The organism is Corallococcus sp. bb12-1, from assembly GCF_026626765.1.
Lineage (GTDB): Bacteria > Myxococcota > Myxococcia > Myxococcales > Myxococcaceae > Corallococcus > Corallococcus terminator.
Genome location: NZ_JAPNJZ010000001.1, coordinates 855,046 through 912,274, shown reverse-complemented (window position 1 = coordinate 912,274; position 57,229 = coordinate 855,046). Strand labels below are relative to the sequence as shown.

Annotated in this window: 50 protein-coding genes (2 of these 50 running past the window's edge); 24 read left to right on the top strand and 26 right to left on the bottom strand. The window is 69.3% G+C overall.

The genetic code is table 11. The features are described 5' to 3' along the window. From OV208_RS03830 to ychF, 5 genes are all read left to right on the top strand, one after another. On the top strand, positions 1-289 hold the 3' portion of the coding sequence (locus OV208_RS03830) for a hypothetical protein (RefSeq protein ID WP_267572423.1). It extends 125 nt beyond the left edge of the window; 289 of the gene's 414 nt are visible here — the last part of the coding sequence; the start codon falls outside the window, past its left edge; it ends in the stop codon at positions 287-289. Then, a complete protein-coding gene (gene atpB / locus OV208_RS03825; protein WP_267572422.1) occupies positions 289-1,353 on the top strand; it encodes a F0F1 ATP synthase subunit A in 1,065 nt (354 codons plus the stop codon). Before OV208_RS03830 ends, atpB begins: the two co-directional genes overlap by 1 nt. A 158-nt stretch (positions 1,354-1,511) precedes the next feature. Continuing rightward, a complete protein-coding gene (locus OV208_RS03820) occupies positions 1,512-1,742 on the top strand; it encodes an ATP synthase F0 subunit C (RefSeq protein ID WP_014400382.1) in 231 nt (76 codons plus the stop codon). A 130-nt stretch (positions 1,743-1,872) separates the two neighbouring features. Then, positions 1,873-2,421 (top strand): F0F1 ATP synthase subunit B, encoded by a 549-nt coding sequence (atpF, locus tag OV208_RS03815; protein ID WP_267572421.1) that lies wholly within the window; start codon positions 1,873-1,875, stop codon positions 2,419-2,421. A 45-nt stretch (positions 2,422-2,466) separates the two neighbouring features. Continuing rightward, complete coding sequence (gene ychF, locus OV208_RS03810) at positions 2,467-3,579, top strand: redox-regulated ATPase YchF (protein ID WP_267572420.1); 1,113 nt, start codon at positions 2,467-2,469, stop codon at positions 3,577-3,579. A gap of 69 nt (positions 3,580-3,648) precedes the next feature. Here ychF and OV208_RS03805 read toward each other — a convergent pair whose 3' ends face one another. Then, complete coding sequence (locus tag OV208_RS03805; protein WP_267572419.1) at positions 3,649-3,936, bottom strand: hypothetical protein; 288 nt, start codon at positions 3,934-3,936, stop codon at positions 3,649-3,651. 84 nt (positions 3,937-4,020) lie between these two features. Then, positions 4,021-5,346, bottom strand: a complete 1,326-nt coding sequence (locus OV208_RS03800) for a citrate synthase family protein (RefSeq protein WP_267572418.1) — start codon at positions 5,344-5,346, stop codon at positions 4,021-4,023. 95 nt (positions 5,347-5,441) lie between these two features. On the opposite strand from OV208_RS03800, the gene OV208_RS03795 reads away from it, so the two are divergent. Genes OV208_RS03795 through agmC form a run of 4 tightly spaced genes read left to right on the top strand, consistent with a single transcriptional unit; the run spans position 5,442 to position 9,704 of the window. After that, positions 5,442-6,221, top strand: coding sequence for a class I SAM-dependent methyltransferase (locus OV208_RS03795; protein ID WP_267572417.1), 780 nt, complete (start codon positions 5,442-5,444; stop codon positions 6,219-6,221). A 17-nt stretch (positions 6,222-6,238) separates the two neighbouring features. Then, on the top strand, positions 6,239-6,739 hold the full coding sequence (locus tag OV208_RS03790) for a cupin domain-containing protein (protein WP_267572416.1): 501 nt from the start codon (positions 6,239-6,241) through the stop codon (positions 6,737-6,739). Positions 6,740-6,754: 15 nt separating this feature from the next. Beyond that, positions 6,755-7,255: a hypothetical protein gene (locus tag OV208_RS03785; protein ID WP_267572415.1), complete on the top strand. Its 501-nt coding sequence runs from the start codon at positions 6,755-6,757 to the stop codon at positions 7,253-7,255. A gap of 58 nt (positions 7,256-7,313) precedes the next feature. Next, a complete protein-coding gene (agmC, locus tag OV208_RS03780; RefSeq protein ID WP_267572414.1) occupies positions 7,314-9,704 on the top strand; it encodes an adventurous gliding motility protein AgmC in 2,391 nt (796 codons plus the stop codon). 9 nt (positions 9,705-9,713) lie between these two features. Here the strand turns inward: agmC and OV208_RS03775 are convergent, their stop codons facing one another. Beyond that, positions 9,714-10,283 carry an imm11 family protein gene (locus tag OV208_RS03775; protein WP_267572413.1) on the bottom strand — a complete coding sequence of 190 codons (570 nt, stop codon included), beginning with the start codon at positions 10,281-10,283 and terminating at the stop codon, positions 9,714-9,716. Between the two features lie 12 nt (positions 10,284-10,295). After that, positions 10,296-11,633: an AHH domain-containing protein gene (locus tag OV208_RS03770; RefSeq protein ID WP_267572412.1), complete on the bottom strand. Its 1,338-nt coding sequence runs from the start codon at positions 11,631-11,633 to the stop codon at positions 10,296-10,298. 226 nt (positions 11,634-11,859) lie between these two features. On the opposite strand from OV208_RS03770, the gene OV208_RS03765 reads away from it, so the two are divergent. The 5 genes from OV208_RS03765 (at position 11,860) to OV208_RS03745 (ending at position 15,802) form a co-directional block, all read left to right on the top strand. Next, a complete protein-coding gene (locus tag OV208_RS03765; RefSeq protein WP_420714958.1) occupies positions 11,860-13,077 on the top strand; it encodes a metallophosphoesterase in 1,218 nt (405 codons plus the stop codon). 162 nt (positions 13,078-13,239) lie between these two features. Beyond that, entirely contained in the window at positions 13,240-13,641 is a 402-nt protein-coding gene (locus OV208_RS03760; protein ID WP_267572411.1) for a hypothetical protein, read from the top strand. After that, positions 13,601-14,410: a DUF4157 domain-containing protein gene (locus OV208_RS03755; RefSeq protein WP_267572410.1), complete on the top strand. Its 810-nt coding sequence runs from the start codon at positions 13,601-13,603 to the stop codon at positions 14,408-14,410. The genes OV208_RS03760 and OV208_RS03755 overlap by 41 nt, the downstream gene beginning before the upstream one ends. 16 nt (positions 14,411-14,426) lie before the next feature. After that, a complete protein-coding gene (locus OV208_RS03750) occupies positions 14,427-15,035 on the top strand; it encodes a putative glycolipid-binding domain-containing protein (RefSeq protein WP_267572409.1) in 609 nt (202 codons plus the stop codon). Positions 15,036-15,331: 296 nt separating this feature from the next. Continuing rightward, positions 15,332-15,802, top strand: coding sequence for a helix-turn-helix transcriptional regulator (locus OV208_RS03745; protein ID WP_324291337.1), 471 nt, complete (start codon positions 15,332-15,334; stop codon positions 15,800-15,802). Between the two features lie 7 nt (positions 15,803-15,809). Here OV208_RS03745 and OV208_RS03740 read toward each other — a convergent pair whose 3' ends face one another. Further along, positions 15,810-16,220, bottom strand: a complete 411-nt coding sequence (locus OV208_RS03740) for a hypothetical protein (RefSeq protein WP_267572408.1) — start codon at positions 16,218-16,220, stop codon at positions 15,810-15,812. 617 nt (positions 16,221-16,837) lie between these two features. Here OV208_RS03740 and OV208_RS03735 point away from each other — a divergent pair. The 3 genes from OV208_RS03735 (at position 16,838) to OV208_RS03725 (ending at position 22,598) form a co-directional block, all read left to right on the top strand. Next, positions 16,838-19,681, top strand: coding sequence for a TonB-dependent receptor domain-containing protein (locus OV208_RS03735; RefSeq protein WP_267572811.1), 2,844 nt, complete (start codon positions 16,838-16,840; stop codon positions 19,679-19,681). Between the two features lie 205 nt (positions 19,682-19,886). Continuing rightward, the gene (locus OV208_RS03730) at positions 19,887-21,452 is read left to right on the top strand and encodes a sensor histidine kinase (RefSeq protein WP_267572407.1); all 1,566 of its coding nucleotides are present in this window, start codon (positions 19,887-19,889) and stop codon (positions 21,450-21,452) included. A gap of 195 nt (positions 21,453-21,647) precedes the next feature. After that, positions 21,648-22,598, top strand: a complete 951-nt coding sequence (locus OV208_RS03725; protein ID WP_267572406.1) for a hypothetical protein — start codon at positions 21,648-21,650, stop codon at positions 22,596-22,598. An 18-nt stretch (positions 22,599-22,616) separates the two neighbouring features. Here OV208_RS03725 and OV208_RS03720 read toward each other — a convergent pair whose 3' ends face one another. The 14 genes from OV208_RS03720 to OV208_RS03655 form a co-directional block, all read right to left on the bottom strand. Then, entirely contained in the window at positions 22,617-22,769 is a 153-nt protein-coding gene (locus OV208_RS03720; protein ID WP_267572405.1) for a hypothetical protein, read from the bottom strand. Then, entirely contained in the window at positions 22,766-23,137 is a 372-nt protein-coding gene (locus tag OV208_RS03715; RefSeq protein WP_267572404.1) for an ArsR/SmtB family transcription factor, read from the bottom strand. Before OV208_RS03715 ends, OV208_RS03720 begins: the two co-directional genes overlap by 4 nt. Positions 23,138-23,147: 10 nt before the next feature. Next, positions 23,148-23,579 (bottom strand): VOC family protein, encoded by a 432-nt coding sequence (locus OV208_RS03710; protein WP_267572403.1) that lies wholly within the window; start codon positions 23,577-23,579, stop codon positions 23,148-23,150. A 160-nt stretch (positions 23,580-23,739) separates the two neighbouring features. After that, positions 23,740-26,595 (bottom strand): VWD domain-containing protein, encoded by a 2,856-nt coding sequence (locus tag OV208_RS03705; RefSeq protein WP_267572402.1) that lies wholly within the window; start codon positions 26,593-26,595, stop codon positions 23,740-23,742. A gap of 405 nt (positions 26,596-27,000) precedes the next feature. Beyond that, positions 27,001-29,856 (bottom strand): SBBP repeat-containing protein, encoded by a 2,856-nt coding sequence (locus OV208_RS03700; protein WP_267572401.1) that lies wholly within the window; start codon positions 29,854-29,856, stop codon positions 27,001-27,003. 311 nt (positions 29,857-30,167) lie between these two features. Then, complete coding sequence (locus OV208_RS03695) at positions 30,168-31,634, bottom strand: hypothetical protein (RefSeq protein WP_267572400.1); 1,467 nt, start codon at positions 31,632-31,634, stop codon at positions 30,168-30,170. Positions 31,635-32,249: 615 nt separating this feature from the next. Further along, the gene (locus tag OV208_RS03690) at positions 32,250-33,899 is read right to left on the bottom strand and encodes a DUF2357 domain-containing protein (protein WP_267572399.1); all 1,650 of its coding nucleotides are present in this window, start codon (positions 33,897-33,899) and stop codon (positions 32,250-32,252) included. Positions 33,900-33,935: 36 nt separating this feature from the next. Next, positions 33,936-35,486 (bottom strand): McrB family protein, encoded by a 1,551-nt coding sequence (locus tag OV208_RS03685; RefSeq protein WP_267572398.1) that lies wholly within the window; start codon positions 35,484-35,486, stop codon positions 33,936-33,938. Then, a complete protein-coding gene (locus OV208_RS03680) occupies positions 35,483-36,961 on the bottom strand; it encodes a DNA cytosine methyltransferase (RefSeq protein WP_267572810.1) in 1,479 nt (492 codons plus the stop codon). The genes OV208_RS03685 and OV208_RS03680 overlap by 4 nt, the downstream gene beginning before the upstream one ends. A 134-nt stretch (positions 36,962-37,095) precedes the next feature. Next, the gene (locus OV208_RS03675) at positions 37,096-37,647 is read right to left on the bottom strand and encodes a very short patch repair endonuclease (protein ID WP_267572397.1); all 552 of its coding nucleotides are present in this window, start codon (positions 37,645-37,647) and stop codon (positions 37,096-37,098) included. 175 nt (positions 37,648-37,822) lie between these two features. After that, a complete protein-coding gene (locus OV208_RS03670; protein WP_267572396.1) occupies positions 37,823-38,380 on the bottom strand; it encodes a response regulator transcription factor in 558 nt (185 codons plus the stop codon). Next, positions 38,377-39,693 (bottom strand): ATP-binding protein, encoded by a 1,317-nt coding sequence (locus OV208_RS03665; protein ID WP_267572395.1) that lies wholly within the window; start codon positions 39,691-39,693, stop codon positions 38,377-38,379. The genes OV208_RS03670 and OV208_RS03665 overlap by 4 nt, the downstream gene beginning before the upstream one ends. Further along, the gene (locus tag OV208_RS03660) at positions 39,690-40,448 is read right to left on the bottom strand and encodes a hypothetical protein (protein WP_267572394.1); all 759 of its coding nucleotides are present in this window, start codon (positions 40,446-40,448) and stop codon (positions 39,690-39,692) included. Before OV208_RS03660 ends, OV208_RS03665 begins: the two co-directional genes overlap by 4 nt. Beyond that, on the bottom strand, positions 40,448-41,344 hold the full coding sequence (locus OV208_RS03655; RefSeq protein WP_267572393.1) for a transporter: 897 nt from the start codon (positions 41,342-41,344) through the stop codon (positions 40,448-40,450). The genes OV208_RS03660 and OV208_RS03655 overlap by 1 nt, the downstream gene beginning before the upstream one ends. A gap of 217 nt (positions 41,345-41,561) precedes the next feature. On the opposite strand from OV208_RS03655, the gene OV208_RS03650 reads away from it, so the two are divergent. After that, positions 41,562-41,999, top strand: a complete 438-nt coding sequence (locus OV208_RS03650; protein ID WP_267572392.1) for a DoxX family protein — start codon at positions 41,562-41,564, stop codon at positions 41,997-41,999. 85 nt (positions 42,000-42,084) lie between these two features. On the opposite strand, the gene OV208_RS03645 is transcribed toward OV208_RS03650, so the two are convergent. The 5 genes from OV208_RS03645 to OV208_RS03625 all read right to left on the bottom strand — a co-directional run bounded on the left by OV208_RS03645 (position 42,085) and on the right by OV208_RS03625 (position 46,795). Beyond that, the gene (locus OV208_RS03645) at positions 42,085-42,999 is read right to left on the bottom strand and encodes a metallophosphoesterase (protein ID WP_267572391.1); all 915 of its coding nucleotides are present in this window, start codon (positions 42,997-42,999) and stop codon (positions 42,085-42,087) included. A 317-nt stretch (positions 43,000-43,316) separates the two neighbouring features. Continuing rightward, positions 43,317-44,870 (bottom strand): hypothetical protein, encoded by a 1,554-nt coding sequence (locus OV208_RS03640; protein WP_324291336.1) that lies wholly within the window; start codon positions 44,868-44,870, stop codon positions 43,317-43,319. 237 nt (positions 44,871-45,107) lie between these two features. Beyond that, positions 45,108-45,608, bottom strand: coding sequence for a hypothetical protein (locus tag OV208_RS03635; RefSeq protein WP_267572390.1), 501 nt, complete (start codon positions 45,606-45,608; stop codon positions 45,108-45,110). A 141-nt stretch (positions 45,609-45,749) separates the two neighbouring features. Continuing rightward, positions 45,750-46,151 carry a response regulator transcription factor gene (locus OV208_RS03630; protein WP_267572389.1) on the bottom strand — a complete coding sequence of 134 codons (402 nt, stop codon included), beginning with the start codon at positions 46,149-46,151 and terminating at the stop codon, positions 45,750-45,752. A 191-nt stretch (positions 46,152-46,342) separates the two neighbouring features. Further along, positions 46,343-46,795 (bottom strand): Fur family transcriptional regulator, encoded by a 453-nt coding sequence (locus OV208_RS03625; protein WP_120542197.1) that lies wholly within the window; start codon positions 46,793-46,795, stop codon positions 46,343-46,345. A 316-nt stretch (positions 46,796-47,111) separates the two neighbouring features. Between OV208_RS03625 and OV208_RS03620 the strand changes: the two genes are divergently transcribed. Next, positions 47,112-49,067 (top strand): ATP-binding protein, encoded by a 1,956-nt coding sequence (locus OV208_RS03620; protein WP_324291335.1) that lies wholly within the window; start codon positions 47,112-47,114, stop codon positions 49,065-49,067. A 115-nt stretch (positions 49,068-49,182) separates the two neighbouring features. After that, positions 49,183-49,593 (top strand): hypothetical protein, encoded by a 411-nt coding sequence (locus tag OV208_RS03615; protein ID WP_267572387.1) that lies wholly within the window; start codon positions 49,183-49,185, stop codon positions 49,591-49,593. Here the strand turns inward: OV208_RS03615 and OV208_RS03610 are convergent. Continuing rightward, positions 49,535-51,178: a sensor histidine kinase gene (locus tag OV208_RS03610; RefSeq protein WP_267572386.1), complete on the bottom strand. Its 1,644-nt coding sequence runs from the start codon at positions 51,176-51,178 to the stop codon at positions 49,535-49,537. The genes OV208_RS03615 and OV208_RS03610 overlap by 59 nt on opposite strands. Before the next feature lie 175 nt (positions 51,179-51,353). On the opposite strand from OV208_RS03610, the gene OV208_RS03605 reads away from it, so the two are divergent. Then, a complete protein-coding gene (locus tag OV208_RS03605) occupies positions 51,354-53,801 on the top strand; it encodes a PAS domain S-box protein (RefSeq protein WP_267572385.1) in 2,448 nt (815 codons plus the stop codon). A gap of 10 nt (positions 53,802-53,811) precedes the next feature. Here OV208_RS03605 and OV208_RS03600 read toward each other — a convergent pair whose 3' ends face one another. Next, positions 53,812-54,054, bottom strand: coding sequence for a hypothetical protein (locus OV208_RS03600; protein ID WP_267572384.1), 243 nt, complete (start codon positions 54,052-54,054; stop codon positions 53,812-53,814). A gap of 161 nt (positions 54,055-54,215) precedes the next feature. On the opposite strand from OV208_RS03600, the gene OV208_RS03595 reads away from it, so the two are divergent. From OV208_RS03595 to OV208_RS03585, 3 genes are all read left to right on the top strand, one after another. Next, positions 54,216-54,614, top strand: coding sequence for a hypothetical protein (locus OV208_RS03595; protein WP_267572383.1), 399 nt, complete (start codon positions 54,216-54,218; stop codon positions 54,612-54,614). A gap of 121 nt (positions 54,615-54,735) precedes the next feature. Next, a complete protein-coding gene (locus tag OV208_RS03590; protein WP_267572382.1) occupies positions 54,736-55,668 on the top strand; it encodes a DUF2381 family protein in 933 nt (310 codons plus the stop codon). Beyond that, positions 55,665-57,229, top strand: partial view of a serine/threonine protein kinase gene (locus tag OV208_RS03585; protein ID WP_267572381.1) — the 5' portion only. Its footprint extends 349 nt past the window's final position; only the first 1,565 of its 1,914 coding nucleotides appear in the window; the start codon lies at positions 55,665-55,667; the stop codon falls past the right edge of the window. Before OV208_RS03590 ends, OV208_RS03585 begins: the two co-directional genes overlap by 4 nt.

Below are 57,229 nucleotides of genomic sequence, written 5' to 3'. Positions count from 1 at the left end.
CGCGGCGCTGCTGGGCGTCGGGCTGTCGGCGGTGGTGGGTGTGCTCGCGCTGTTTCTCAAGCGGCGGGCGCTGGCGCAGGCGGACCTCAAGGCCGCGCTGAAGGTGGTCGGGGTGGTGTTCGCGCTGAGAGGCGTGGCGGTGGGGCTGGGGTTGGCGTGGGTGGTGTCCCGGAATTTGAGCGCGATCGCGTTCGTGGGCGGCTTCTTCGGCGTCTACTTCGCGCTGCAGTGGATTGAAGTCAGCTACGTGATGGCCGCGTCGAAAGACCCGGCGGGCGGAGACGAGTGATGCGCAAGGCAATGGTGCTGTTCGCCTGTCTGTTCGCGGGTAGCGTGTGGGCCTCCGACCAGGCCGGTGAGCACGGCTACGCGAACGAGAGCAAGGACGCCGAGGGCGAGGACGTCGCCGGCTACATCCTGCATCACGTGGCCGACTCGAATGAGTATGAGTTCGAGATCCCGCTGAGCAACAACCACATCCCCATCCACCTGCCGCGCATCTTCATCCCCCTGCACGAGGGCGCCTGCACGCCGGTGGCGGACCCGCACGGCGGCGGCCACGGCGAGGTGTACCCGGGCCTGGGCGCTGGCTGCGTGGACCTCTCCATCACCAAGCACACGGTGATGATGTGGCTGGCGGCGCTCCTGCTCATCGGCTCGCTGATGATCTGGAGCAACCGCGACAAGACGAAGCTCGTCCCGCGCGGCACCGCGGCGAACCTCTTCGAGATGCTGGTCCTCTTCGTGCGCGACGAGCTGGCCATCAAGAACATCGGCAAGGAGGAGGGCCCCCGCTACGTGCCTTATCTCTTGACCGCGTTCTTCTTCATCCTCTTCATGAACCTGCTGGGCCTGTTCCCCTGGATGGCGTCCGCCACGGGCAACATCGCCGTCACGTGCGGCCTGGCGATTTGCACCTTCGTCGTCACCCAGGTGGCGGGCATCCGCGCCGCCGGCATCGGCGGCTACCTGAAGCACCTGACGGGCGGCGTGGCCCCCTGGCTGTGGCCCATCATGATTCCGGTGGAGTTCCTGGGCCTGTTCACCAAGCCCTTCGCCCTCACCATCCGACTCTTCGCCAACATGCTGGCGGGCCACATCGTCATCTTCTTCCTGCTGGGCCTCATCTTCATGCTCCGCAACCCCGCGGTGGCACTGGTGAGCGTGCCGTTCGCCTTCGGCATCTACCTGCTGGAGCTGTTCGTGGCCTTCGTGCAGGCGTACGTGTTCACCATGCTGTCCGCGCTCTTCATCGGTATGAGCGTGGCCATGGGTCACCACCACGACGACCACGGCCATGGCCCCGCGGAAGGTGGCGCCAGCCACGACCACGGCAAGGCGCATCACACCTAAGCCGGGGAAGCATCCCGGCCTGACTGGACGGGGCGCCTGAAGCACGGCGCGCCCCGGTTGAAGACCCGGCGGTTCGAAAGGCCGTCGGAGGTAGTCCTAAAGGGATTTCACGACCCCCCCACAAGCGGGTCCTGCCTCACCTGAAAGCACGTGTTCCCATGACCAACATCGCTCTTGCCTTCCTCGCCGCCGGTATCGGCGCGGGTCTCTCCATCATCGGCGCCGCGCTCGGCATCGGTAAGCTGGCGGCCGCCGCCATGGACGCCACGGGCCGTCAGCCGGCCGCGGGCGGCGACATCCGCACCACGATGATCATCGCCGCGGCGCTCATCGAAGGCGCGACGCTGTTCGCGCTGGTTGTCTGCATCCTGCTCGCCATCAAGGTCTGAGTCGGGTTGGCTTCACCTGGGAGCCGGCGCCTTCGTGAGAGGCGCGCCGGCCTCCTGGACGCAGTGGCAGTGCCTGTCTCACCCGTTGTCTCCCGCCTTCCTTTTCGCCGTTCGCATCCCGGGACCCGCCATGTTCCTGCCCTCTGTTCTCGCCGCCAGCAGCTTCGTGGAGGTCCGTCCGGGCCTCATCTTCTGGACCATCGTCACCTTCGTCCTCGTCATGCTGGTGCTGCGCGCGAAGGCGTGGGGCCCCATCCTGTCGCTCGTGGAGGAGCGCGAGAAGCAGATCTCCAACGCCATCGAGAGCGCGAAGCGTGAGCGCGCCGAGGCGGAGAAGCTGCTGGCCGACCAGAAGACGGCCATCGCGGAGGCCCGTCGCGAGGCGGCGGAGATGATGCGCCGCAACACCGCGGACATGGAGAAGTTCCGCGACGAGCTGATGGCCAAGAGCCGCAAGGAGGCGGAGGAGCTGAAGCTGAGCGCCCGCCGCGAAATCGACGACCAGAAGGCCAAGGCCATCGCGGAAGTGCGCGCCATGGCGGTGGACCTGGCGATGGACGTGGCCTCCAAGCTCATGAATGAGCGCATGGACGACTCCAAGCACCGCGCGCTGGCCGAGCAGTTCGTTCAGGGCCTGCCGGGTGCGACGAGCGCCACGGCGACCCGTCGCTCGGCGTAAGGCCGGGAAGTCCCAAGCCGCGCCCGTCTGTTCCAGGAACTCATCATGGCTCTCTCCATCGGCATCGTCGGTCTGCCCAACGTGGGCAAGTCCACCCTGTTCAACGCCGTGTCCTCCGCGGCGAGCGCGCAGGCCGCGAACTACCCGTTCTGCACGATTGAGCCGAACGTGGGCGTGGTGCCGGTGCCGGATGACCGCCTGGACCAGTTGACGGCGCTCATCAAGCCGCTGAAGAAGATCCCCACGTCGCTGGAGTTCGTGGACATCGCGGGCCTGGTGCGCGGCGCCTCCAAGGGTGAAGGCCTGGGCAACCAGTTCCTGGCGAACATCCGCCAGGTGAACGCGGTGCTCCACGTGCTGCGCTGCTTCGATGACGACAACGTCACCCACGTCGAGGGCGGCGTGGATCCGGTGCGGGACCGGGACGTGGTCGACACGGAGCTGTGCCTCAAGGACCTGGAGACGGTGGAGAAGCGCCGCGACCGCTCGCTGAAGAACACCAAGCTGGGCGGCAAGGCGGCCGAAGAGGCGAAGGCCGAAGTCGCGGTGTTGGAGCGGGTGATGGCGGCCCTGAACAACGGCATCACGGTGCGCGCGCAGAAGCTGAACGAGGAGGAGCACGCGCCCCTCCAGGACCTGTTCCTGCTGACGGACAAGCCCGTGCTGTACGTGGCGAACATCAGCGAGGGCCAGATTGGCAAGGAAGACAGCGACCCGCGCGTGAAGGCGGTGCGAGACATGGCCGCCAAGGAAGGCGCGTCCGTGGTGGTGCTGGCGGCGGAGCTGGAGTCGCAGATCCAGCAGCTCCCCGAGTCCGAGCGCCCCGGCTTCCTGGAGGGCAGCGGCCTGACGGAGCCCGGCCTGCACAAGGTGGTTCGCGAGGGCTACAAGCTGCTGGGCCTGTGGACGTACTTCACGGTGGGCGAGCAGGAGTGCCGCGCGTGGACCATCCAGAAGGGCTTCAAGGCCCCTCAGGCGGCGGGCGTCATCCACTCGGACTTCGAGCGCGGCTTCATCAAGGCGGAGGTCCTGCGCTGGGAGGACCTGGTGAAGCTGGGCAGTGAGGCGGCGGTGAAGGAGAAGGGCCTGCTGCGCGTGGAAGGCAAGGAGTACACCGTGCAGGACGGTGACTGCATGCACTTCCGCTTCAACGTCTGACGCGCGGGTCCACGCTTCGCTGTGATGACGGGCGCCACCTTCCACTTCGGAAGGGGCGCCCGTTTCGTTTCAGCGCGGGCCGCTCACCCAGGTGGAGACCCAGAGGCCCACGGCGAGCAGGGCCAGCACGGTGGAGATGATGGCGGAGCGCTTCGCGCGGCCCTGGGGGTCCGGGTTGTTCTGGGCGTAGCGCCACACGCCGCCCACGCGCAGCACGAGGAACAGGACGAGGAGCACGGGGCCCACGACCTGCCAGCCTTCGGGGCGCTTGAGGACGACGATCCACGAGGCGATGAAGGCGACGTTGCCGAGCAGCAACACGGCGGGATAGGGCAGGGAAGGGCGCTTTTCGCTCACGGGGCGGCAGTGTGCGCATCCCCGGGCGTGGCTCCAACCGAAACCTGCGCGGCGTGCACGGCAGGTGACACCGGTCCGGGGGGCTCAAGCCGGTTTCGGGGGTGTCTCCACGTAGCGCGCGCGGGGGCGGAGCAGGTGGCCCTGTTCGCGCTGCTCCAGGATGTGCGCCACCCAGCCCGCGGTGCGGCCCAGGCCGAACAGCACGGTGCCCGCGCCCGGTGGCAGGCCCAGCGCGTCCGCGAGCATCACCAGCCCGATGTCCATCGACGGAGGCGGATGGCCGGCGTCGCGCATGGTGTCGATGACGGCTCGGGCCACGCGCACCCGGAGGGATTCGGGCCTCACGCTCAGCGCGGCTTCCACCAGCGGCGGCGTGCGCGGGTCCCCCTTCGTGTAGAGGCGATGGCCAAAGCCTGTCACCGCTTCGCCCCGGCGCAGGCGGCCGTGGATGACCTGGGCGGCGCGTTCAGGGCGGCCCACTTCCGTCAGCAGGGCCTCCACCCGGTCGCATGCGCCGCCGTGCTTGTGACCGGAGACGGCCGCCAGCGCCGCGCTCATGCACGCGTACAGGTCCGCTCCCGAGGAGGCCGTGACCCTGGCGGCGAAGGTGGAGGTGTTCAGTTCATGGTCCGCGCAGAGGATCAGCGCGCGGTTGATGAGCTCCGGTGCGCGCTTCACCTTCGTGCCCCAGGCCGTGGCCAGCGACTCCGCCACCGTGTCTGTCTTCGATGCCCGGGATACACGCTCCGGTGCCTGCGCCACGCAGACCCAGGCACCCAGGTGGCGGATGAGACGGCGGGCCCGCGCCTGCTCCTGTTCCGTGGGCGCGGCGAAGCGCCCTTCGTCGCTCGCGGCCAGGAGCGGCACGAGCGCGAGCAGCGCCGACAACGGTGGGGTTTCTCCTGGCAGCAGCGCCGCGAGCGCGGAGGGCGACAGCAATGACAGTTCTCGCGGCTGCGAGCCCGTGAGGAGTGGCTCCGACCAGGGCCACTGCGTGGACACCGACGGCAGGCGCCCCGTCCAGAGCAACTCCGCCACGTCCTCGAAGCGGCGCCCGCCGGTCGCCAGCGCTACCGCGTCGTGGCCTCGGTACTGGAGCCCCTCTTCGCTGATCCGCGACACCGACGAGTCGATGACCGGTTCACCCCAGCGCAGTGCTCCCGAGGCCACCGCCGCGTGTCCCGCCCTCGCATCGTGGCGTGTCTTCAGGCGCTCCACGTCCGCGCGCAGGTAGCGGTTCTCCTTGGTGCCCTTCTCCGGCACGCACCGCACGAGCCCCCGGCTCACGTACGTGTAGAGCGTCGCCCGCTTCACCCCCAGCAGGGCCGCCGCCTCGTCCGCGCGCAGAAGCTCCTCCTCAGGTGGATGGTCGAATCGAGATTGAGAACGACCCCCGCTGCGACGCACCATGTTTCACGTGCCTCCCGGAGGTGGAGTCTCGACTCGACTGGAGGTCCTGTCGAGTCGAACCCTTCCGGACAGAGGCCTTCGAGCGGGGAGCGACCATGCCAGTGGACTTCGGACGCACGTCGTCGGACTACGCGAAATACCGGGCGGGATTCCCGGACACCTTCTTCACCCGACTGGAAACAGACGGTGTGCTGCGGCCCGGCCTGCGCGCGCTCGACCTGGGCACCGGGACGGGCACCATCGCCCGGGGGCTGGCCCGGCGCGGCGCGGACGTCACCGCGCTGGATGTGTCCGCACAGCAACTGGATGCGGCCCGGCAGCTCGCCCGGGATGAAGGACTCGCGGTGGACTTCCGTGTCGCCAGCGCGGAGGACACGGGCCTGCCGTCGGCATCCTTCGACCGCGTGTTCGCCGGCCAGTGCTGGCATTGGTTCAACCGGCCCGCCGCCGCGCGCGAGGTGCTCCGGCTGCTGCGGCCCGGCGGGCAGTTGATCATCGCCTGCTTCGACTGGCTGGCCCTGCCCGGCAACGTGGTGGAAGCCACCGAGGCGCTGATGGAGACCTTCAGCCCCCGCGACCACCTGAACATCGACCGCTTCGGCCACGGCGTGGGCATCTACCCGGAGTGGTTCCGCGACGTGGCGCTCGCGGGCTTCCAGTCCTTGACGTCCTTCACCTTCGACTCCCCCACGCCGTACACCCACGTGGCCTGGCGTGGACGCATTCGCGCCAACGCGCGGATTGGCGCCCTGCTTCCGTCGGAGGAGGTGGCACGCTTCGATGCCGCGTTGGGGGCGCTCCTCGCCGAACGCTTCCCCCAGGATCCGCTGTCCGTTCCCCACCGGGTGTTCGCGCTCGTCGCCGAGCGCCCCTGACATCGAGGAGACCCACCATGTCCTCATCGCATCTCGTGCACGCCGAAGACCTTCCCTGGACCGAAGTCGCTCACGGCACCCGCGTGGCCCTCAAGCGCAAGCAACTGGGCGCCGCCGCGCACGGGCGCAAGCTCGGGTGCAGCCTCGTGGAGCTTCCTCCGGGCCGCCGCTCATGGCCGCTGCACTACCACCTGGCGAACGAGGAGGCCCTCTACTTCCTGGCCGGCGTGGGCACGTTGCGCCTGGGTTCGGAAGAGGTGCCTGTGCGCGAAGGGGACTACGTCGCGCTGCCCCCGGGCGCCGGAACCGCGCACCAGCTCATCAACAGTGGGGCGGAGCCGCTGCGCTACCTGTGCTTCTCCACCATGGAGGAGCCGGACGTGCTCGTGTACCCGGACTCGAAGAAGGTGGGCATCATGGCGGGCGCGGCTCCGGGCGGCGACAAGGCCTCGCGCACGTTGCATGTGAATCTGCCCCTGGCCGCGTCGGTGGATTACTGGGACGGCGAAGAGCCCTGATAGGGTCCGCGCCCCATGGCCTCCCTGCTGGACGCGCTCGACCGCGAGCGACTGCTCAAGGACTCCGCCGCCGCTGCCGGGCTGGTGCCCCAGGGCGAGCCTCCCCATGTGTCGCTGCTGCGCCTGTGCGAGGCGGGGCTGCTCGAGGGCGGACTCACCGTGGGGTATGGCGTTCGTCCGGATGAGCTGGTGGGGTCGCTCACCGCGGCCATGGGCGGCGCGGCCCGGCGGCTGAAGATCGTGGACGTGCGCGAGCGCCCCGTGCTGGAGCTGCACGTCGCGGCAGGGGAGGTCACCGAGCGGTGGGAGGTAGAGGACGTGCCCGCGCTCGTGCACAACCTCAACGACCTGTACCGCGACGCGGCGGACGTGCGCGCGGTGGCCGTGCTGGGCGAATGGGAGGACTCCCTCCAACTGCTGTGCGTGGAGCGCCGCGCCCTGGGCCGGCTCCTGAGGCAGCCCTTCTTCGCGCCCGTCAACGCCCGCGCGCTCGCGGACCTGGTGGCTCCTCGCTGACGTGGGATGGGGTGGGCCTCTCTCGACCCCGGACGCCCGCTGGGGCACCATGGGGGCCATGCGGATCATCCTGGCCCTCATCGTTGGATTGCTCCTGGCGCCGGTCGCGCGCGCGGAGCCGGACTCCTTTGGACTGGGCACCGGCCGTGATGGTGCGCTGACCGTCGTATCGGGCAGGTCGGTTGTCACCGGCGCCGCCGCGCCCCTGCGGGTGGCCGTCGCCGCGCGGAGGTCCGAGGTGTCGGTGTCCGGCCTCGCGGTCGTAGCCGGTGACCTGGTGATGATCCATCAGACCGGGGGCCTGTTGCCCGTGCCCACCCCCGGCGACGCGAAGACCGTGGTGCTGCCCATCACGACGGGTCCCAGCCGCTTCGAGCTGGCGCGCGTGGAGTCCGTGGACTCGGCGGCCGGCGTGCTCAAGCTGACGCAGCCCTTGCGCTACTCCTATCCCGTGCTCCGCACCCAGGTGCTGCGCGTGGGCGAGTTCTCCGATGTCGTGGTCGAGGCCGGTGCGCGGCTCTCCGTGACGCCCTGGGACGGACGGTCCGGCGGCATCCTCGCGATGCTGGTGTCCGGCACGGTCATCAACGAGGGCCGCATCGACGCGGACGGCGCCGGGTACCTGGGCGGCATCTATCAGGCCCACGCCGGCCTCAAGGGGTGCACGGGCCTGGACCTGTCCGCGGCCCAGGGCGGCTCCGCTCGCGGCGAGGGCGTGGCGGGGACGGCGTCCGGGAGCAAGAGCGTCACCGGTCGCGGCAACCTGGCCAATGGCGGCGGCGGCGGCAACTGCATCAGCGCGGGCGGTGGGGGCGGTGGCCACGGGGGCATCGGTGGCAATGGCGGTCGGTCCTCGGTCTCGGATGGTGCGCGGGTGGAAGGCGGTCTGGGCGGCGCGCCGCTGAGCTATTCCGTGCTCGAGCGCTTCGCGTTCGGCGGCGGTGGTGGCGCGGGCGAGGGCACCGGCACCGACGGCACCAGCGGCGCACGGGGTGGAGGCGGGGTGTTTATCCGCGCCCTCTCGTTCGACGGCAAGGGCGTCTTCAGTGCCTCCGGCCTGCCGGCCGATGTCGCGGGCACCGACGGGGCGGGCGGCGGCGGCGCGGGAGGCGCGGTGCTGTTGCGCGCGCAGGAGGTGTTGAACTGCGGCGCGGTGGAGGCTCTGGGTGGCGCGGGGGGCGACACGAAGGTGACCGAGCAGCCGCTGGGGCCGGGTGGCGGTGGCGCGGGAGGCCGCGTGCTGCTCCAGAGCAAGGCGACCCTCTGCGCGTCCAACGTGAGCGCGGGCAGCGCCGGGCAGTCCGGGTTCCCGGGCGCGGGCTCGAATGGCGCGGGGCCGGCCGGTGGCACGGATGGCGGCATCGACGCGGGCATCCCCGATGGTGGGACGTCCACGGGTGGCCCGTCGGTCGGGACCGTGCAGGAGCTCACGCTCTCCTTCCAGGTGCCAGTGGCGCCCGTCATCACCCTGCCCGTGGCGGAACAGGTGTCCACCTCCACGCGTCCGCGCATCGAGGGCAAGGCGGGCACGGACGGCCCGGTCGTCCACATCCTCATCGACGGACGCGAGGTGGGCATGGTGGTGCCGGGGGCGGACGGCGTGTTCTTCCTGCAGCCCTTCGCTCCGTTGGTGGCCGGTGAGCACGAGGTCACCGCGTGGTCGGAGGCGGTTGGCGTGGCCAGCCTCGCGGCCACGCCGGTGCGCTTCACCTCTCCGACGGTGGTATTGGCGGACGGTGGCGTCGTGGACATGGCGGTGCTGGTGGTGCCCGCGAATGGGGACACCACGAGCCCTACGCCGCTGTTCGCTGGCACCACGACCAATGGCATCTCCGTGGGCGTCGTCATTGACGACGGGCCGGACAACATCGTGCCGGCGGATCTGCTCGGACGCTTCCGCTTCCAGGTGCCGCAGGAGGAGGCGTTGTCGGTGGGCGTGCACAAGGTCACCGTCCACGCGCACAACGAGGCGGGCGAGGACGGACCGCATTCCGATGTCGTGGGCTTCGAGGTGGTGGTGGCAGGTGACGGTGGAACGGGCACCGACGCGGGCACGGTGGATCCGGCGGTGCTCATGATGGTCGTGCCCGCGCAGGACGCGAGCGTGGACCCCACGCCGACGTTCGTGGGTGTGGCGCTGGCCGGTACGTCCGTCCGTCTGGAATTGGATGGCGTCGCGCTGGCCACCGTCACCTCTGACGCGGAGGGCGTCTTCCGCCACGAGGTGGGCTCCGCAGGGGCGCTCGCCACGGGGACGCACCGCATCGTCGCGCAGGTGGTGACGGCGGAGGGCGAGGCAGGCCTGCGCTCACCGGAGGTGGGCTTCCAGGTGCGCGGGCCGACCGACCTGGACGTGGGCTGCGGTTGCGGCGCGGGGCCTGCGGGGGTGATCAGCGTCTGGGCGCTGGTGGGGCTGGCCGCGCTGGCCCGCCGTCGTGCCCGGCGCTGAGGGTGCGGTTCAGACCTCGGTGAAGTACATGCCGGTGGCGCCCGTCTGTTCCAGCGCGGTCTTGAGGTCTTCGGAGACGATGAGCGCGACCCGCCATCCCCAGGGACGGAAGAGCTGGGTGGCGCCGACCTTCGATGGGTCGATGCGCATGCCGATCACGGAGCGGTACTGCCCGAGCTTCTCTGGCTGATTGTGTCTGGGCTCCCAGAAGAGGACCTCCTCGGAGGCCTTTTCGTCGATACAGCGGAGGGTCTTCGTGGCGACCACGAGGACGTATTGGTCCGGGTGTCTGGGAATGTCGACAGGGAGGAGTTGAACGTCGTCGGCGGCACGCTCCGCGAGGACCGTCGCGAGCTTGACGTGGACGATGGGGGTCAGTCCGATGCCCGCCAGTGAAAAGTCCCGAGACCGTCCAGGTTCGCCGATGGGAAACCGGAGTCTGCCTGTCACGTTGATGGGTTCCCCGTCCGTGAACATCCAGGGATCCTCCACCTCTACTGAGTTTGCATCGACGGGATCCTCCAGGAACCAATTTCCTTCCTGGACGTCTTCCGAGAGATCGAAGAATCGAGCAGTCATGATGGTTGAGACTCAGCGCTCCCTGCGGGAGGTCAGGAGTTTGTTGAGGCGGGTGCCAGGTGCATTGGCTTCCTGGGCAAGATCTCGCAGTGCGTTCGTCAAGGCTTCACGGCATTGCACCACGGACCTACAGCGTTGAGTGGCTTCCCTCAACCGTCGCATCACGGCTTCATGGTACTCGCGCGGGTGTGGACCTCGGTGGCCCTGGACCTCGACGATGTTCTCGGGATCCTTCAAGTCCATTCCGGCCTTCTTGAACAGCCTTCGGAAGAGCGGTGTCCAGGGCCCACCGTTCTTCGAGGACTTCTCGTTGCGGATGGTGGCCAGGTGATGCTTCTGGGGCGGCCCGGACCGGGATGACATCGCGAGCGCGTTGGGCGCGAGCGCGATGGTGAACCCGTCGGCGGTCATCGCCACGGAGCGGATGCTCCCCATGGCCACGAACCGAAAACCCGCCTGGGTCTCCACCGCGAGCGCGGCCGGCGCTGAGCCCGGCAGCCCCTGTGTCCTCGCGGCGAGCCCCGCCGTATTGCCAATCGCGGCAGCGGCCACCATGACGAAGACACGCGCGGCGTTTTCTCCCAGCACCTTTCCGTAGGTCTCACCCGCGTCGCGCACCTGCACGAACGTGGTGGCTTCATCCACCTGTCGCACCAGGGCCACCCACCCGTCGAGGATGCGCCACACCGTGTCCACTCCCAGGTACGCGATGGCGGTCGCGGTCATCAGGGCGGCGAGCCCCTTGGACAGCGGCTCCGGCAGCGCCCAGAGCAACAAGTACATCGTCACGGTGGAGGTCATCATGGCCATCACCGCCTGCGGATGGGCCATGTCCTTCAGCGCGTCGGAGGTCTCGCGCCACACCGAATCCATCGCGACCGCCATCGCCAGCGCATAGCGACCGTCGCTCCCCAGCAACGGTCCCTCGTCCAGCAATCGCAGACAGTCCCCCGGCTGTTTCCGGCGGCTGCTGCACCAGTGCTTGTAGCCACGGGTCAGGTCATCGGAGGCCTCCAGCAGATGCAGCTCACGCGCCTCCTCTTCGCCCAGGGGGATGATCCGCCGGGTCCGCTCCTGGAATCCGAACAGGCCGCTGCGCTCCGGCAGACCGAACAACTCCCGGGCCTCCCTCATGGGATGCGCGGAAGGCCGCACCTCCCGCGCCAGCGCCCGCACGGCCTGCTTGAACTCGCCGTCCTCCAGCCGGGTCGCGGCGAGCGAAGCGTCCACGTCCTCGTGCGGCGTGACGACCTCCCGGTCGCCGTCGTCCGTCTCCAGCTTCACGACCCGCGTCGTCGCGCAGCCCGACACGAGCAACCCCAACAGCAGCGCCCACTCCCATCGCTTCATGCCCGCCTCGCGGTCGCGTCCGGCTTCGCTCCGCACGCTATCCGCGAAGCCGTGTCCCGCATTCCCAGGTGCCCTCCGACCCCGGTGGAGCAAGAAGACCGGACGCGGCGGGGCAGGAGGGCCTTCGGGCGTCCGGAGGGGTTGCCGGGCGCGCCAGGGGGCCACCCGTTATCTTCCCGCGCTCGAAGGCGTCCCCAGGGCGGTGTTGGGGCGGAAGGTGGCGCGCGTGACGACGGACGTGTCCTCGGAAGAAGTCCCCTCTCGGCCGGCCCGGCGTTCGTCCCGCTCGCCGGGCTGGCGGTGGATGCTGTCCCTGGTGCTGGGGCTCGCCCTCCCCACCGCCCTGCACGTCTACATCGGCCTGCGCCTCTTCACGTCCCCCGGCTGGCCCGCTCCCTGGGCCGCCGTGGGGTGGGGCCTGCTGGGCCTGTGCTACCTCGTCCTCCTGGCCGGTTTTCGCGTCTCGCGCCGTGAGCAGCCCACCGGCCTCTCCCGCGCCATCCAGTGGGGCGCCTACGTGTGGCTGGGCGCCTTCGGCATCTTCCTGACCGCCGTGATGGCCTCGGATGTCGTCGCGGGCGTGCTGTCCCTGTCCGGCGCCGTCACCGACATGCACGCGCTGGCCCAGGGCCGCGCGGCGGCCGTGCTGGGCACCGTCGTGCCCGCCGTGGCGTTCGCGTTCGTCACCGCGCGCGGTCGCGCCAGGGTGGAGCGCACCACCGTGCCCCTGAAGGACCTGGGCCCGGGCCTGGACGGCCTGCGCGTGGTGCAGCTCTCCGACGTGCACGTGGGCCCCACCCTGGACGGCGTGTGGCTCCAGCGCGTGGTGGATCAGGTGAACGCGCTCCAGCCGGACATCATCGCCGTGACGGGCGACCTGGTGGACGGCACCGTGGAGCAGCTTCGCGACCAGGTGGCGCCGCTCGCGGGCCTCAAGGCCACGCTGGGCGTCTACTACGTCACCGGCAACCACGAGTTCTACCACGGCGCCCGTGACTGGATCGCGGAGGTGGCCCGCCTGGGCCTCACCGTCCTCAACAACGAACACCGCGTGCTGGAACGCGGCGGCGCCCGGCTCGTCGTGGCCGGCGTCACCGACCATGACGCGGGCCACATCGATGCCCCGCTGGCCAGCCGCCCCGACCTCGCGCTCGAAGGCGCTCCGCCCGACGTGCCCCGCCTGCTCCTGGCCCACCAGCCCCGCACCGCCCTGTCCCTGGGCGGCCTGCGCGTGGACCTCCAACTGTCCGGCCACACCCACGGCGGGCAGATCTTCCCCTTCATGTTCTTCGTGAAGCTCCAGCAGCCCGTCGTGCAGGGCCTGGCCACCGTGGCCGGCACCCGGGTCTATACGCACCGCGGCACCGGCTACTGGGGCCCCCCGCTCCGCCTGGGCCCCGCCCCGGAGATCGCCGCCCTCACCCTCGTTGCCGCACCCCGTTAGCTGGAGATTGAAGCCAAGCTTGATATTTCCGATATTGCTGTTTACTGTGAAGACGTGTCTACCGCACCGTCTTCCCTCCTTGTCCCGGAATTCGCCTTCTCCCGACCCGCGGTCCCGGGTGCGCGGCGCGGTGGGCTGACGTCGGTTCCGGCGGCCAGGCCCGTGTCGGCGGTGCCGGTGTTGCTGGTGGTCTCCGAGTCGCCCGAGGTGCGGTTGGCGGTGGCTCGGGAAGTGGGGGAGGGGTGCCGCGTGGTGGCGGCGCTGGGGGCCACGTCGGCCGACCGGCGGTTGGACCTGGGTGTGGACGTCGATGGGCTGGTGCTGGACCTCGACGCGGATCGTCGCGTCGTGAGCGATTTCCTCTGCCGTCTGGTGGACCGGGGCTTTAGCGGTCCACGCATTCTCCTGTCCTCCGGTTTCCGCCCTGAAGCCAGCGCCACCTTCAGGGCCTCCAGCCATACCCACTTCGCACTCGGCCGGCCCTGGCGCTCCGGTGAGTTGCGATCGCTCCTGGAGCTGGTCCTTGGGGTCTCCCACCTCGCTGAATCGTCAGGCTGTCCGTGACACCCGTCCCGCGCCGCTGACCGAGCGGGTCGCGGATGCGGGACATGGACTCTTCACCGGCATCGCCGGGGCGTCCGCGGGCGCCGCGCGCAGCGCGTACGTGGCGCTGATCCTGCTGGCCGGCGGCATGGCCCGCTGTGCGACGGGTCGCTCCCGGGAAGGCCTGCCCCAGCTCAAGCGCGGCCTGTTCCGCGTGGCGCAGGTGCCCGTGGACCTGGTGCTGATGCTGGGCGGGCGCGTGCTCAGCGCGGTGCAGGTGGTGTCCGGCCTGGAGCCCGTGGGCCGCCGGCTGACGGACGCGGAGGTGACGCGGCTCAAGCCCATCTTCGGCGACAGCCTGGACTTCCGCTGCGTGCGCGTGAAGGAAGGCGCCCTGGGCCTGCTGGGCCTGCCGGGCCGCGCGTTCGCCCACGGCGACATCCTCTTCATCCCCCCCGGCTACGGCGCGGTGGGCTTCCGGCTGCTGGTGCATGAGCTCACGCACGTGTGGCAGCACCAGCACGGCGGCACGGGCTACCTGAGCGGCGCGCTGGCGGCCCAGTATCTGGGTGACGGCTACGACTGGCGCAAGGCCGTGGGACACCGCCGGTGGGCGGAGCTGAACGCGGAACAGCAGGCCCAGTTCATCGAGGACGCCGCCGACGCGCAGCTCATCCCCCACACGGGCCGGCCCACCCCCCAGCAGCGGCTGCGCGGCTGGAGCGACGCCGCCCTGTGCCTGCTGGACGAGGCCCTGGACTCCCTCTACGCCGGACGGGGCGCCCCTTGATGCGCAGGCCCTCGCCATGACGCCGCCTGCCTCCCGCCCCGGAGGCACGCCCGAGGGTCGCTGCGTGCAGGCTGTCACGTGGCGCCGCCTGGAGTCTCCGGGCACCGAGCACTGCGAGCTGTGGGAGTCCTCCGCCGGTCCGCTCCTCACCGGCACCGTGGTGCTGGTGAGCGAGGGCCTGCCGCTGCTCGTGCGCTACACCGTGGCGTGCGATCCGGACTGGCACACGCGCGAGGCGCGGCTCGTCCTGCACCAGGGCGGCACGCGGCGCACGATGGTGCTCCAGGTGGATGACCACCAGCGCTGGTGGCGCGATGGCCGCGAGCTGCCGGAGTTGCGCGGGTGCGTGGACGTGGACCTGAGCGTCACCCCGTCCACCAACACCCTGCCCATCCGCCGGCTGGGGCTGGAGGTGGGCCAGGCCCACGACGTGACGGCCGCGTGGGTGCGCCTGCCGGACCTGTCCCTGGAGCGGCTGGAGCAGCGCTACACCCGGCTGTCGGCGTCGCTCTACCGCTACGAGAGCGCGGGCGGCGCCTTCGTCGCGGAGGTGGACACCGACGCCCAGGGGCTCGTCACGCACTACCCGCCGGGCTGGGAACGCGTGGCCACCTCCGAGGGTTGAGTCCCCGCCCCGGCTTCGCACCGCTTCGGAGCAACTTCCGGAGCAACCTGGGGGGCCGCGCACGGACAATCCCTCATGCCGTGCCGCGAGTGCATGCCGGCGTGTCAGTAGATGTGCGCACCGGAGGCAGAAGACGGGGTTCTCCCTGGGGGCGGGGGATTGCGGGGACTACCTGTCATATAGGAATGGGCCCGGGTGACGTGCTGGGTTATATATCGACCCATGAACCGTTCCGGATGCAGAGGGGCCGCGAGCCTGGGGCCACTCCGCCGGACGTCACGTGCAAGGTTGATGTGGTGAAAACCCACCCCCGAGGTCCTATCGCTTCCGGCCGCGCCCGCAAGAAGCGCCCCAGGGCGCCTGCGTCCGCCGCCGCGCTGTCGCGAAGGCAGTTGGAGCGCAAGCTGGCGGTCAGTGTGGGCGCGGCGGCCCGGGCCGCTCGGCTGCGGGCAGGACTGACGCAGGCGGATGTGGCGGACCGCGTCGGCATCGCGTCGGAGGTCTACGGCCGGCTGGAGCGGGGCAAGATGATGCCCAGCGTCCCCACGTTGTTCCGGCTGTGCCTGGCGCTGCAGTTGTCCGCGGACGCTTCGCTGGGGCTGGCGGTGGCGGCGGCGGCGGGCGCGGGGCTGTGGGAAGAGGACTCCACGGACAAGGACGACCTGCCGGAGATGCGCCGCCTGCTGCGCTCCCTGCGCCGGCTGCCGCGCCCCCAGCTCAAGCTGATGAGCCTGGTGGCCAGCGCCATCCTCCCGACGCGCCGCTGACGGCCCGTCAGCGCGCCGCCGGGCCCCGGGACGCGTCCTGGCCCGGCTCCGTCACCTTCCAGACCCAACCGGAGGGGGTGGGGTCGCGGTGGGTGGTGTTCACGTCCACCGCGTACACGTCCAGGGTGTGTTCGCCCACGCCCAGGTCCTTCAGGCGCCAGGGGGATTCGCAGGGGATGTAGAGGCTGCCGTCGAGCGAGCACCAGAACACGGGCTTCAGCGTCGTGGCGGTGAAGACGAAGCGGGCTTCCCGGGAGTGCGTGGCGCCGGGAGGGCCCTCGTCGATGAAGGTGTCCGGCCCCCGGTTCCCCGCCCGCGCGAGCGACGGTGGAAACAGCAGCGGCATCAGCACCAGTGCCAGCAACAGGGACGCGAGCACACCGTGGGGCAGATACCGCAGGGACGGCGGGGGAATCATGGCCGGGACTCCGAGGCTCGGGCGCGCGACACCCTGGTTTTCCGACGCCTCCGGGCCCGGATCGCGACGCACGGCGGCGGCCTCGTTGGACGGGGGCGTGTCATGGAGTCCAGGGATCAGGAAAGGGACGACTTCCTGGAGGGTGGGGATTGCGCCGAAATGGGGCGCCCCGTCCGGAGGGCGGGGACGGGCATCCACGGTGCGACGGGAGTCCCTGGCCAAGTGTCCGCCAGAGGAAGGATGCGCGGATTGTGGCCGGGCCCCGAGCCAAGAGGTTCGCGGCGATCACGGTGGGGCGCTTGTCAGGGCGGACATCCCCTGGCCTCATGGGCGCTGGCCGGGTTTTGACTTCACGTACGACGAGCTCCACCGCCCATGACCGTAGGCCCATGTCCGTAGGAACGCGGAGCGAGCCCCGTCGCATCGGTGCGGTCGCGCTGGTGCTGGCCCTCCTGTCGCCGGCCCTCCCCGCGCGCGCGCTGCCGGCAGGGCCTCGGCCTGGGGCCGGCGCCACCGTGGAAGCGGAAGACCCCGGCAGTGAGCGCCTGGGCGACACGCTGGACGCGGGCCTGCCCGTCCAGGAGGAGAACCTCACCACCGGCTCCGGGCCTTCGGGCATGGACGCGCCGTGGATTGAAGGGCAGGGCTCCCCGGACGGCGGCGCGGGCACCGTGGCGAAGGAGGCGGAGCTCCAGCGCACCGACGCGGGCTGGGCGGTGGAGGCAGGCGATGCCTCCGACGGCGGGCCCGCGCTGGCCGCCTTCGTGCCGCCCGCGCTGGTGGGGGACTCCCCCGCGCCGTACCCGCCCCGGCTGGTGGGCGAGGGCGTGGCCGGCACGGTGAAGCTGGAGCTGCTGGTGGACGAGGCGGGCGAGGTGGACACCGCCACGCTGGTGGAGGGTGTGCATCCGCTGCTCAACGAAGCCGCGCTGCACGCGGCGCCCCTCTTGCGCTTCTCCCCGGCCCTGATGGAGGGCAAGCCCGTCGCGGTGCGGTTGTTCTTCGAATACCGCTTCGAGGCCCCCATGCCGGTGGCCACCCGCGCGGATGGCGGCACCGAAGGCACCCGGCTCCAGGGCCCCATCACCCTCAAGGGCCTGGTGCGCGCCAAGGGCAACCGCACGCCGCTCATCGGCGCCACGCTGGTGTCGGACGCCGCGCCGGACTCCCCGGTGCAGACGGATGAGCACGGCCACTTCGAAGCGCGCTTCCCCACGGGCGGCCAGGCGGTGCGCGTGTTCGCCCCGGGCCACAAGCCGGGCCTCTACCGCGAGGCCCTGAAGGGCACCGAGTCGCTGGAGGTCGTGTACGGCCTGGAGCCGCTGGTCCTGAACCCCTACGAGACGGTGGTGCGAGGCGACCGCGAGCGCACGGAGGTCAGCCGCATCACGCTGCGCGACGCGGAGCTGCGGGAGGTGCCCGGCACCATGGGCGACCCCTTCCGCGTCGTCATGCTGCTGCCGGGCGTGGGCAGCATGCTGTCCGGCGTGGCCTACCCGGTGGTGCGTGGCAGCCAGCCCGCGTCCACGGGCTACTTCCTGGATGGCATCCGCATCCCCATCCTCTTCCACCTGTTCCTGGGCCCCGCGGTCATCCACCCGGACTTCCTGGACGCCATCGACTTCTATCCGGGCACGCCGCCGCCGCAGTACGGCCGGCTGATGGGCGGCGCCATCGACGGGCGCCTCACCCGGCCGCGCGACGACCGGGTGCACGGCAGCGCGTACGCGGACTTCATCAACGCGGGCTTCTTCATCGAGACGCCCTTCAAGTCCACCGGCACCAACGTCAGCCTCGCGGGCCGCTATTCCTATACGCCGTGGCTCATCGCGCTGGCGGCCAACAGCCTCCAGGACCCGCCGCCGCCGGGCCGCACCAATCCCAAGGTGGTGCTCGACTTCTGGGATTACCAGGCCCGCGTGGAGCAGGACGTGGGTGAAGGCAAGCTGCGGCTGTTTGCCTTTGGCTCGTCGGACACCTTCGGTTCAGAGGCGCAGGACGCGGAAGGCGACACCGCGCTGCAATCCATCATCTTCCACCGCGTGGACCTGCGGGGCCGCTACCCCGTGGGCAAGGGCGAGTTCGAGGTGGGCGGCACGTGGGGCCTGGACCGCTTCTCCGTCGTGTCCCGCGGGCCGGACAACGGCGATGAAATCTACATCGACCAGAGCACGCTGTCGGGACGCGTGGGCTACAGCGTGCCCCTGTCGGAGCGTCTGTTGTTGCGCACGGGCGCGGACGTGGACCACAAGCGCGCCATCGTGGACATCATCAGCCTGGAGGGCGGCGAGGAGGTGGGGGAGGACAGCATCCACGCGCCCGTGGCGCTGGCCACCTTCGCCGGTGCGTACGCGGAGGCGGTGTGGACGCCGAACCCGAAGTGGACGGTGGTGCCCGGCCTGCGCCTGGACAGCTACCACCTGTCCGGCGGGTTCGACCACAAGGTCATCGAGCCGCGCCTCACGGTGCGCCACAAGCTCACCGACACCGTGACGATCAAGGGCGGCGCGGGCATCTTCCACCAGCCGCCCACCACCCTCATCAGCCTGCCGGTGGTGGACGTGGGCAGTCTGGTGTTGGGGCTCCAGGAAGGCGTGCAGATGTCCGTGGGCGCGGAGTGGAAGGCCTTCAGCAAGTGGGAGGTGGGGCTGGATTTCTATGTGAACCCCATGCTGCGCACCATCGAGCTGACGCCCTTCTCCGACGAGGGCCTGGGCGACGACCTGGGCACCGGCGACCCGTCCGGACCTGGCGAACCCGACCTGCCGCCGGGCGGGGGCGGCATCAACCCGTATGGCTTTCGCCGGGTGCGCGCCCGGCAGATCAACGTGGACGACCCGCCCATCAGCCGCGACGACTGGGACCTGCCGGACTTCGAAAGCCACGGGCTGGCGTATGGCATGGAGCTGCTCATCCGCTACCCGCTGGGGAACAACTGGTTTGGCTGGCTCTCCTACAGCCTTCAGCGCAGCACGCGGCGCACCACGTTCTTCCGCTACGACGCCACGGGGAAGGCCATCTCCGAGGAGCAGGCCGACCTGCCCTTCGCCTTCGACCAGACACACATCCTGAACCTGGTGGTCAGTCACAAGTTCTCCAACAACATCACCCTGGGGGGCGTGCTCCACTTCAACACCGGACGTCCCGAGTACGGCACCCTGGGCAGCCAGACGATGCGCGAGGGCACCGACAGCGACGGCCGCCCCACGTGGGTGCGGGTGGATCGCGATCAGGTGGACCGGCTGCCGCCCTTCTTCCGCTTCGATGTGCGCCTGTCCAAGGCCTGGGCCTACGAAACCTTCACCCTGGAGGCCTACCTGGACATGCTCAACGTCACCCTCAACCAGGAGACCCTGGGCTTCGAATACGAGGGCGGGGGCTACAGCCGGCAGCCTTTGACCAAGAATTCCGTGGGGTTACCCATCGCCCTGCCCATCATCGGCGTCAAAGGCCGGTACTGAACCGCCCTGGCAGGTAGGCCCAATGCTCAGGGGTGAGCAGTTTTTCGCCCACCCTGCACTCCAGGGCCGATCCACAAGTGCCTGAATGTGTCAGTATTCCGCGAGACGCGGGTTTTCCATACCTGCCCGGCACCGTCGCCAGGGCAGAGGCAAGGCCCGAAGCGTCGGGGGGAGTACGATGATGGGTTTGTCCTGGGGGCCGGGTATGGCCTCGGCGTGGGAATTGCCCGCCGACAACGAGACGCCCTGCATCCTCCTGGAGCCCTTGCATGGGGAGACGGGCGAGGTGCTCGACTTCCGGTGGACGTCCATGAACGTCCCGGCCGAGGGTTGGGTGCGTTCCCTGGAGCTGGGCCGGCACCTGTCATTGTGGGCGCTGGAAGGCGTCGTGCTGGTGGATGTGATGGCGTGCGTGCGGGTGCTGATGCGCGGCGTGCCGCACGTGGGCCAGGTGCCCGGGGACGCGGCGGGCCGTCAGTACGTGGTGGTGCGCCACGGTGAAGGTCTGGCGCTGTGGCTGTTGCCGCGCGACGAGGGACGGGCCTCCGACGCGCAGCAGGCGGCCCGCGAGCGCAACGCCCGGCGCGAGGTGGAGGAGGCGCTGGCGCGCACGGAGCAGACGGTGAGCGCGCTGCGCGAGGCGGAGGAGCGCTACCGGCTGGCGACGCGGGCCACGCACGACGTGCTGTGGGACTGGCACTTCGCCACCGACCGCGTGAGATGGGACCCGGGGACGGGGGATGCGTTTGGCCATGCGACGGCGGTGCTGGACCACCAGTTGGGCTGGTGGGGCGCGCGCGTGCACGACGACGACCGTTTTCGCGTGGTGGACAAGCTGGTGGACTTCGTCGCGTCCACCGGAGACGTGTGGAAGGACGAGTACCGGTTCCAGCGCGCGGATGGCAGTTGGGCGCATGTGTTGGACCGGGGCGTGCTGGCGCGCGACGACGAGGGGCGCCCGGTGCGGATGATTGGTTCGATGATGGACGTCACCGAGCGCACGCGTGAGCTGGCGTCCATGGTGGAGGAGGCGCGCTTCCGCGAGCGCTTCATCGGCATCCTCGGGCATGACCTGCGAAACCCGCTCAACGCCATCGTGTTGTCGGCGCGGGCGCAGAAGCGGCGGGGTCCCCTGGAGTGCACGCCGGAGCAACACCGGCAGCACGCGCAGCGCATCGAGTCCTCCGCGACGCGCATGGGCAACATGATCGCGGACCTGCTGGATTTGACGCGGGCGCGGCTGGCCGGCGGCATTCCCCTGCGCAAGGGCCCCATGGACCTGGGGGCGGTGTGTCAGCAGGTGGTGGACGAATTGTCCGCGGCCTACCCGGAGCGCGCCATCGCGGTGGACGTGGACGGGAAGGCCGAAGGCGAGTGGGACGCGGAGCGCCTGGCCCAGGTGTTGAGCAACCTGGTGGGCAACGCGCTGGAGCATGGGACGCCGGAGGCGCCGGTGTTCCTGCGCTGCTGGGCGAAGGGGGATTCTCAGGTGTTGGAAGTCCAGAACCCCGGCACGCCCATTCCCGAGGAACTGCGAGAGCGGCTGTTCGATCCGTTCCGGCAGGGTGAAGGGGAGCGTGAACAGAGCCGGCGCAACGCGGGGTTGGGCCTGGGGTTGTTCATCGTGAAGGAGATCGTCCAGGCGCACGGGGGCTCCGTGGAGGTGGCTTCGTCGGAGAAGGACGGCACCACGTTCACGGTGAAGCTGCCCCGGCCGCCGCGTCCGAAGGCAAAGGCGAAGGCGTCTCGGGGTCGCACGCGAACCGCCTGAGCTTTTGGAAGGGGTGACCGTTCACCGCCGTGCGGTGAACGGGTGAGCGTCCTTTGTCATACGCACTGCGTGTTGGGCGAAGGACCGAAGGGGATGGGTCGGGAGTGCAGGGACACTGCTCGCCTTGCGCAGGCGCGTTTACCGATTGATCAGGCCGTACGGCTCGTGCGGCCACCCACGCGGAGGCAGTCCCCCATGCATGTCATTCCCCCTCGCATCCCCTCGTCCCGTTCGTCTCGTTGGCTGTCCCTGGTGCTCGCCACCGCGCTGAGCGGCTGTGGTGCGCCCCTGGTGGCGGACGAGCAGGCAGAGGCTCCTGCACACGCCATGGATGCCATCATCTCCGCGAACGGGCTCTCCACCAATGGCTTGTCAACCAATGGCCTTTCCACGAATGGCCTTTCCACGAATGGCTTGTCGACGAATGGCCTCTCCACGAATGGCCTCTCCACGAATGGGTTCCGCACGTGGTTCACGGCGGACCCCGCGTCGGCGGACATGGTGATGCGCTACGTGGTGCAGTGCTCGATGGCGGCGGGGAAGCAGTTGACGTACCAGTCGCCCACGACGGGGGCGAACTACACGTGGAAGGGGAGTCTGGGATTGGCGCCGGGGTGGGCGGGGGGGGCGCCGGCGACGGTGGCGGAGCAGCAGGTGGTGAGCGCGTGCCTGGCGGCGCACGCGAACAAGTACGGCGTGCACGTGGACATCTCCGTGCTGGGGCGTGACTCGGTGGGTGGGACGGTGCCGTATTCGACGGATGAGCTGAACACCTACGCCGAGCGCGAGGCGTGCTTCTTCGGCAACCTCTTCACGGGGGAGGGGACTTTCGCGGCGAATGACGGCGCCTACCTGGAGTACGACGAGAGCACGGTGCGCACCTGCGGCCTGTCCTCCTGGAGCGAGACGACGGCGTGCACGCCCATGGCCCACGTGGGCGCGTGCCGGTACTACTGCACGCTGGACACCACGCGGACCTACTACACGCGTTGCACGTACAACGGCGTGACGTACCGGCCCATCACCACGCGCATGCAGCCCCAGGACATCTACCGGTGCGGCGACAACGTCTGCCAGCTCACGGAGAAGTGCGGCACCAGCAATACGCCGGACAGCTGCGCGGCGGACTGCGGGCCCTGCAAATAGTCGCGGGGGAGTGTCTGTCTATGCGGGGAGGGGCCGCGCGGCGTGAAGCCGGTAGCGCGTGACGAGGTCCCCCCACCAGGCGTCGATCTCCTGGGTGAAGACCTCGAAGGTATCCAGCGGGGACACGGCGACGAAGGTGGTGACGCGGGCACGGTCCGCGGACAGCGTCATGACTTGCGACCTCCCGAAGTTCCGGGGCCTTTCGTGCCCCGGGTGCGTTCCGCGTGGGCCTTGAAGGCGCCCAGTGGGTCTTCCCAGAAGGACTCCACCTCGTCGAGCCAGCCGCGCAGGGCGGCGAAGGGCTCCGGGCGCAGGCGGTAGACGCGCACGCGAGCGTCGTCCGCGTCGATGTTCTCCTCCACGAGCCCCGTCTGGCGCAGCACGCGCAGGTGGCGCGACATGGCGGGAGGACTCATGTCGAAGGCGGCGGCCAGCTCCCCGGCGGGGTGGGGCCGCTGGCGCAGGCGGTCCACGACGCCCCGGCGCGTGGGGTCGGCGAGGGCGGAGAGGGTGCGGTCCAACGCGGACGGGGTGGGCATGGATTTGTGATTACACCGGCGCCGAGACGCGCTGGGTGAACCACCAGTGGTGGCCTTCGGGGTCGGTGACTCCGTAGGAGCGGTTGGTGCCCCAGTCGTCGCCGTAGTTCTTCGTTTCGGGCTCCTGGAGGATGGTGGCTCCGGCGGCGCGGGCGTGCGCGCAGTGGGCGTCCACGTCGTCCACGTAGACCATCAGGTTCTGGGTGTTGATGCCCCCGTGCGGCTTGGGGCTCGCGTAGGTGAAGCGCTTGTGGGTGGAGCCCACCATGATGACGCCGTCGCCATAGACGAGCTCCGAGTGCACGATGGTGTTGTCCGCGCCTTCGACCTTGAGGCGCGTCTGGAAGCCGAAGACGCGCTCCAGCCAGTCGATGGCGGCGGGTGCGTCCTCGTAGAAGATGCTGGAAGAGATGCGAGGCCAGCCTTCGGGGAGCGGTTTCATGGTGGGCACTCCGGTGGGAGAGTCGTTAACGAGTGGGTGAATGATTAACTTGGTGGTTAAATTTCGTCAACCCCCGGAAACAGCGAGGCCCGCCCCACCTGTGAAGGGTGGAGCGGGCCCCGTGTGAAGACTGGAGACGAGCAGGTGGAGGCCTTGGGGCCTAGCGCACCTGGACCTGCACCTTGTCCAGGCCCCACGTCTCGTTGGTGATGCCGGGCAGGCCATCCGCGAAGAACTGGAGCGCCAGGGTCGGCGTGGTGTGCTCGAACGTGACGGTCACGTGGTAGATGGAGTCACCGTCCGGGTAGAAGAGCGTGTTGCGCTCCGCGGCGCCGCTGCCCGCGGGGCTGGCGGTGCCGCCCACCTGCGACGGGTAGAACTGCGCGCTGGACGTGTTGGAGAAGGTGGTGCGGAACACCTCGCCCACGCCGCCGACCGTCAGGCCCCAGTGGTTCGGACCGAACGGACCGTTGCCATCCCACGACTGGAGGATGAACAGGTCGAAGCTCACCGTGACGGTGCTGTGCGCGGGCAGCGAGGCCAGCGACAGCTGGACGGTCTCGTTGCTGAACTCGCCCAGGAAGAAGCGGTCTCCGGAGGGGCTCAGGCTGATGGCCTGGTTGCTCCACTCGGCGCCGGCCTCGGCGTCGAAGCGGCCCAGGTACACCTGGCTGGCGATGGGCTGCTGCGCCTCCGCCTGCGCCGCGCCCGTGGCGAGCGCGGGGTCGTTCGTCATGGCGACGTCCAGGATGCAGCCGTCCAACTGGGCGGCGTCGGTGACGCCCGCGGACTGGCAGGTCGCCTGCGCGGCCTGACGCTGCGCCGTCGTCAGCTGCGTGGTGGTGGCGGTGGACGCCGGCAGGCTCAGGTTGGTGAGGCTGGCGGTGCTCTCCCCGGAGCCGTAGTCGAGGATGGACTCCGCCTGGGTGATGCGCCAGCTGTCCGCGAAGTTGGGCGTGTTCTTGTAGAGCTGGTTGAAGCTCAGCGGCGCGGTGAGCTGCGTGCCGTTGCGCAGGGCGAAGTCGTCCGCGCGCACGTTGTTGAAGTTGCCCAGCAGGCCGCGCACCTGCCCCGTGCGCGAGGGCGCCAGGGTGAGCGTGATGTTCAGGTAGGACGTGAAGTTGTCCACGATGAGCTGGTCACCCTGGGGCGACGTGATGATGTAGCGCGTGGTGGTCGCCTTGAAGATGCGGGTGCCGTCGGACAGCGGCTGCACGTCGCCCACCGGGAGCGCGACCGCCGCGCCGTTCACCATCAGCGGGTTGGTGGAGCGCGCGTAGACACCGACGCGGTCCGTGCCGAAGCGTGAAGCGACGCCGCTGTAGAGCGCCACGCGGTTGCCGCTGGCCTTCTGGCGCGACTGCACCACGAAGGGGTTGGGGGCCAGGGGGATGGACTCCGTCAGGATGAACTCGCCCACCGACTGGAAGTCGTAGTTGAAGCGGTCGGACGTCACGAGGTGCGGGTCTCCCCAGCCGTTGCCGCTGCGGCACTGGGCCACGAGGGCCGGATCCGCGGAGCAGCCGTCCGCGTAGCGCAGGATGAAGAGGTCGTGGCCTCCCTGGTTCGTCGCGGCGCCGATGTTGCCCGTCGACTGCCCCACCACGTAGACGCCGTTGTCCGTGTCCGCGGAGACGCCGTTGGCGATGTCTTCCAGGGAGGAGGGGTCGTCGCTGGTGGAGTCGTACTGGTGGACGGACTTGAGGTCGAGCCGCACGTCGTACTTCGCCAGGAAGACGTCCACGCTGCCGGAGAAGGCGGCCGGGTCGTTGCGCAGGTCGAACTGGGTCACGCCGACGAGGTAGAGGTTGGCGCCACCATCGGAGGCGATGGCGTTGACGGAGTCCGTGCCCGCGGTGCCCAGCAAGGTGGCCCGCTGCTTCACACCCGCGGTGCTGTACTGCATGACGAGCGCATCCCAGCCACCCGCGTTGCTCAGGGTGCCATTGCTCAAGGTGGCGTCCGCGTTCAGGGTGCCGGTGGTCTGGCCCACCAGGTAGATCTCCGTCGCCCCCGTCGCGTTGCGAGAAGCCGTCAGCGCATAGGCATAGTCCGTGCCCGAGGTGCCGTCCTGGCGCACCCATTCCCGCGTGGAGAGGTCCGCGGGGTACTTGAACAGGACCAGGTCATAGGTGTTGAGGCCCTTGGTCGTCTGGGTGGGGAAGACGCCGTTGGAGTAGCCCCCGATGTAGACCTTGCCGTCGCGGTCCACCGCGACGCCGCGCGCGTAGTCGAACTTGCTGGAGGGCGAGCCGAGCTGGAGGGCGTTGGACTCGGAGCCGTTCGCCAGGTAGCGGGCGACGATGATGTCGGTGCCGCCGGCGGTGACGCCGGGGACGAAGACGCCGCCCACGGTGTGGCCGGTGAGGTAGGCGTCCCCCGTCGTCTGGTTGACGGCGATGGCATACGCCAGGTCTTCCTTGTTGGAGCCCCGCTGGCGGCTCCAGAGGAGGCCCTTGGTGTTGCCGTTGTACTTGCGCACGAAGACGTCGGCCAGGCCCTGGTTCGTCCCGGAGTGGAGCGCGCCGCCGGGCAGGGTGCCCCGGGTGTAGCCCGTCACGTAGATGGAGGGCGTGCCGGTCGCGCAGCCGTGGATGGCGATGCCGGTGCCGAAGTCATCCGCGACGGAGCCGAATTGCTCCGCCCAGACGAGCGCGCCGTTGCTCGTCTTGTGCTTGAGCAGGAAGACATCCATCCCGCCCGCATGAGTCTGACCGAGGACGGAGCTGTTCGCCCGGCCCACGGTGTAGAGGAAGCCGCCGCACGTCGCGGTCGACGTGGCCTGCTCCGTCGCGGAGGTCCCCGCCTCCACCGTCCACGTGGGGAGCGGCGCCGACGTCAGGCCCATGATGGGGGCGCGGCGCGGGGCGCGAGCGGCGTCCCGGAGGCCGGCGGAGAAATCCACCGGGTAGAGCGCGTCCGCGGACGGCTCACGGGTGGGCAGGGGCTCCCGCTCCACGGCCTGGGCCAGGGATGCGATGAATAGACTGCTCAGGAAGAAAGGGACTCTGGACATGATGGGGCCTCACCTCGGGACGGGAGGACATGCTGAGAGGGATTTTCGGGGGCAATGCAAGTTGCGGAGCCGACATAACAGAAAAGCAATAATTGTGTGCCCGCTGTCCGGTTCGTCGCGCGTTTGTTTCAGATGTCCTGGTGTTACACGAATGTAATGAGTCGTCTTCACTCTGGGTGATGACAAACATGTCAGGGTGGAGTGCGTGGGAGGGGCATTCCCGACCCTGGAACGTGGAAGGACAAACGAAAGGCCCGCCCCACGTGATGACAAACATGTCAGGGTGGAGTGCGTGGGAGGGGCATTTCCGACCCTGGAACGTGGAAGGACAAACGAAAGGCCCGCCCCACGACGACGCGTGGGACGGGCCCTGAGTGAGGCCGACCGGATGGAGGAGGGTGCCGGTCAGCGCGTCTGCACCTGCACCTTGTCCAGGCCCCACGCCGCCTGGGGGATGCCGGGCAGGCCGTCCGCGAAGAAATGGAGGGCCAGCTCCGGCGCGGTGTGTTCGAACGTGAAGCTCACGCGGTAGGTGGCGTCACCGTTCGGGTAGAGGAGGGTGCCGCGCTCCGTGGCGCCGGTGCCCGCGGGGCTGTCGGTGCCGCCCAGCTGGGCCGGATAGTCCTGGCGGCTCGACGTGTTGGAGAAGGTGGTGCGGAACACCTCGCCCACGCCGTCGGCGCGCACGCCCCAGGTGTGCGGGGCGGAGGGGCCGTTGCCATCCCATCCCTGGAGGATGAACAGGTCGAAGCTCACCGTGACGGTGCCGTGCGCGGGCAGCGAGGCCAGGGACAGCTGGACGCTCTCGTTGCCGAACTCGCCCAGGAAGAGGCGGTCGCCGGAGGGGCTCAGGCGGGTGGACGGGTGGCTCCACTCGGTGCCGACGCGGGTGGCGAAGTGGCCCAGGTACACCTCGTTGGCCAGCGGCTGCAACGCCTGCGCCTCCGCGGCGCCCGTGGCGAGCGTGCTGTCACCCGTCTGGGTCACGTCCAGGATGCAGCCTTCCAGTTGCACGGCGTCGGTGACGCCCGCCTCCTGGCAGGTCTGCTCCGCGGCCTCCTGCTGCGACCGCGACAGCGCCTTGAGCGTGGTCGTGGCCGCCGGCAGGGCTCGGTTGGTGAGGGTGGTGGTGCTCTCCCCCGCGCCGTAGTCGAACAGGGACTCCGCCTGGGTGATGCGCCAGCTGTCCGCGAAGTTGGGGGTGTTCTTGTAGAGCTGATTGAAGCTGAGCGGCGCGGTGAGCTGTGTGCCATCGCGCAGGGCGAAGTCGTCCGCGCGTACGTTGTTGTAGTTGCCCAGCAGGCCTCGCACCAGGCCCGCGCGCGAGGGCGCCAGGGTGAGCGCGAGGTTCAGGTAGGACGTGAAGTGGTCCACGATGAGCTGGTCGCCCTGGGCCGACGTGACGAGGTAGCGCGTGGCGGTGGGCCGGAAGACGCGGGTTCCGTCGGACAGGGGTCGCACGTCGCCCACTGGGAGCGAGACGGCCGCGCCGTTCACCATCAGGGGCTGGGTGGTGCGCGCGTAGACCGCGACGCGGTCGGTGCCGAAGCGGGCGGCGACGCCGCTGTAGAGCGCCACGCGGTTGCCGCTGGCCTTCTGGCGCGCTTGAACGGTGAAGGGTTCGGCGGCCACGGGGACGGACTCCGTCAGGATGAACTCGCCCACGCCCTGGAAGTCGTAGTTGTAGCGGTCGGAGGTGACGAGGTGCGGGTCGCCCCAGCCATTGCCGCTGCGGCACCAGGCCACGAGGGCCGGGTCCACGGAGCAGCCGTCCGCGTAGCGCATCACGAAGAGGTCGGTGTCGCCCTGGTTCGTCCCGGTGCCGATGTGGCCCTTGGAGTAGCCCACCACGTAGACGCCCGAGTCGTTGTCCGCGGAGACGCCCGTGGCCGTCTCATCCTTCAGGGCGGGGTTCGGATGGGTGGAGCCGTACTGGTGGAGGGACTTGAGGTTGAGCTGCACGTCGAACTTCGCCAGGAAGGTGTCCACGTTGCCAAGCAACGCACCAGGGACGCTCTTCAGGTCGTACGTGGTCGTGCCGACGACGTAGAGGTTGGCGCCACCGTCGGAGGCGATGGCGGTGACGGACTCACGGCCCGGGGAGCCCAGCAGGGTGGCCCGCTGCTTCTCGCCCGCGGTGCTGTACTGGAAGATGACCGCGTCGTAGTCGCCCGCGTTGGCCAGGGTGCCGGTGCCCAGGAGGCCGGGCGCGAGGGTCGCGCCGAGGGTGTGTCCCACCAGGTAGAGTTCCGTCGCGCCCGTCGCGTTGCGGGACGCCGTCACCGCGTACCCGTAGTCCGCGCCCGACGTGCCCTCCTGGCGCACCCATTCCCGGGTGCCGAGGTCCGCGGAGTATTTCATCAGGAAGAAGTCGATGCCGCCCAGCGGGGCCTGGCCGGGGAGCGTGCCGTTGGTGTAGCCGGCGACGTAGACATTGCCGTCGCGGTCCACCGTGAGGCTCCGGGCGATGTCCGTCCGGTTGGCGGTCGTGCCCAGTTGGAGGGCGGTGGACGCGGTGCCGTTGGCCAGGTAGCGGGCGCCGATGATGTCGAAGCTGCTGGCGGTGACGCCGGGAACGAAGGACCCCAGGGTGTAGCCGGTGAGGTAGACATCGCCCGTCGTTTCGTTGGCGGCGATGCCATACGACAGGTCATCCCTGTCGGAGCCCCGCTGGCGGCTCCACTGCAACCCCTTGTTGAGGTTGTACTTGCGCACGAAGACGTCGTAGCCGCCCTGGTTCGTCCCGCTGTGGAGCGCGCCGCCGGGCAGGGTGCCCCGGGTGTAGCCCGTCACGTAGATGGAGGGATTGCCGGAGGCGCAGCCCTGGATGGCGACGCCGGTGGCGTAGTCCTCGGAGGCGGAGCCGAACTGCTCCGTCCAGATGAGCTGACCGTTGCTCGTCTTGTGTTTGAGCAGGAAGACATCCATGCCGCCCGCGTTCGAGCCCCCCGGCAGGGCCCGGTTCGCCGTGCCCACCGTGTAGAGGAACCCGCCGCACGTCGCGGTCGCCGTGGCCTGCTCCGTTCCAGCGGTCCCGTGCTCCTTCGTCCACGAGGGCAGGGGCGCGGTGGTCAGGCCCGTGAGCGGGGCCAGGGCCGAGGGGGCAAAGCCTCCCCGGGGGGCCCCCGCGAAGTCCACCGGGTAGAGGACCTCCGGCGGCACCGGGGCTTCCTCCTCCACGGTGGGGAGGGGCGCGGGCTCCACGGCATGCGCCAGGGGGGCGACGAAGAGACTGCTCAAGAAGAGGGTGAGTCGGGTCATGGCGAGGGGATTCCTCCTCGGGAGGGGAGGACGGCCTGAGAGGGATTCAACCAGGGTGATAAAATTACGAACCCGACATAACAGAAAAACCATCAATGCGTGATACCGCGTCACAGAATTCACGCGTCTGTTTCAGATGTCAGGGGGCCGCACGGATGCGGTGAGCTGTCTTCACTCGGGGTGATGACAGGCGTGTCAGGGTGGGGCCGACGGAAGGAGCTTCTGTGACCCTGGCAATCCAGCGCACAGGTCGCGAAAAGGCCCGACCTCCCTTGCGGGAAGCCGGGCCTCTCGACGCGGACAGGTGCTGTCTAGAACGGCCTGGGGGTGCCGCCCGTGCGGGGCTGGGGGCGGTAGTTGAACGAGGGCCCGGTGGAGGCCTCTTGTGGACCCAGGATGGCGGGCAGTGAGGGGGTGAGCTTTCCCACGTAGAGCAGGCCCTGGAAGCCTTCGCTGGCGGGCACGTCGAGCCGCTGGATGTATGGGCTGAGTCCTTCCCGGGCGGCCACCTTGGGGGCCGGCGTGGCGCCCACGAGGCCGCAGGCCAGCTTTCCGTCGCGGTTCAGGTCGCAGCCCCAGCGCGTGCCCTGGGCGTAGCTCATCTCCAGCACCACGAGCGACGGGTAGTCCTTCATCAGGTGCCCCATCGGCGTGAAGCCCTGGTCCCACTCGGTGCCCTTCTCGATGCGTGTGTGCGTGTTGCCCGCCATCACGATGTGGACTTCATTCGGCTTCGCGGCCCGACGCCCGGTCCACAGCTTCGCCTGGGCCGCGTCACGTTCGCTGCCGCGCAGCACGTCCGTATCGTAGGCCACCAGCGACACCCGCTGTCCCGCCGTGCGCAGCGCGCGCACGCGGTCGATGAGCTCCAGGATGGCGCGGCTGCTGCGGCCGTCCTGGTAGGGACGCGACCAGAAGCGTCCTTCCAACAGCGCGTCTTGATCCGCCGGGGCACCGGGGCTGGCCAGGTACGCGTCCACGCGCGCTTGCTCCGTGTCCGGGATGGACAGGCCGAGCACCACCGTGAGGCCCGTCTGCGCGGCCTGACACACCACGTGCCCCACCATCTGGGGCGCTTCCTTCGAACCCAATTGCTCTCCGATGAGCAGCGTCAGGCCCGGGTGCAGCAGCTCCGGCAGGCCCTTCACGGTCGTGGTGCACGGGCCCTCCGCGCTCGGCTCTTCCTTCCAGCCCTCCAGGTAGAAGTCCGAATCCCTCACCGCGGTGGGGCGCTTCTCCTGCGCGATGTTGCCGCTGATGACCTCGACGGAGGGCGCGGACTCCAGCCGGAGCGTGAGCGCCTCTTCCAGGTCCATGTCCCGCACGCCCTTTTGGGCCCCGCGCAGCATGGACAGCTTGTCGGTGCCGGTGTGGTCTTCAGAGAAGTCCACCTCCTGCACGAACGGGTTCGCGCGCATCTCCGCCCGGTCCCGGTACATCTTCCACCACTGCCTGCGATATTCGACATCGTTGCCCGCCGTGACCTGGGACATCCGGAAGATGCGGACCACGGACTGACGCGGGCCCAGGATGATGCCTGTCACCAGGTAGCGGGAGTAGATGGGCACCGTGGCGCCGGATTTCTCCAAGAGCTTCCACGGCGTCACCAGCATGTTCGGATCCTCGGTCTCCTCGAAGGTGTGGCCCTTCTCCTCCAGCAACTGCCGCGTGACGGCGAGCGCTTCCGCCAGGGGCTTCTGGAAGACGTGCTCGTACTTGGGCAGCTCCGAATCAGGCCCACGCTGTGAATGGGCGCAGCCCACGGACATCAAGGTCACGGCGACGAGAATCCAGCGACAGTTCATCAGCTCCCCCGGCGGAGATGGACGACCCCGTCCCACGAGGGGGACGTGGAGGTGCAACGCCAGGGGGACGGCGCCATATCGCCGCTTTGTGAGGATTTATTTCGGAGCTTGAATAGCCGGAAGGCGACCTCCACGTGGGAGGCGTCGGCATGGACGACGGTGGAGTCGCTTCTCGCTGCCCGAGAATGGCGGGCATTCAGGGTGTGAGCCGTCCCACGTGGGGCAGGCCCTGGAAGCTTTGTCCGCCGGGACATCAAGGCGCTGGACGTAGGGGGCTGAGTCCAGCGGGGGCCGCCACTCGTAGGGTTGGCGCGGCGCCCACGAGGCCGCAGGCCAGCTTCCATCCCGGCCCAGATCGCAGCCCCAGCGCGTGCCCTTCGCGTAGCTCATTTCCAGCACGACGAGCGAGCGGTAGCCCTTCTGTAGATGGCCATGGGCGTGAAGTCCGGATTCCACTGCGCGCCCTTTGCGCTGCGCGTGTGCGTATTGCCGGCCAGACGGGGCTCGCGAGGTACGCGTCGATGCGCGCCTGCTTCGTGTCCGGAATAGACAGGAAGTAGCAGGCGTCTTCAGCCAGAAGCGGGTTGCTCAGGCCTGACAGGTAGAGAGTATTTCTTCCAGGAACACGCGACACTGCTCAATGGACATTCCGGGCCGCATCGAAACCGCACCAAACCGGAAGGCCCGCCGGTACCCGTCACGGAAGAACACTTCGGGGGCCTTATCATCCTGCCAATCGCCTCCCGTCTCGGCGTGAAGCTGGGGGGTCAGCAGGAAGGCTGCTTCCACGGTGCGTTTATGTAGCTGTGGTTGGTCGGCTTCGAGTTGCTCCACGAGGGCATCGCGGTAGGTGTGGATGGAGCTCACTGCGTCATTGAGTCCGCCCTCAATGCGGTATTTGGCATCCAGGATGACGACGGGCCGCGTGCTTCCATCCCCGTTCGGTCTGGCCTCAATAGCAATGTCCGGGCGCATCGAACGGCTGAAGGAGCCTACTGTCGGCCCCGCCCTGCGCCACACCTCTTGATAGAGGGGTTGGAAGACGAGGGTGAATGCACCGAACCTGAGCGGCTTGCCCTCCAATTGAAGAACCAGTCCGCCGTGCTCCGTACGTTCGACGATGGCCTCGCTCCAGGACGCTTCGGAGCCGGCATGCAGTGCTGCTGCCCGGGCAAGGCGCAGGAAACACCAGAGCTCGTAAAGATCGAACGTGCGCCGTAGGGGCACCCTGGCGAATGTTCCGGTCACATCTGCAAGCCCCGCCAGGAAATCCCGGTATGCACGGTAGAAGCGCCGGTAGGCCGGGACATGGCGAAAGAGGTGCGATGTGGCAACTGCACCGTGCGATGGGATCACACCCTCGAAGAGCGGCAGCCGCATCATCCGCTCGACCCTGCGTCCCATCTGGCGCGCATGACGCGCGAGGGAAGAAATACGGCCGCCGTCCTTTGTGTCCGCCGCCGCCTGGTCGAACTGGCGGACTACGTGTTGAATGAACGTGCGCCACATTCCGAGCACCATCAGGATGTCTGAATGCTCCCGCCGCCGGACATCGAACTTTCCCGACGACTTCTTCACTTTGGCCGGCAGATGCCCGTGCATCCGCATGGCAAGCTGGCGTGCACTGGGGGCCAGACACGCAAGTTCTGCTTCCGTCAGACGCCGCACCGAGCGCGAGGCCCGTGTCAGGGTGTACGGCGTTACGCCACCTGCTCGTCCCAGGGGCACGGTGCGAATCTCGCGTTCCAGGCGTAGCCAGGGCCTGCGGTTGATCTCCTCGACGGCTGCCTCGATGCGGTCGAAGCACTGACGTAGGAACTCGAAGCGGGCAATCTCTAGCGGCCTGTCCCCGCGCGCGATGCCCACACGGTGCCCGGTCAAGGCGGCCAGCGCCAGTGTGTCGGCGAGGATGTCCCCCACCATCTGGGCGAACTGCGAGCGGGTGAGCTTCGCGACGCTTGGGTCCGTGAGGACGTCCACCACCAGCGGGGATGCGGTCAACCCGCCCAGTGCAAGTTGGACCACCCCTGCGTGGAAGCCAACAGCCCAGCGCCACCGTACGTGGGTATTGGAGAGCGCTACGCGCTCCAGTTCCAGACCATCGACGGAGAGGGTGACCTTGAAGACGTCAATGCCCGTCCCCTTGAGGTGGAACGTAACATCGGAGGCTTCCGTGATCGTGCCTGGCGGTATTGGCCTACCGGGCGGAAGGAGCCTGAAGCTCGCGTCCCCCGCCACGACTGCTTCGAGCGAGAGTCCCTCCGGTAACATCGGCTAGCGCCAGAACTGGAAGGACTCATAAAGGGAAAGCTCGTCACGCATCCGCTTCACGGTGGCCATCGAGTGGGGCAGGTCATCAAGCGCAACCCCCAGGTCTGCCAACATGCTCTCGTGCTCCGGACCACCTCGCAGCTTTGTCAGCACCTTCTGGGTGACCTGGACATCGAGGGCGTCGGGAAGCAGGGCCTGCGTCCGGCTATAGGCGACGTACCTGGAAATCTCCTCCACGGTCCGATAGCCGAAGTGGAGCCGGTGCGGAGCAAGGATGTCCGACAGCCGTTTGAGGAACTGCACGAGGGCCGCATCGAGGACATCCGCAAGCTCAGGACTCTTCGCGGCGAGGGTCGCGCAGTAACCCGGGATGTCCACCTCGCTCATGTCAATCGCGTTGGCACGGTCGAGCACCTTCGGACTGAAGGGACGAGTGGTCTCATCCATGTTGACCGTCCCGATGATGTAGAGGTTATCAGGCCAGGGAATGGATTGGGGCACACCTATGTCCTGCCCCTCTCGGTGGAGATGAATCGACTCGCCTGTCTCCATCGCGCTGAGCACATCGGCGAAATAGTGCTCCGGCTGGGCGAGGTTCATCTCATCCAGGCAGACGAACACGGGCCTAGCGGGATTGCGATGGGCCTGGAGGAGAGCATCGATGAATCGTGTCCGCTGGTACGTTTGTGAGACGGCATCTACGTACCCCAGCAGATGGGCAGGCTCCGTCCAGTCGGGACGCACCGCGATGAGATGAAAGTTCTCGGCAGGAAGGTTCAGGGCCGAGATGCCAAGGACGGAGTATGCATACGCCTTCGCCAGCAGGGTCTTGCCAGTTCCAGAGATCCCCGTCAGGAGCGCAAAATGCTTCTGTCCCAAATGGTTGAGCGCCACATGGTAGCGCTCCACCAGGGGGCGCTCGTAATAAGCACCCAACGCGATGATGCGCTCATACAGCTTGTTGAAATCGGCTGTCGCTGGAGTGACGGCGGCGCCGCCCAGGGTTGAGCCCTGGGGACCGAGTCGTTTGAGTGGCGTTCCGCCAAGGAGGGAGCCCAGGTAGCGTACGTACTCGGTCTCGACGGCGTTCAGTTCGCCTTCGTGCTCGACATCGGCGAAGTATCCGACTGTCGCTGACAGCGGCATCCCCATCTCATCGGAGGGGTCCTTGATGGAAGGGAAGTCTGCCTGCGCAAGGTAGATCCCCTGGCGATGCAAGTAGAACCGGACCTTGTTCGCCTTTTGGTCCTTCGCTGCTGCCGCGATCACGTTGCGGCGGGCTTGGACTGCTTGAAGGCCACCTCCATCGAACAGGAGTGCAAGGTGAAGGATGTTTCTCGGAGGGAGAACAATCCGCGTCACCAGGATCAGCGGATTGCCTGCCTCATGAAGGCCGTCGTAATCGATGCTGTCGATGTTGTAGAGGCCAAAGCGGAAGCCTCCATCCAGTACGAACGGTGCATTGCTGGCCCCAAACGCGAAACTGCTCATGGCCTCCGGATGGGCATCCCTCAAGCGGGTGAGGAACTCATCCTTCGCATCATCGGGAGTCAACGTGTGGTCCTCCGAACGGTCGGGCGCGAGCCATCCGATACGCTGCCGCCTGACTTCTCGGGCGCAATTCCCAGAATGTCGAAGAGGTGTTTTCCGAGGGCAAAGGATAGGAGCGGCGGAACGCTGTTGCCGATCTGTCGGAACGCAGGATTCATCGTCCCCTTGAAGATGAAGCCATCCGGAAAGGATTGGAGCCGCGCAGCCTCGCGCACGGAGATGACGCGAGCCTGGTCGGAGTCATAGTGGATGTGGCTGTAGGTATCCTTGCCAAGATGGGCCATCAAGGTCCGCGCAGGTGCGTCGGGCTCCATCTTCCGCCATTTGTTGGGGAACTTGGTGTGATCGTAGGGCGGCACGTACTCGGCGCGGATGGCCTCCCACGCCTTGGTCCCCTCGCGCGTCGGCTTGCCTTCGTCGCCAGCCAGTCGCTTGAGAGCCTCTGAGAAAAGGCGCTCTGCAAGCTCAAATGCACGTGGATAGTCGTCGCCTGCCTTCATCTGGCGGAAGAGACGGTAGTCGCGGTCGCTCAGACAACGGGTGACATGGTCCATCAGTTGCCCTGAGGAGGCGAATCCCGGCCAGGCACGCAGTTCACGCGCATAGGATGTAGGAGCCACGTCATCCCGGTATGGGATTCCAAGTGTGAAGCGCCGAGCCCCCCGCTTGTCCCTACCCTCCAGGTGCGCAGTGATGGGGGGAAGATCTCGCAACGCGTCTTCTGCCGTGACCGCCGGTTTCGGCCGCGGCACCAACCCTGGCGTGTCGACAAACCTGCTACGCACAGGATGGAAGAGGTCCGTGGTGACAATGTGCTTGAGTGCGACCTGTCGAGAGCCTTCGTAGCCAGGAGGAAATTCGACCTTGTGCGACCCCAGCGGGAATGAGGGCTGGATGCCCGCTCGCGCATGGATGGCCATGAGGAAGAAGCGCTCACGCATCTGCGGAACGCCGTAGTTCGCGGCGTTGAGGAGCGTGTAGGCCGTCCGGTACCCGAACTCCTCGAGCGTGTCGCAGATCTCCTCTGCCAGATTGTGGCCGCCGTAGTTGAGGATGTCCGGGACGTTCTCCATCACGAGTGCGACAGGCGCGAGCGTCTCGACGTACCTCAGGTATGGGAGATACAGCTTGGCTCTTGGGTCTTGCCGGAAGGCCTCCGGATGCTGGTTGATCTCTCGGAGTTTTGCCCGTCCTACCCGGGCAAAGGCCGGGCACGGCGGGCCCCCGACGATGATGTCGACACCCGCTCCCGCATCTGCGTGCCCCCACTGCGCCATCACTGCGGCTGGTTCGTTCTCCTTCGCCGTGATGTCTCGCGCCACGGAGTGCATGGCGAACTCATCAGGAAGGCTGTCGCCATGGAAATTGGTCGCATAGGTGAGTGCTGCGAGTGGATCGAACTCGACGCCGCCCACGCTTCTTCCTCCGGAGCGGTGGAACCCAAGGAAGAGGCCCCCTGCTCCTGCAAAAAGGTCGATGACACGCGGACGTCGATCTGTCCGGGGCGACGGGACCGAGCGGAAACGGGCGAGCTTGCTCCGGACGTAGTGATCGATCCGCTCGGCCCTCTCCGTCGGAGCTGAGGGGAGGCTGACAGGGGCTGGTTGGCTCATCACGCTCGTCTGGACCACTTTCGGGTGCTCCTGCTCTGGACCACAACTCTTCCGAGGGCGCAATTCTTCAACTCGCGAAGGTGACGGTGCTCCAGGTCCTGGGGACCGCCGAGTGCTTCGACCCGCACAACCCGCCAGTCTTGAGGCGACCTCCAGTCTGGATCTTCCACGGCTTGCTCGACCTGCTCCGCCGCGCGGGTAGTGTCCTCCCACACTTGGTGTTCCCAGAGACGGCAGACCCGCCAGCCCAGCCGTTCGAGTTCCACTGTCTGACGCCTGTCCCGCTCCACGTTTTCCGTGAGCTTCATGGACCAGAAATCATCCCTTGTCCGGGGACGCACGTAGTGATCAGGACACCCGTGCCAGAAACAGCCGTCGATGAAGACGGCGACCCGTGCGCCCAGGAAGACGATGTCCGGCTTCCCCACGGGAGTTGGGGTGTGCAGGCGGTACCGTCGCCCCCTGCTCCAGAGTGCGCGCCTCAGGAGCAACTCGGGCTTCGTGTTGCTGCCCCGGATTCGCGACATCTGCTGCGAGCGGCTCAGCCCCATTGCACTCCACCCTCCAGCACACCCGTCGCCACTGCCAGGCCCGCCTGACTGATTCCTGCCTCACAGCCATAACGGCCAGGGCGCCACTGCGGCAACTATAGGCCACGTAGCCGACATCGCGAGAACCTGGATCTGCTGGAGATGGCGTGGCAGATCGTCCGAAGGTGAGGGGCCGTCAGCGCGACGGCGGGTACTTCTGCAGCTTGCGCTGGAGCGAGCGCCGATGGATGCCCAGCTTGCGCGCGGCCTCGGAGATGTTGCCCGCGCTGTCCGCGAGCACCCGGTGGATGTGCTCCCACTCCGCCCGCGCCAATGACGGCGCCTGGAGGGTCTCCGGCGCGGCCACGGATGGCTCCTCCGCCGCCCTGGCGAACGCCGCCAGGATGTCGTCCGCGTCCGCGGGCTTCGGCAGGTAGTTCACCGCCCCCAGCCGGATGGCGTCCACCGTCGTGGAGATGCTGCCGTAGCCCGTCAGCACGATGATGCGCGTGGCCGCGTCCACCGCCAGCAGGTCGCGCACCAGCTCCAGCCCGCTGCGCCCCGGCATCCGCAGGTCCACCACCGCGTACTCGGGCGACTCGCGCCCCGCCGCCGCCATCGCCTCCTCGTGGTTGCCCGCCGTCGTCACGTCCCAGTCGCGCTCGCGGAAGGCCCTCGCCAGCCGCTCGCGCAACGTCGCGTCGTCGTCCACCAGCAACAGGCTGGGGCGGTGGTCCACCACGGTCGTGCTCACGCCGCCGCCTCCTGCGCGCTCGCGGCTGGCAGGCTCAGGCCCACCGTCGTGCCTTCTCCCGCCTTCGAGCGCAGCTCCAGCGAACCGCCCAGCTGCTCCGCCAGCGAACGGGCCAGGAACAACCCCAGGCCCATGCCTTCGCCCGGCGCCTTCGTCGTGAAGAAGGGCTCACCCGCCCGGGTCAGCACTGCGTCCGGCATGCCCGCGCCCTCGTCGCGCACCTCCAGCCGTGCCCCCGTCGCCTCCGCCCTCGCGCGCAATTCCACAGCGCGGTCCGCAGGCGTGGCCTGCAAGGCGTTCTTCACCAGCCCCCGCAGCACCCGCGCCAGGGCCCTGGGCGGCCCGTGCACCTGGTAGGCCTTCAGCGCCTCCGGCACGTCCACGCGCACGCGCTCCCGGCCCGACAGCTCCGACAGCGTCTCCTCCACCAGCCGCTCCAGTGGAATGGGGTGGAAGGGCTCGCCTGTCGTCTGGCCCGCGTCCGCGGACATCTGCACCAGCACGTCCCGGCACCGGTCCACCTGTTGGCGGATCAGCCGCAGGTCCTCGCGCACGGACTCCGAGGTCTGGGACGCGGCGAGCGCCCGCTCCAGCTCCTTCGCCACCACCGCGATGGTGGACAGCGGCGTGGACAGCTCATGCGCCGCGCCCGCCGCCAGCGTCGCCAGCGAGGCCACCTTCTCCTGCCGCGCGTGCCGGGCCCGCGTCTGCGCCAATTCCTGCTCACGCTCCGCCAGCGCCCGCGTCACGCGTTGAATGAAATACACGATGAAGCCCGCGGCCACCGCGAACGCCACCCACATGCCGCTCAAATGCAGACGCATCAGCTCCGCGTGGTCCGGCCGCGCCAGCCCCGGCAGCGTCACGTCCTGCAACACGAACAGCGAACCGAACGCGAGCAGCGTGAACACCAGCATCGCCCACGTCCGCCGCGCCGGGAGCAGCACCGTGCCCAAGGCCACGTTCACCAGGTACAGCGTGGTGAAGGGGTTGTGTGTCCCGCCGCTCAACGCGAGCAGCCCCGTGAGCACCAGCGTGTCCCAGAGCATCAGCCCGAAGATGGCCGCCTCCGCCACGGGCCGCGCCCGGGACAGGCCCATGCGCACCGCCCCGTTCGTCAACGCCTCCACCGCGAGCAGCGCCACCAGCGCTGACACCGGCAGCGCCAGCTTCAGGCCCCACGCGGCCACCGCCACCAGCACCGCCTGCCCGACGAGCACGCCCCAGCGCAGCCGCAACAGCCAAACCAGGTTGATGCGGGCCCGGGGCGAGGGTTCGGCAGGGAGGGCGGACGCGGGCGGCGAAGTCGTCATGGCGCTACGGAGGACATCGCCACGGAGCGGGCCACCGTGTCCAGCACCGTGGCCGCTGCTGCCTGGGACTCCAGGTCCACGCTCGCGAGCCACCGGTCCCAGGCGAGCACGAAGGTGCGCTCGGCCACGGGCTCCTCCTCGGACAACGTCAGCCCGTCCAACACCACCTCCACCGAGGCGATGTTCGACGTGACCAGGCGGAAGGGCTGGGGCTCGCCTCCGCCCGCCGGCACCCGCGTCCCCTCCAGCCACAGCGTGCGGCCCACCATGTCCACGCCGCTGTCGGCCGCCTGTCGCAGGCCCTCGGCGTCCGTGTCCGCGGGCTCGAAGGTGAGCCGCGCCCGGCAGTAGCGCCCCGGCGCGGGCCTGAGCGTGCCCAGCGACAGCACGTTGCCGTCGGGCCGCTCCAGGCCGCTGACGTGTGGCGTGCCCAAAAGCCGCGGCGACCCCGCGGAGTGCGCGTGCGCGGTGCCAATGGGAGACACCGCCCGCAGCAGGCGCCAGCCCAGGGCCTCCTCACACGGCTTCAACTCCACGCTGCCCAACGTCACATAGCCGCGTGTCAGCGTGAGCGTCTGTCCATCCGTCCGCGTGAGGGAGCGTTCTCCGCCGGAGGCCTCCACGCCGTGCGAGGTGGCCCGGTGTTCGAGCCCCAGCGTGACGTGCACTCCGTCCACGCGCTCACCACAGCCGCCCAGGCCGCACAGGGCCCCGAGCAACAACACACCCGACACGATACGCGAAGGCAATGGCATCACAGGTCGTACGCGAGCGAGAGCTGCGCGATGGGCGTGGAGCTCACCCGGCGCAATTGATTGACGACCGGGATGCGCACCCCGGCCTGCATCACCACGTCCATGCCCGGGCTGAAGAGCACGTCCGGCGACACATAGGCGATGAAGCCTCCGCCGTTCTCTTCCGACACGCCGGCGGTGTCCGCCGCGCGCTCCGCCCGGCTGTCCAATCCCAGGCGCAACGCCCAGCGCGTCGAGGGCTGGTACTGCGCCCCCACCGACGTGCGCACCGACGCGCCCAGCCGGAAGTCCTCGCGCCCACGCGTGGGCAGGAAGCCCAGGACGCTGGCCATGAATGACCAAGACCCCCGGAAGCCCTGCCACGCCAGCCCGCCCATCGGATCCACCGAACCGCTGCCCGGCTGCGCATCCAGCCCCAGCGCCGTGCCGTCCCGCGCGTTCAGCCGGGGACCCGTGGGCAGCTTCACCCCGCCCACCACGCTCACCAGGTGGTCCGGCGAGAACTCCTTGTCCTTCCACACGAACGCCTTCGCGCTCACGTCGATGTCGCCCAACCCCCAGCCGCGCTCGCGCGCGAGGCTCACGTCCAGCACCTCGCGAGCCTGGAGCGGCAGGTTCACCGCCAGCACCAGCCAGGGCCGGGGCGCGTACGCCACCGCCACGTCCATGCGCAATTCGCGCAGCCGCTGCGCGTCCAGGTTCTGCTGGCCCTCCGTGTGCCCCCAGGCGCGCAGCATGGTGGACAGGCGCAGGCGGCCTTCGAAGGGCTGCTCGCCGCCCATGGACGTGAGCGTCGGGTCACCACACGCGCAGCTCGCGCAGGCCCATGCCCGCGAGGCGGGGACGAGGAGCGCGGCGCACAGGACGGCCAGGGCCAGGGTCGGGGCGGTTCTCAAGGCGTGGCCACCCTACCGCCCTGCTGTCCCGGGAAACTGCGGCGAGTTGTCGCAGCCCGCCGGTGCGTCGGCCTGGAGACTCACCCCCTGCCCCGTCGTCCGGGGGGCGGCCGGGGGAGCGGAGGCTGCCTGTCCGCCCGCCCATCCGTGCACAAGTAGAGAATGACACCGGCCCGTCCACGTTGAGGGGGAGAGGCTAGACGCACGGAGGTCATCCATGGGGTTGCTCGCGCCGCTGGGCCGGCTGATGTTTTCGGTCATCTTCATCACCAGCGGCCTGAATCACTTCTTCCAGCTCCAGGCCCTGACGGCCTACGCCCAGGCGTCCGGTGTGCCCGACCCGCGACTGGCGGTGCTGGTGTCCGGCGGGGTGCTGGTGGTGGGTGGCCTGTGCGTGCTCCTGGGCGTGTTCGCCCGCCTGGGCGCGGCCATGCTCGCCGTCTTCCTGCTGGCCTCCGCCTTCATGGTCCACCACTTCTGGCGGATGGAGGACCCGGTGCAGGCGCAGAACAACCTCATCCACTTCATGAAGAACCTCTCCATGGCGGGAGGCGCGCTGCTCATCGTCTACTACGGGCCCGGCCCCTTCAGCCTGTCGCGCAAGAAGCGCGAGACGTCGCTCGGGGGCATGAAGCTGGGCCCTCCGCTGCGCTGACAGCTTCCCTCAGGACACATGCGAAGGCCCCCCGCTCCCATGTTCGGGTGCGAGGGGCCGGGCGCTTCAGGAGGTCCGCCGCGGATCAGGGCGCGCCGACGTGGGCCGCCGCGGTGTTGCGCAGGGTGAAGAAGGCGACCTCCGGCGTGCTGCCCCGGCGCAGGTACGGGCCGCCGAAGCCGAAGCCCAGGCCCTGGTTCACGTACAGGTGGTTGCCGTTCACGCGGTAGTGGCCGCGGATGTACGGCTGGCCCGCGCGGCGGAAGAGGGCCTCCGTGAGGCCTCGGACGATGAACTGCCCGCCGTGCGTGTGTCCGGAGAACTGCACCAGGCCCGCGTGCGACGGCAGCTTCTCCACCGTGGGCGGCGTGTGGGCCAGCACCAGCCGCGTGCCCGACGTGGGCGCCCCCCGGAAGGTGGCCTCCACGTCGTCCATGCGCGTCAGGCCGTCGTCGATGCCCAGCACCGTCACCGGCGCACCCTTCACGTGCACCACGCGGTGCTCGTTCTGGAGCACCGTGTAGCCCAGGTCCTCGAAGCCCGCGCGCAGGTAGCGCACGTCCACCCAGTGGTCGTGGTTGCCCATCACCACGAAGACGGGCCCTTCCAGGCCCCTGAGCAGCTCACGCACGCGCGGCAGCGGCTTGGGGCTGTGCGTGACGTAGTCGCCCGTCAGGAACACCAGGTCCGGCGCCGCCGCGTTCACCGCGGCCACCGCGCGACGGATGCGCACGTCCGACGTCGCTTGCCCCACGTGCACGTCCGACAGCTGCGCGATCCGCAGCCCGTCATGTTCCGGGGAGATGCCGCTCAACTGGAGCAGGTGCTCGGTGAGCACGAAGTGGTCGCGCCAGCGCAGCCGTTGGTCGGGACGGAAGGGATCCGGGCCTCGCGCCAGGAGCTCGTTGCGGCCGTGCGGCTCCAACTCCAGGGCTTCGGCCTGGGCGGCGGAGGAGGAGGCACCAGCGGCGTGACGGCGGCGGGCGAGTCTCAGGCGCATGCGTTCGGATTCCTCCAGCGAGGCGGGAAGCGATTGTAGAGAGCGGACCGGATCGCCGTAAGCCCTGGAGCCCCGGCCCGCCTGTTCCCCGTGCGGCCAGCGCGGGGTGGAATCAGAACCGGGTCCCCTCTCGGAACATTTCCGCCTGCTTCCCGGCGTCCAGGCAGGTAGGCCCCGCTGCCTGTCCGTGCGACATGCACCGTGCCCTGTCGCCTGGGTGGGACCCGCCGGAGACACGCGGACCCCACGGCGCCAGCGAGGCACGCCGAGGGGTCTCATGGGTGAGGCACACGTACGCCCCGGGGGCGGCTCTCGCTTCAGTAGCCGCGCAGGACCGTGAGGCCGTCGGTGGTGAGCACCAGCAGCATGCCGGGCGTCACCGAGGGGTCGTAGACCAACTGGAGCACCTTGTTGGCGCGCACGTCGGCCACCTTCTCCAGCGTCTTGGCGGGCGTCAGCCGGTACAGGCCGCCGGAGTTGGTGGCGATGAAGAGCGAGCCGTCATTGGTGGCCGCCAATGAGTTGATGGCGTCGAGCGCGCCCACGTCCGCGCCGATGCGCGTGCCCTGCTGCGTGGGGCTGGTGGAGGAGGTGAGGCCCACCTTCCACAGGCCCAGCGACTTGCTGCCCAGGTAGTAGCTGCCGTCGGTGGTCTGCTGGAAGCCGCGCCAGTAGTCGAACTCCGCCTGCGAGTTGAGCTCCGGCAGGTAGGAGGACTTCACCTTGGACGGGTTGATGGCCGTGTCGGTGTTGTCCCAGTCACCCAGGCGGGGCGACGGGCTCACCATGCCGAAGGTCCAGTCGTTGGCCATCAGCACGTCGCCGTCCTGCGCGATGCCCAGGCCGTACGTGTAGCCCGCGTACTGCGAACCGTGCGCGTCGAACCACACCGGGTGCCGGTGCGCGTTGTACTGGAGCTCGCGGATGCGCGTGACGCCGTGGTTGCTGCCCACGTAGACGTCGCCCTTGTTCGGGCCGCGCATCACCGACACGCAGCTGAGCATGCTGCGGTCCTCGTCGAAGTGGTGGTCGTTGCTGTTGCGGATGCCCAGGCTGACTCCGTTGACGACGCGCGGGCCCGTCTGCACGGCGGCCCCGGCCGAGGAGTGGCGCACCGACTGGTTGATGTGCTCCTCGAAGGCGACCTGGCCGTTGGCGGTCAGCTTCACCGCGTCCACGTCGCCGGCCTTGTAGAGGTTCAGGCGCCGCTCGCTGTACGCGTAGCACTGGGTGTCACCCACCGGCACCTCGCACGGCGGGTTGGTGACGATGAAGTTGGTGTGCAGGCCGGGGAACTCCGGATCCGGCTGGAGGTCCTCCGCGCTGTAGCCCACGTAGGCCCGGCCCGCCGCGCCGCCGCAGATGACCGTGGCGTTGCCGCCCGCCGCCGCCTGCCCCACCGCGCCCGACACCCAGACCAGCTGCTGCGTGTCCGCGCGCACCACGCCGATGCGGCTGCCTTCCAGCACCCAGAGGTTCTTGCCCTGGTCCAGACCCACCGACTGCACCCGCCCGATGCCGTAGCGCTCCGAGTAGTTCGTCACCGGGTCCGTGGGCCACCGGTCCCCCACGGGGTCGGGGTCCACCACGCCGCCGTCAGTGCCCGCATCCGTGCCCGCGTCCGTGCCGGGGTCCGTGCCACCGTCGGTGCCCGCGTCCGTCCCGGGGGTCGTGCCCCCGTCGTCGGTGCCCGCATCCGTGCCGGGGTCCGTCCCTCCGTCCGTGCCACCGCCGGTCCCCGCATCAATCCCTGGCCGGGGATCGATGGTGTTCCCGTCATCAATCGGGTTGGTGGGCCCCTCCGACCCGCCGCAACCCCACGCCGACATCACCATCGCCCCAACCCACACGCCCAGCAGTCGTCGATTCACCGTGATCTCCCCACGCGTTCCCTAAGCAAGCGGCGTACCTGCCCTGGAGCACGGGTGTTCCGCTCACGGGCCACCCGGAAGAGGGCAATCCCTTTCCCATCCGGTCCACGCGGGTGCCCTGGATGAGCAGTAGAAATGAGCAGTAAAAAAGCCGGGCCCGCCATCCCTGGTGGGAGGCGGGCCCGGAAGTGGATCAACGGCCGGGGCTTGGAGCGCCCGGGGTCTGGAAGACGCGCGTTACTTCTTCACCGCGCCCTTCGGCGAAGTGGCCTTCAGCTCCAGCGCGACGGAGTCATCCCCCTCCAACTGGAACTTCGCGCGCACGCTGGCGCCCTCCGGCAGCTCGTTCGCCTTCACCGTCTTGCCGTCCAGGGTGACGACCGTCTGGTCGCGCACGTCCAGCTGCACCTCCGGCAGGTCGCCGGTGCGCGCGATGGTGACGTCATCGCCATCCGGGCTCTTCACGGTGCCGGACAGGCTGTACGCGTCCTTCATCTTCCAGGCGCCGGTGCCGGCCGCCTTGGCGGCCTTGTCCTTGTCCGTGTCGGCGCCGACCACCTTCTTCGCGGTGTTGCCGATGGCGGGCCCCACCTCCTGGGCCTCCACGCCCGTGGTCGGGCCCTTCATCTGCCCGGCGCTGGGCGCGTCCGGCGCGGGGTTGGACGGCGTCCCGGTGGCGCTCTGCGCGAAAGCGGCCGTACCCAGGCACATCACTGCCGCGACGATGAGCTTCTTCATGGTCCCGCTCCCTTTGGTTCGAGTGTGTGATTCCGCGTCCCCGTGGGCCGCGTCTGCCTGAAAGGGTGGGGCGTCCGTGTTCCCACGCCAACTGGCGCCCTGCGTCAGCGCCGCTCGGCCGAATGCAGGGCAAGCAGGCGGTCAGGCGCCAGCGCTCACGAGCCCGTCGGACGGCAGGCACAGCCGCTTCACGGTAGTCAGGAGCGCGGGCAGGTCCAGCGGCTTTCGCAGGTAGCCCGCGACGCCCATCCCATCCACCGTGCTGCGCACGTCCAGCTCCGCGCTGGCCACCAGCACCGGGATGTCCGAACACGCCCGTTCGTGGCGCAGCGCCTCACGAAAGGCGATGCCGTCCATGCGCGGCATCATCAGGTCCAACAGGATGAGCTGCGGCCGGGGCTCCGAGGAACGCAGCCGCTCCAACGCCTCCAGGCCGTCCGCCGCGAGCTGCACGGCGTACCCCTCCAGTTCCAGCACGTCCTGGAGTGCATCCCGGATGTCCATGTCGTCGTCGACGACCAGCAGCGTGTGGTGGGCTTCCATCCCGTTCCCCCTGCGAGCCTTGGGAGCGCCCTCAGGCCGTCCCCCGAGCCGGGGCGGCGGGCCTCCTACCCTCGCTAGAACCAATCTGTACCCGGAGGAGGGGGAGCGGAAGCGGCAAATGTAGGTTTATGCCTACTGTTAGCCACACACTCCGCGGTCGCCCCCACGCCGGGCGGGAGGGGAGGGGCGGGCTATTCGCAGCGGTCGCAGAGGCCGCGCAGCTGCACTTCCACGGCGCGCTGGGACACGGCGCGGGGCACGCCCCGGGCGGCGGTGATGCGCACGGACTCTTCCGGGAGGCAGGCGACGGTGCCGCAGTCGGTGCAGGTGAAGTGGGGGTGGCTGTTGGTGTGTTCGGTGCCGCCGGCGCGCTTGAGCTCGAAGCGCCAGACGTGGTCGCCCAGGTCGGCGCGGACGACGAGGCCCGCTTCGGTCAGGTCGGTGAGGTTGCGGTAGATGGTGACGCGGTCGTAGCCCTCGCCCCCCAGCTCCTCCACCAGGTCCGCGTGGCTCATCGGCGCGGTGGCGGTCTCCAGCTTGCGCAGGACGGCCACCCGGGGGGCGGTGCTGCGCAGCCCCGCGGCGCGAATCCGGTCCTGGAACCCGGTCAGTTTCTCCTGCGCCGAGATTTTCTTGGCACCCATGGAAGGTCGAATAACACAGCCAACGCGCCGCGTCCCGACCACCGCGAGCGAAGTTGTACCTGTAGCCCGGTTGTAGCTGTGACGCGTCATGGCGGTGGTGCTGGCCGCGGGCGCTGCCTCGCGCCGGTGCAGGGCGGGCGTGGAGGCTTCCAGCTTCCAACACTTCCCAACGGGTGCCTTGACTCACTGCGGCTCGTCCCCACACTGCGGCTTTCCCGCAACCTGGGCGTGGGCCGTTGGGGTTCCACCCGCCAGACCGATCCGTCGTTCGCGCCTTGTCCGTCCCGTCCGCCTCCACTCGATGAAGCCCACCCTGTTGCTCGTTGACGCCCCCGGAGCCCACCGGGAGCTGTTGTCGCTGGCCTTTCAGAGCCAGGGGTGGCGGGTGCTGTTGGCGACCGGCATGGAGGCGCTGACGCGCGCGCTGCGCGACACCCCGCCCGTCGACCTGGTGCTGATGACCGGTGGGGTGTTGATGGTCCTGGGCGGGCAGGCGGACGTGCTGCGCGAGGCGTTGGCGGCCTCCGGCGCGAGCCTCTGGGTGGAGGCGCCGACGGGGGAGCGGGAGGCCCTGGGGCGACTGGGCGTGCCGGTGGCGGGCTTCCTTCCGTCCCCCGTGTCGCTGGGTGCCCGGCTGGAGGCGGTGCGGCAGGCGCTGCCGCCGGAGGCGCGGGACGCGGAAATGCCCCGGCCCCTGCGGGTGCTGGTGGCGGAGGACGACCCCGTCTTCCGCAAGCTGCTGCAGCTGTCCCTGGCCCCGTTCCGCTTCGAGGTGCTGGTGGCGGAGGACGGGCTGGCCGCGCTGGAGCTGGCGCGGCGGCGGCCCCCGGACATCGTGGTGGCGGACGTGCTGATGCCGCGCCTGGACGGCTTCCGGCTGTGCCTGACGCTGCGCCAGGATCCAAAGCTCGCCCGGGTGCCCGTCATCCTCACGCACGCCACCGCGCCGGATGAGCTGGACCTGCGCATGGCCGCCAACGTGGGGGCCAACGGCTTCGTGCGGCGCACCCAGGGAGACAACGAACTCGTGGCGCTGCTCTTGCGCGAAGCCCACGCGGAAGGGCCGCTGCCCGCGCCAGTGCCCGGCGAGCTGTCCACGGAGTCGCACCTGTACGCGATGGTGCGGCAGTTGGAGCGGCGCGTGGGGCTGCTGGAGCAGGCCGAACGCGACGCGCGCGAGAGCGAGGAGCGCTACCGGCTGGTGGTGTCCGGCTCCTATGACGGTGTCTGGGATTGGGACGTGCGCGGCCAGACGATGTTCTGGAGCTCGCGTCTCCTGGAGATGCTGGGGCTGAATCCGGAGGACTTCGCCGGCACCCCCGACGCGTTCCTCGCGCGGGTGCACCCGGAGGACCGGGGTGAGGTGGCCACCGCGCTCGCGCAGCACCTGGAGCAGGGCACGCCCTACGACGTGTCCTTCCGCCTGCGGCACGCGGACGGCAGTTACCGTTCGTGCGTGAGCCGGGGCCGGGCGCTCCGGGACGCGCGCGGGCTGCCGGTGCGCATGGCGGGCATCATCGGCGATGTGACGGAGCAACTGCGGCTGTACCGCGAGACGCGCGAAGCGGTGCGTGCCCGGGACGAATTCCTGGCGGTGGCCGCGCACGAGCTGCGCACGCCCCTGGCCGCGCTGCGCCTGCGGGTGCAGGGCACCGCGGCGGCGCTCAAGCTGGAGCGCCAGGTGGCCCCGGAGCGGCTGGAGCGCGCGCTGGTGGCGGCGGACCGCCAGGTGCAAAGGCTGGCGGACCTGGTGGAGGGGCTGCTGGACGTGTCGCAGTTGCAGAGCCATTCACCCCGACTGAACCTGGAAGACGTGGACCTGACGCAGGTGGTGCGCGACGTGATGGGGCATACGGAGGAGGTGGCGTCGCGCGCGGGGTGTCGGCTGGTGCTGCGCGAAGCCACGCCCACGTTGGGCCGCTGGGACGCCGTCCGCCTGGGCCAGGTGGTGACGCACCTGCTGGCGAACGCGGTGAAGTTCGGCCCGGGCAAGCCGGTGGAGCTGGAGGTCCAGGGGGACGCGGACTCGGCGCTGCTGGTGGTGCGCGACCACGGCATCGGCATCGCACCGGACCGGGTGGAGGGCCTGTTCCGCCGCTTCGGGCGCGCGGTGCCCGCACGCAACTACGGCGGGCTGGGCCTGGGGTTGTACCGGCTGCACCGCATCGTGGAGGCCCACGGCGGCCAGGTGTCCGTGACGAGCACCGAAGGCAGGGGCTCCACCTTCAGCGTGCGGCTGCCGCGCGCGGGGCCGCCGGTCGCCCGGGCTTGAGCGGGCCTGAGCAGGCCGTCCCGGGAGCCGGAGCCCCCTCGGAAGCTCTGTCCGGTGCCGCACACCCGGTGCGTGACCCCCTGCTCTCCCACGCGGGAGGAAGCACTTTGTCCTCATGGGGAAAAGACCCACCGTGCTGGTGCTGAATGGCAGTGAGGACCTCATCGAGGCCCTGGAGGAGCTGCTGGACGAAGCAGGCTTCCAGACCCGGGGGGCCCGGGTGCAGGACCTCGTCCGCGGCCCGTTGGACTTCACCACGCTGGTGAAGGAGACCCAGCCGGCGGTCATCGTCTACGACATCAGCGTGCCGTTCGACCTGAGCTGGAGTGCGTTCCAGAAGCTGGCCGCATCCCCTGTCGCCGCGGGCATCCCCTTCGTGCTCACCACCACCAACCGCGAGGGCGCGAAGGACTACACCGGGCCGGACGTCATCGAGTTGCTGTTGAAACCCTATGACATCGAGCAGTTCATCCGGGCGGTGTCGCTGGCGGTGACGCGGGGGGGCGACGGGGCAGCCGCACGGTGAAGGTGGTGCCCGCCTCCGGCGAGGAGCGCGCCGTCACGGTGCCGCCGTGGGCGCGCACCATCTGCCGCACGATGAAGAGCCCCAGGCCGATGCTGCGGTCCACCCGGATCTCCTGGGAGGCGGCGCCGCGCTCCAGCGGTTCGAAGAGGCGCGGCAGCACGTTGGCGGGGATGGGGAGGCCGGCGTTGTGCACCTCCAGCACCGCCTCGTTCTCCTGCACGTGGCTGCTCACGCGGATGGGTGTCTCCGGGTCGCCATAGGCCAGCGCGTTGCCCAGCAGGTTGCCCACCACCTGGGCCAGCCGGTCCGCGTCCCATCTGCCGGCGCCGTCGCCGCTTCGGGTCCGCGTGAAGGTCCGGGTCGGGGAGGAGACCTGGGCCTCCTCGACGGCGGTCTCCACCAGGGCGTGGAAGTCCAGGTCCTGGAAATGCAGCTTCAGGCTGCCGTGGCGGACCTGCGTGAAGTCGAGCAGGTCACGGATCAGGCGGACGGCCCGCTCGGTGGATGTGACGATGCGGCGTACCTGCTTCTCCTGGTCCGGCTCCAGCCCGTGGCGCCGCAACAGCAGGTTGGCGGAGAGCAGGACGACGGCCAGGGGGTTGCGCAGGTCGTGGCTCACGATGCCGATGAGCTGTCGTTCGAAGTCACTGCGCTGGAGGTGCTCCTGCTCCAACCGCTTGCGCGCGGTGACGTCCTTCAGGGCGCCCACCACCTGCACAGCCCGGCCCTGCTCGTCCCGGACGATGATGGCCCGCTCCTCCACGTCCAGCCACGTGCCCGACACGCCCCGAAACCGGTGGGCGCTCTGCCACGTGTCTTCCGTCCCCTCGATGGCGTCGCGGAAGCCCTTGCGGACGGCGGGCAGGTCTTCGGGGTGGATGTGCTCCCGCCACCAATCGTGGCGCGACACGCGCGGGGACTCCAGCACCCCGACGAGCGTCGGGTCGCTGCTGCTCCAGTCCAGGCTGTCCGTCTCCTGCTCCCACTCCCAGATGGCGTCCCGGGTGGCGCGCGCGGCCAGTCTGAAGCGCTGATCACTGCGCCAGGCCCGCGCCTCCGCGTCGCGGACCTCCTGCAGGGTGTTTTCGGCCAGGTCCCGCCGGGCCTGCTCGTCCGTCAGGTGCCTCTGGGACCGTTCGAGCGCCTCCGCCGCGTCCCGTGCGCTCTGCCGCTGGCGCCAGCCCCAGCGCGCCAGCCCGTGGACGCGGGCGACCAGCTCCGTGCCCCGGAAGGGCTTGAAGGCGTAGTCGTTGGCGCCCGCGTCCAGCCCCTCCACGACGTCCTCGGGAAGCTGGTGGGAGGTGAGCAGCAGCACGGGAATCAGGGCGGTGGCGGGATTGCCGCGCAGGAAGCGGCAGACCTCCAGGCCCGTGAGTCCTGGCGTCTCCCGGTCCAGCACCATCACGTCGGGAGGTGTCTGGAAGCCCAGGGCCTCCACCAGCGTGGCCCCGTCGGCGAAGTGCGTGACAGCGCAGGAGGGGGACAGCACCTCCTGGGTGGCTCGCGCCTCCAGGGACGAGTCCTCCAGCAGCCAGACCTGGGGAGCACCACGGGAAGACGCTGGCGGGGAGGGGAGGGGAGGCATCAGGGGGGATGCAGTGCGTAACCGCTTGGGCCGGTGCTGTCCAGGCAAGGAAGGATGCAAGCGTTCGGGGGCTGGTGCCCTGGTCGCCAATCACATTCGTCCTGAAGGCCCCATTGGACCTCCTGTCAGGTCACGGGGGTGGAGTAGGCCAGGGTCCGACGTTAGCGTCCTCGTGATGAGTTCGCCCGCGCATCCTGACTTCCTGGCTGGAGAGGGCGAACAGCGCGCTCGGATCCGAGCGCTCGACTGGGCGGCGACGTCGTTGGGGCCGCCCCTGGCGTGGTCCGACGCCCTGCGGACGGCGGTGGGCCTCGTGCTCTCGTCGCCCGTCCCGCTGGTGTTGCTGTGGGGCGCGGACGGCGTGCTGCTCTACAACGACGCGTTCTCGGTCGTGGCGGGAGGCAGGCACCCCGGGCTGCTGGGCCGGCCGGCGCTGGAGGCCTGGCCGGAGATGGCGGAGCTCAACCGCTACGTGCTGGCCACGGTGTTCGCGGGCGGTACGGTGTCGTTCCGGGATGAACCGATGGTGCTGTCGCGCCACGGCGTGCCCGAGGACGTCTGGTTGGATCTGGACTACAGCCCGGTGCGCGACGCGCAAGGCCGCATCGAGGGCGTGCTCGCGGTGGTGCGGGAGACGACGGCCCGGATGCGGGGCGAGCAGCAGCTGCGCGACAGCGAGAGCCGGCTGAAGTTCACGCTCAAGGCAGGGAAGCTGGGCGCGTGGGAGCTGGACGTGGCGACGATGACGCTCACTTCGTCCTCGACGTGCAAGGCGAACTTCGGGCGCGGCCCGGGGGCGTCATTCAGCTACGAGGAGCTGCTGGCCGCCATCCACCCGGAGGACGTGGCGCGGCGGCGGGCCGCCCTGGGGCGCACGCTCACGGAGCGGGTGGACTACGACGGCGACTACCGGGTGCTGTGGCCGGACGGTTCGGTGCACTGGGTGTCGGTGCAGGCGCGGCCCGTCGTCGGGCGGGATGGCCGGGTGGTGCGGCTGATGGGCGCGTCGCGCGACATCACGGAGCGCAAGCGGGCGGAAGAGGGCCTGCGGGCGCTCAACGAAACGCTGGAGGCGCGCGTCACCGAACGCACCGCCGAGCGTGACCTGATGTGGCGGCTCAGCCAGGACCTGATGATCGTGGTGGATTTGAAGCGCGGTGGGAACATCCTCGCGGCGAACCCCGCGTGGGAGCGGCTGCTGGGGTGGACGGAGGCGGAGTTGGTGGGGACGCCGGTGCAGCACTTCCTGCACCCGGACGACCTGGCGAGCTCCACGCAGTACGTGGAGGAGCGGCGCGAGGGACGGACGCTGCGCAGCAAGGACAACCGCTACCAGCACAAGGATGGGCGGTGGCGGTGGATCTCCTGGTCGGTGGTGGAGGCCAACCCGTCGATGTTGATGGCGGTGGGGCGGGACATCACGGAGGAGCGCGAAGCGCGCGAGGCGCTGACCGCCGCGGAGTCCGCGCTGCGGCAGTCGCAGAAGATGGAGGCGGTGGGGCAGTTGACGGGGGGCATCGCGCACGACTTCAACAACCTGCTCCAGGGCATCGTGGGGTCGCTGGGGTTGTTGCGGAAGCGCTTGCAGCAGGGGCGCACGTCGGAGCTGGACCGCTTCATCACCAGCGCGATGAACTCCGCGCATCGGGCGGCGGCGCTGACTCATCGGCTGCTGGCGTTCTCGCGGTTGCAGCCGTTGGACCCCAAGCCGGTGAAGGTGAATCCGCTGGTGGTGTCCATGGAGGACCTGCTGCGCCGGACGCTGGGCGAACAGATGCGGCTGGAATTGGCGCTCGCGGGCGGGCTGTGGCTCACGAAGTGCGACCCGAACCAGTTGGAGACGGCGCTGCTCAACCTGGTCATCAACGCCCGGGATGCGATGCCTGGGGGTGGGACGCTCACGGTGGAGACGGGCAACCTGTCCCTGGACGCGGGCGCCACGGCCCAGGTGCGGGACCTGGCGCCGGGGCAGTACGTGAGCGTGAGCGTGAGCGACACGGGGACGGGGATGTCGCCGGAGGTGTTGGAGCGGGCGTTCGAGCCGTTCTTCACCACGAAGCCACTGGGGCAGGGCACGGGGCTGGGCCTGTCGATGATCTACGGCTTCGCGCGCCAGTCGGAGGGCTCCGTGCAGTTGTACAGCGAGCCCGGGAAGGGCACGACGGTGCGGCTGTACCTGCCGCGCTACCAGGGCGAGGGCGTGCCGGAGGACGCGCAGGCGCCTCGGGAACTCACGGACGCGCACACGGCGGAGTCCGGGGAGACGGTGCTGGTGGTGGAGGACGAGGAGGTCATCCGGGCGCTCATCGTGGAGGTGCTGCGGGAATTGGGCTACCGCGCGCTGGAGGCGAGCGACGGGACGGAAGGCCTGCGGCTGCTGCGCAGCGCGCCCCGGTTGGATCTGCTGGTGACGGATATGGGATTGCCGGGGTTGAACGGCCGGCAGTTGGCGGACGCGGGGCGGGCCGCGCGTCCGGGGCTGAAGGTGTTGTTCATGACGGGCTACGCGGAGAACGCGGCGGTGTCCTCCGGGTTCCTGGAGCCGGGCATGGCGATGATGACGAAGCCCTTCGCGATGGAGGCGTTGGCCACGCGCATCCGGGACATCATCGGACGCGGGTGAAGCGCGGGCTTCAATGCCGGTTGTCGAACTGGATGCCGTCGCGCACGGCGGCGATGGCCTGTTCGGTGAGTTGGATGGCCTTCACGCGGTGGCCGCCCTTGTCACTGCTGGCGGCGCGCAGGTCCGACAGCGCGGTCTCCAGGTGGGCCAGCGCGTCGCGCATGCGCGGCTGACGTTCGGCATGGGCCTGATTGGCGGCACCGCCGAGGAGGAAGGCGACGGTGGTGGCGGCGGCGATGATGGAGTGGCGCATGGGAGGTCCCGGAGCGGTGGCGGACGGTGGCGTCCGCAGTGGTTTCCGTGATGAACCCGGGGGCGGTGGAAAGGTTTCGGGGGAATTGTTCTGCTTTCGTGCTCACGACGAGCGTGGTGGGCGCGCTGGTTCTGATTCCCCTGACTCTTTGAGTGGAATAAATGAAATACAATCAAGAATTCAGTGTCGAAGCCGTGTTGGATGTCCTGCGGGGAGTCAATGAGAAGTACAAGGAGGGTTCTCCCGTAGACGAGGCACTCCGAGTCGCCGCGACGGCGCTGATCTACATCCAGGAGCGCCAGCAGCTTGATGAGTATCGTGAGTTCTTCCGGTCCTTCTACACACCTGCCATTGATTGTGTCGTCGTCTCCCAGACGTTCTTGACGCGCGCGGACGCCGATGCGTGGCTTTCTGGTGGGCATGCCAGGGATGGCGAACTGGTGCGCATCGCGGGGCAGGGGTTCCAGGTCGTACTCGCGGGCGAAGGGACGAAGCCGACCTTTCTTCGTACCCCCCTGCCAGAAGAACTGATGAAGAAGTTCCCCCCCCAGCCAGTGTAGTCGGCAAGTGCATGGGCGCGGTTGTTCACCGTGTCACCCGAAGTCGTTCCCTGAAGTCCCCTGCAAGGCTGCCCGCCACGTCACTCCCTTCTGGTAGGGTGTGACGCTGGAGGTTTCCTGCGTGTTCGCATCCCCTGGGGTTGTCTTGCCAATGCTGGTGGTGGCGCTGGGCGCGGCGGCTCCGGTGCGGGCCGGAGTTCCGGACAAGCGCGCCCATCAGGAGCGCCGGCTGGTGGTCCGGGCCGACGAGGCCGCGACGCTGCACCTCTTGCGCGTCGCTCCCGGCGTGGTCACCACCGTCGTGTTCAACGACGACATCCTTCCATCCTCGGTGGACACCAAGGCCCTGGCGCCCCTGTTCGCCCAGGTGAAGGTGTATCCGGGCGTGATGGTGCTGCGCCCCTCCGTGGCCATGCCGGACGCTTCCCGTCCGCTGATCACAGCGCGCTTCGCGGGCGAGGACGCTCCCCGGCAGGTGACGTTCCTGCTCGTCACGGATCCGAAGGAGGTGGACACCCTGGTGGAGGTCTCCCGCCACGCCCTGTCCCCTGAAGCCCTGGGCGAGGAACTCGCCCTGCTCCGGGCCCAGTGCGCCGCCACCGAGGCAGGACTGGCGCTCCTGCGTGCGCAGTGCGACCAGACCGGACTGGGGGGCGCGGTGCTCATCGGTGCGTTGGGAGCAGCACCGGTGTCGATGGAATGGCCCGTCAAGCCCCTCAATGGTCCGGGTGTGAAGGTCGTGGGACCCACGGTGCTCTACCGCCACTTCGCGACCCGGGTGATGGCGTTCACCCTGGGAAATGCCCCGGAGGCAGCACCCTGGGTGCCTGGGGTAGCGCGATTGACGCTGCTGGACGCCGACGGGAAGCCGGGCCGCGTCGTCCTGGAGGCACGCGTGAAGATGCTGGATGCCCGTTTGACGCCCGGGATGCGCGGGCAGGCCGTGGTGGAGTGGCACATGCCGAAGGACTCGGATCCGGGCGCTCGTTACCTGATGGAGGCCTGGAACCAGGAGGCCGATCGCGCCGTGCGGTGGGAAGGATTGTCCCTGTGAGCCGTGAGCCGCTGGAAGTTGGACGCTCCGGGATGGAGGCGGGGCGAATCCTGTTGTCCGCGGAGTGGCTGCCGCCGGGCACGCGGGTGGATCGCTGGGAGGTGGTGGGGCGGCTGGGGGCGGGAGGCTACGGGACCACCTATTCGGTGCGCAGGGTAGGGCGTGCTCGCGGGCGGCTGTATGCGTTGAAGTTGTCGCGGCGTCCCGGGGAACGGTGGTTCGCGCGCGAGGCGGCGCTCCTGGCCCGCGTGCGCCACCCCGCCGTGGTGCGGCTGATCACCCACGGCGTCTGGCGATTGGGGCCGGTGGAGCACCCCTATCTGGTGATGGAGTACGTGGAGGGTGAATCGCTCTACGAGTGGGCCCTGGCCCGCAACCCCACGGGCCGTCAGGTGGCGCTGCTGCTGGCGCAGGTGCTGGAGGCGCTGGCCGCCGCGCATGCGGCAGGATCGCTGCACCGCGACTTCAAGGGCGACAACGTCCTGGTCACCCTCGATGGGAAGGTGAAGCTGCTGGACTGGGGCGCTGGCTGGTACGTGGGTGCGCCCGCCCTCACCGCGACCGCTCGACTTCCGCCGGGCAGTCCGCGCTACTACAGCCCCCAGCTCCTCCGCTGGCGCGCGTTGGCGGAGCGTCGGCCTGGGGCCCTGGAGCCCTACACCTACGGGGTGGTGGATGAGCTGTACGCCGTCGGTGTCACCTTCTACAGGCTGCTGGTGGATCAGTACCCCGCGCTCCCGTGGGGCGTGCCCGTCGGGCCTCTGGCGTCCCAGGGCCCGGGTGCCTTGAAGGACCTCAACCCGCGTGTGCCGGCGCTGCTGGAGGACTTCGCCCAACGGCTGCTGGCCTTCGCACCCGAACAGCGTCCCGAGGGCACGGCCTCCCTGGCCCGGGAGGTGCGAAGCGCGCTGACGGTCGCCGACGCAGCGTGGGATGCGCCGCTGTTCGGCTGGCGCGAAAGGACGTCCAGCGGTTCGCGCACGACGCTGGAGGCGGCGGAGGTGAGAGGTCCCGTGATGCCGGGGCAGGAGGTCGCCTTGCGTGAGGCCCGGGTCAAGCACGTGGAGGAAGTCCACCGGCTGCGCGAGGCCCGGGAGTTGCGCCAGCGCGACCCGGCGAAGGTGGCCGAGACCGAGGCCCGGGCGTCCCATGCCGTGCGTGGATCCGTTGGGCGTTCGCACCCGCTGCGGTGGGGGCTGGTCGCCGTGCTGCTGGTGGGGCCGCTGCTCGCGGGGCTCGCTGCGTGGCGCCTGGGATACGTCCCGGGAGCCCTGGCCCCGGTGCGGGGCGTCCGGCAAATGGCGCCGCTGACTGGACCGGACCAAGCTCGCGCGCCTCTGGCGGGGGATTCCCCACCCGCCCCGTTCCAGCAGGAGAAAGAAGACATGACCCTTCGTGCGCCGCAGCAGGCGGCCGTCAAATCCTCCCCGGTGCGCTCCGGTGCGCTCGGGAAGCTCCAGCGGTGCACCCTGGCCGCTGGCGCCATGGCCCTCACCGCCTGCCCGGGAGTACAGGTCCGCCCCGACCCGAGCCGCTGTCCCGCAGGGGCGCTGGAGGCGAT

What these genes read in the sequence shown, in the direction of transcription:
- OV208_RS03610 (WP_267572386.1), bottom strand. Translation starts at nt 51,178, where the DNA reads ATGCCTCCCCTCCCCTCCCCGCCAGCGTCTTCCCGTGGTGCTCCCCAG.
- atpB (WP_267572422.1), top strand. Translation starts at nt 289, where the DNA reads ATGCGCAAGGCAATGGTGCTGTTCGCCTGTCTGTTCGCGGGTAGCGTG.
- OV208_RS03725 (WP_267572406.1), top strand. Translation starts at nt 21,648, where the DNA reads ATGCATGTCATTCCCCCTCGCATCCCCTCGTCCCGTTCGTCTCGTTGG.
- OV208_RS03665 (WP_267572395.1), bottom strand. Translation starts at nt 39,693, where the DNA reads ATGACGACTTCGCCGCCCGCGTCCGCCCTCCCTGCCGAACCCTCGCCC.
- OV208_RS03820 (WP_014400382.1), top strand. Translation starts at nt 1,512, where the DNA reads ATGACCAACATCGCTCTTGCCTTCCTCGCCGCCGGTATCGGCGCGGGT.
- OV208_RS03735 (WP_267572811.1), top strand. Translation starts at nt 16,838, where the DNA reads ATGGACGCGCCGTGGATTGAAGGGCAGGGCTCCCCGGACGGCGGCGCG.
- OV208_RS03650 (WP_267572392.1), top strand. Translation starts at nt 41,562, where the DNA reads ATGGGGTTGCTCGCGCCGCTGGGCCGGCTGATGTTTTCGGTCATCTTC.
- OV208_RS03645 (WP_267572391.1), bottom strand. Translation starts at nt 42,999, where the DNA reads ATGCGCCTGAGACTCGCCCGCCGCCGTCACGCCGCTGGTGCCTCCTCC.
- OV208_RS03710 (WP_267572403.1), bottom strand. Translation starts at nt 23,579, where the DNA reads ATGAAACCGCTCCCCGAAGGCTGGCCTCGCATCTCTTCCAGCATCTTC.
- OV208_RS03705 (WP_267572402.1), bottom strand. Translation starts at nt 26,595, where the DNA reads ATGTCCAGAGTCCCTTTCTTCCTGAGCAGTCTATTCATCGCATCCCTG.
- OV208_RS03790 (WP_267572416.1), top strand. Translation starts at nt 6,239, where the DNA reads ATGTCCTCATCGCATCTCGTGCACGCCGAAGACCTTCCCTGGACCGAA.
- OV208_RS03795 (WP_267572417.1), top strand. Translation starts at nt 5,442, where the DNA reads ATGCCAGTGGACTTCGGACGCACGTCGTCGGACTACGCGAAATACCGG.
- OV208_RS03740 (WP_267572408.1), bottom strand. Translation starts at nt 16,220, where the DNA reads ATGATTCCCCCGCCGTCCCTGCGGTATCTGCCCCACGGTGTGCTCGCG.
- OV208_RS03770 (WP_267572412.1), bottom strand. Translation starts at nt 11,633, where the DNA reads ATGAAGCGATGGGAGTGGGCGCTGCTGTTGGGGTTGCTCGTGTCGGGC.
- OV208_RS03605 (WP_267572385.1), top strand. Translation starts at nt 51,354, where the DNA reads ATGAGTTCGCCCGCGCATCCTGACTTCCTGGCTGGAGAGGGCGAACAG.
- OV208_RS03800 (WP_267572418.1), bottom strand. Translation starts at nt 5,346, where the DNA reads ATGGTGCGTCGCAGCGGGGGTCGTTCTCAATCTCGATTCGACCATCCA.
- OV208_RS03625 (WP_120542197.1), bottom strand. Translation starts at nt 46,795, where the DNA reads ATGGGTGCCAAGAAAATCTCGGCGCAGGAGAAACTGACCGGGTTCCAG.
- ychF (WP_267572420.1), top strand. Translation starts at nt 2,467, where the DNA reads ATGGCTCTCTCCATCGGCATCGTCGGTCTGCCCAACGTGGGCAAGTCC.
- OV208_RS03700 (WP_267572401.1), bottom strand. Translation starts at nt 29,856, where the DNA reads ATGACCCGACTCACCCTCTTCTTGAGCAGTCTCTTCGTCGCCCCCCTG.
- OV208_RS03775 (WP_267572413.1), bottom strand. Translation starts at nt 10,283, where the DNA reads ATGACTGCTCGATTCTTCGATCTCTCGGAAGACGTCCAGGAAGGAAAT.
- OV208_RS03750 (WP_267572409.1), top strand. Translation starts at nt 14,427, where the DNA reads ATGACGCCGCCTGCCTCCCGCCCCGGAGGCACGCCCGAGGGTCGCTGC.
- OV208_RS03720 (WP_267572405.1), bottom strand. Translation starts at nt 22,769, where the DNA reads ATGACGCTGTCCGCGGACCGTGCCCGCGTCACCACCTTCGTCGCCGTG.
- OV208_RS03715 (WP_267572404.1), bottom strand. Translation starts at nt 23,137, where the DNA reads ATGCCCACCCCGTCCGCGTTGGACCGCACCCTCTCCGCCCTCGCCGAC.
- OV208_RS03595 (WP_267572383.1), top strand. Translation starts at nt 54,216, where the DNA reads ATGAAATACAATCAAGAATTCAGTGTCGAAGCCGTGTTGGATGTCCTG.
- OV208_RS03600 (WP_267572384.1), bottom strand. Translation starts at nt 54,054, where the DNA reads ATGCGCCACTCCATCATCGCCGCCGCCACCACCGTCGCCTTCCTCCTC.
- OV208_RS03615 (WP_267572387.1), top strand. Translation starts at nt 49,183, where the DNA reads ATGGGGAAAAGACCCACCGTGCTGGTGCTGAATGGCAGTGAGGACCTC.
- OV208_RS03785 (WP_267572415.1), top strand. Translation starts at nt 6,755, where the DNA reads ATGGCCTCCCTGCTGGACGCGCTCGACCGCGAGCGACTGCTCAAGGAC.
- atpF (WP_267572421.1), top strand. Translation starts at nt 1,873, where the DNA reads ATGTTCCTGCCCTCTGTTCTCGCCGCCAGCAGCTTCGTGGAGGTCCGT.
- agmC (WP_267572414.1), top strand. Translation starts at nt 7,314, where the DNA reads ATGCGGATCATCCTGGCCCTCATCGTTGGATTGCTCCTGGCGCCGGTC.
- OV208_RS03630 (WP_267572389.1), bottom strand. Translation starts at nt 46,151, where the DNA reads ATGGAAGCCCACCACACGCTGCTGGTCGTCGACGACGACATGGACATC.
- OV208_RS03660 (WP_267572394.1), bottom strand. Translation starts at nt 40,448, where the DNA reads ATGCCATTGCCTTCGCGTATCGTGTCGGGTGTGTTGTTGCTCGGGGCC.
- OV208_RS03675 (WP_267572397.1), bottom strand. Translation starts at nt 37,647, where the DNA reads ATGGGGCTGAGCCGCTCGCAGCAGATGTCGCGAATCCGGGGCAGCAAC.
- OV208_RS03730 (WP_267572407.1), top strand. Translation starts at nt 19,887, where the DNA reads ATGGCCTCGGCGTGGGAATTGCCCGCCGACAACGAGACGCCCTGCATC.
- OV208_RS03635 (WP_267572390.1), bottom strand. Translation starts at nt 45,608, where the DNA reads ATGAAGAAGCTCATCGTCGCGGCAGTGATGTGCCTGGGTACGGCCGCT.